Source organism: Halalkalibacterium ligniniphilum (genome assembly GCF_000334155.1).
GTDB lineage: Bacteria > Bacillota > Bacilli > Bacillales > Bacillaceae_D > Halalkalibacterium > Halalkalibacterium ligniniphilum.
Map to the genome: position 1 here is coordinate 1 of NZ_ANNK01000126.1, position 49,514 is coordinate 49,514.

Consider the following 49,514-nt stretch of genomic DNA (forward strand, 5'->3'; position numbering starts at 1 on the left):
AGGAGATGTCGAAGCGACCTAGATCCGCTGGCACATTACACTAGACAGCTTTGATGTTTTTTTGTTTCTTAAATCAAAATTCTTGCCAACAACGGGATAGAGAGGCTGGGACATAACGAACGTGTATGATTGAAAATGCGAACAATGCACAACCTTAGCGGCGGAAATAGACGTAGACTCCTTCGGGATCAAAGACAAGGGTGAGACCCCGCAGTGCAAAAAGCACGAGGAGGCTCACCAGCCGCCCGCGGAAAGCGAAAGGTATTTCCGAAGCGAATGCGAGGCAGCAACGACCATGACGTTCGGATTTCTCTTCAAAAAAACTCTTTTGTCCCAGCCCATTATCCGTTATCACTATTTTTCTTTGCATGATACCCTAGCACCTTATGTTTATGTCTCTGCTTAGTTAAAACCTAACCTAAAATTCACATCTGCAATATTAGACGGCTCCCCTTCTTGCCCAGTCAGCGGATCATGAGGAACGACTTGGTATTCCTTCAATGAAAAGACATTCACACTTGAAACAAGGTATTCTTCCTCTCCAGCAATGGTACCAACTTTTTTTCTCCTGTCGCCATTGATCTCATAAATGTCGTAATTAAGACGCTCATCCTCAGAGCCGCTCCATTCCAATTTAATGCTCATTAGTCGAGAGCCTCCCATCGTCAAGGTCGCTGTAAGATCATCAACGGTGACTAAACGAACAGGAGGAAGGAGTTCTTCAACTCCATTAGGCTTTTGGAAGGCTGAAGCCTGTAAAGACTGAGGTCCTTCATCAAGAATCGCTCGAAAAAGGGCAGCTGGATAAGAGCTTCCTCCACGTAAATAGCGGTCCTCTGACGTAACGTCATACCCCATCCAAAGTGCGCCGACAACTTCTGGTGTATAACCGACGAACCATGCGTCCATTGCGGCATCGTCAACGGTTGTGTAAGAAGTTGTTCCTGTTTTCCCAGCAAGTGCTCCCACTCCATTAGCTTGCTGACCCGTTCCCTCTTTTACAACAGACTCGAGCATCCGCGTCATCGACCAAGCCGTTTGTGGTGAGAAAATTTTCTCCTCTTCCACCGTGGGCTTCTCCAGCTTATTTCCGTTACGATCATAAATTTCCTCGATAAAGTATGGGTTGACTTCTTTCCCTCCATTGGCAAGCGATCCATATGCTTTTGCTAGCTCAAACGGTGTGACACCTGTTTCAAGACCACCAAGAGCTAGAGCAAGGCCTTTGTCTGGAAGGGTGAAGCCTTGCCGCTCCAAATAGGAAAGAGCTCTATCTACACCTAGCTCATTCAAAAGCCAAACGGCAGGAGCGTTCGCCGAATGGGTAATCGCGTCATACATCGTCATTTTCCCCATATACTGTTGATTGCTATTACGTGGGGTATAGCCGTCATAGCTTACTTGTTCATCTTTTAGAAGAGAATAAGGATGATAGTCTCCCTCTTCTAAAGCAGGAGCATAAACAGCGAGTGGCTTGAAAGTAGAGCCTGGCTGACGTTTGACATTCACTCGATTTAACCCTAAGCGAACATATTCACGACCGCCTTGAACAGCAAGGACACCGCCACTATTCGTATCCATTAACACATAGGCAGCCTCTGCGTCCTTATTGCCATTAGGATAATACTGATCATTTCGCATCAATTTAAAAGAGGCTTCCTGAACGTCACGGTCAATCGGCACAACGACCTTATAACCACCTGTTAAAAATTCTTCATTTGAAAGTCCAAAGCGTGCCTCTGCCTCATCGATGACCATATCAATGTACGTTAAGTACGCTTCGTTTTCCGTTACTTCATTCAGTTCAACTTGAACGGTTTTCCCTTGCAAGCGTACCGCTTCGTCCGCACGTAGGTAGCCTTGCCGCTCCATGACTGAAAGAACTAAATCACGTCGTTGCTTGCTCCGTTCAGGATTATTAATCGGTGAATAGGCATTTGGTCCTTTCGGCAAGCCCGCGAGCAAGGCTCCCTCTTCAACGGTTAAGTCATTCACTTCTTTATCAAAATAGAGCTTTGATGCCGCTTGAATTCCATGAGCACCATGTCCAAAGTAAATTCGGTTTAAGTACATTTCTAAAATTTCATTTTTACTGTATCGACGCTCTAAATTTATCGCGATTAATACTTCTTTTGTTTTTCGAAGCCAAGATTTATCGTGAGTGAGAAAAACATTCTTCGCTAGCTGTTGAGTAATTGTGCTCCCACCTTCAACTTTTGCACCTGCTAGAATATCACGGTACAACGCACGACCAATCGCACGAAAATCGATTCCTTGATGCTCATAAAATCGCGCGTCCTCTATCGCAATAAAAGCATCCTGTACATGCTGAGGAACATCCACTAACGATATTATTTCACGATTTTCAACATAAAGCTTCGTGACCAAATCTCCTTCCTCATCCACTAATGAGGTCGTTGCATCCATAACAAGCTTTTGATCATCAATGACATAATGACCAGCTAAAAGAATAAATAAATAACCTATGAGACCAAACAATATTGTTGAAAGTATGGTTACAAGCCCGATAAAGATTTTTTTCTTCAGCTTCATTCAACTCCTTTCCACCATTGTACCTAAAGTATGCCCGTCCGTTCGCGCTTCTATCGACAGTCTTCATTCAGAAGATGAAAATAGAATGCTGTGCATGGTTTACAATGATAGTAGACAGAAAGACAGTAAGCAAGAAAGTAGATAAAAGAAAGCACGGCTAAGATAACTATACGAACGACCCAATGACAGGTTTCAACAAATTATGCAAAGAAGGAATCCAAGGACCAATCAATTTTCCTTGTCTGTCCATTGTCTTAACACATCTCATGTCTAATAAACAAAACAAGCTCAGCAATCCTTAATATGAAAAGCGCAGGTGCCTTGTTTAGCCACTGGAATTAGACAGCATTAAAATGTTGTCCTATCTTATCTTTTAAAGAAATAACGCTAGACCGAGAGTATTACGGTCTAGCGTTATTTTACAAGCCCATGCCGATGAGCGTAGATGGCAATTTGTGTTCGATCTTCAAGCTGGAGCTTATGTAAGATGTTGCTCACATGGGTCTTGACCGTCTTAATGCCGATAAAAAGTGCTTCGGCAATTTCTTGATTGCTTTTCCCTTCTCCTACTAGATAAAAGACCTCAAGCTCTCGAGGTGTTAGCTCCAAATGAGGCGCTGTCTCTTTTGGTGCCCGCATTCGTTCCATCATTTTATTTGTGACTCGGGCTTCAACAACAGGTTCTCCCTTTGAGGCGGAACGAATCGCACGAGCGATGTCTGCTGCAGAAGATGTTTTTAACAAATAGCTAAATGCACCAGCTTCTATCACTGGATACACCTTCTCATCATCAATAAAACTCGTTAACACAATTACTTTGACTTCACTTGTTTCCTTCATGATTTGTGAAGTGGCCGCAATTCCATCCATTTTCTCCATCACAAGATCCATGAGAACGACATCAGGCTTTTTATCGAGAACAAGACGAACACCCTCCTTACCGTCACTCGCTTCTCCGATCACCTCAATATCAGGCTGGGTTCCTAAGTAAGCGGCGAGACCCATTCTTACCATTTCGTGGTCATCAATGAGAACGACACGAATCATCTAGCTTCCCCCTTCCACGCAACAGGTATTTTTGCTTCGAGCTGTGTCCCCTTTTCTGGGACAGAAACAATGTCAAGAACGCCTCCAACCTCATTCATTCGTTCACGCATCGTTTGAAGTCCATAAGACCCGTGTTTTTTTTCAGCCAAATCAAAACCAATACCGTTATCAATCAATTTCATCCGTACTTGATTTTCCGACTTTCTTAGCTGGATTTCTACATGGGAGGCTTTCGCATGACGCAGTATATTCGAAATCGCTTCTTGAACAATTCGAAATAAATGGTCTTCAATGCCTTTGGGCAAATGGTCAACAGCATCCATACGGCTTGTTACTTTTAAGCCATGCTTTTGCTCTAATTCCTTAAACAGGCTAATCATGCCTTCTTTTAGGCTTTTTCCTTCTAAATGAGCAGGTCGAAGGTGTAACAGAAGCGCCCTCATTTCCGCCTGTGCTGTATTGGCCATCTGTTCCACCATTGTGATTTGTTTTTTTGTCCCCTCACTTGCCCCATCAAAGCCCTGCTTGACGGCTGCCGTCATCATAGAAATGGCAAACAATTGTTGGCTGACCGCATCATGAAGGTCACGGGCGAGACGTTGCCGCTCTTCTGTTACAGCCGCTTTTTTTACCGTTTCTTGCATACGGACTCGTTCGGACGAAAGCCGCTGCAAGGATGCGACTTGCTCCTCCACTCTCTCCGCCATCCGATTTAGGCGCTCAGCCAATTCGCGAATTTCGTCCTCTCCATCAAGGTCAATGCGATGTGAAAAGGTTCCCCTCTCAAAAAGCATCACACTGTGCAGCAGCTGATCCAAACGCTTTTTTAAGGGCATGAATTGAATCACACCGGCAATCAGTCCAGTTGCAACAATGACAATAAGAATTAGGACAACTAATGGGAGACCCATCAGCTTTTGTTCAAGTAATACAGCCAAGCCACGAGGGTCATGATATGTCACAATGACGACAATAAAAAGACCTGTAAAAAAGCTGACAATCAGACTGTTGCGGACAAATTGCCACTGGAGCTGGGTAAGACGTCGCTTGTTCATACGGCTCTCACCTTCACTTCGCCAATCCCTGTCGAAATCACTAGCTTTAATCGCCTCGGTGATTGTTTATACTCCTTCGTCGCAATGCTTATCGTCTGATTGAAGCCACTTTGCTTGCGCTGAAACAGAGAGATCTCTCCTATCCATGTGGACGCTTGAATCGATACGGCTAGATCCTCAGGTACAAAAAGGTGAATATTTCCGATCACTTCCTGAATAATCACAACTGTTTCACCTTCTGGGATAATTGCCTTTGAGAAGTCCATTTTCACATCGCCAATTCCATTCCAAATTGTTGTATCTTGAAGTTCAAACTGGTCATGAACGTAATGGATTTCCCCAATTAAGCTACGACGCATCGAAGGTGAAACATAAATGGTTTCCTGTTTTTTTTCATCCTTTTTCGTTTCAGTTTCACTTCGATGGAATGAAAAGGTTTCATCTTGGGAAACAGGACGATCACCTTCTTCTTCTTGGTACCATTGCTCTTTATCCTGATCACGTTTGTTTGCTTTTTTTCTTTCTCTCCTTCGTGCTTTCTTCTTATCTTGTTTCTCTGTATCTTTTCCACCAAGGAGCTTTACACCATAGTAGACAATCGCTCCTGCAAACAAAAGGCCAAAGAGATTGACGTGAAACAGCCGGTCAAATAAGATTGCTGCACCCAAAATAAAAAAAACAATACTTAGCAACCGGTGCTGTCGCCGGTAAAAAAAGAGGCCGAGCAGTAGGAAGATGAGGGGAATCACCAAAAGATCAATTGAAAAGCGAAACGCTTCAAGTAGTATGGTTAATCCGATCATAACGATGATAATGCCTAATAGCGTTTGCTTACTCATTCTCATTGCCCCCTCCCACTTCTTTTTAATTAATGATTACATCACCTGATGTTGTTTTCACATCTACCGTATACAACCCCGCTCCTATTGTACCAGAAACCGATTGCGATTGTTGATTTGAGCCTTGAATCGAATGCTGAATGAGGATATCACCTGAAATCGTTTGCGTGGAAAGCGTAAAATTAGGCTCAGGATAGGTTAGACGAACATCTCCAGACACCGTTTCAAATCGTCCATCTCCATTCTCACCTTGATACGTAACAAGGATGTCTCCTGAGACGGACTTGCTCATTAGATTCCCTTGATAGGTTTTCACAACCACATCACCTGAAGTAGAATCCATCTTCCCATTCGTTGTTTGAACATCATTCAGAAAAAGATCACCTGATGTGCTCGAAAAATCAAGTTGTTCTGCAAAAAACCTTTCTCCCAGAACATCGCCTGAGACCGTTTTAATCGTTAATGTTTTTAGTCGGTCATTTCCGTTGATATAAATATCTCCTGATACTGACCTCAATTCAAGAGTTTCTTGATAAGATTCGGGTATTGAAACGACAACCTTTGGATCAGCTCGAAAAAAAAGAAACGAGAAAAAGCGGAAGGACGGTTCTCTTACTTCAAACTCCACACGATGACCCCGACTGTTTTTTACAAGCTCGTATTCTCCGTTCCTCGTATCCTCTAACTGAACTGTTAGCTCTTCTTCAGCTGTTGGAACTACTTCAAGATTAAGACTTGTGCTACGAATGAAGACATGCTCCTTACCATCGATGAGCTCCGCAGCATAACCTCCAGACGATTCTTTCCCCCAGCCACTGAAAATTACTGGAATATTTACAAGCACTAAGATGATACCAATTCCAATTAAAAGAATTCCAGCTACTTTTTTCATTTTTCCCCACCCCCATTTCTATGATAATGTAAGCTTGGCGTAACGCCAAGCTTACATTGGGTCATGAATGAACGCGTCTCCCCTAGCATTAAATATTTCCAAGGAATCAGCATGCTTTACAATTTATGATTGAGCAGACGCCACTTTCGCTTTTAGCGCCTCAAATTCATTTTCAACCTCTTGCTCAAACTCTCTTGAAAACCCTTGAGACGTTCTCCTATTTGTTTCATATAGCTCCGTATCCACAATCCTCTCCTCAACTCTTAAAAATTCTTCTTCTGCATTTTTGATGGAAAATGCCGCCGCTGTTCGATTCATCTGAGCGTTCGCTTTAGATGCTTGTGCCCGAAGAACCAATTCTCGTTTTTTATCCCGAAGCTTTTCATACTTCACTTCCATGTCTTCAAGCTGGAGCCGTAATTGATGAACATGAGCCTTGCTTTTTTCAAGTAAAGCTTGATAGCGGTTTACTTGTTCAGCCGCTGCTTTCTTTGAATAAAGCGCTCGTTTCGCTAAATCCTCTTCCCCAGCTTTTAAAGCTGCCTCCGCTTGCTTATCTCGACGCTCTTTCAATTCGATCGCTTCCTGGTAATCACGTTCTAATGAAAGATGAAGCTTTTTTTGCTTTTCAATCGCCGCTTCCGCACGCTTCATTTCTGCTTGCACATCACGCATATATTGATTGAGCATCATCACTGGCTCTTCAATTTTATCTAACCCTTCATGAATGGAAGCCATAACCACGTTTCGAATTCGTTTCATTACCATCTTGTCTTTCCTCCTAATTAATCGTATTTTTTCATCATTCGGGCGAATTCATCATCAATTGAATCAAAGGCTCGTGTCGTCGGTCTTTCATCCGCTTCAAAATCCAAATCCGCGTCGTCACTGTGACGTTTAAGCAGACGATAGCCCCCATAAATGAAAAGCGCAGCAATGGCTAAGCTAATCACACCACCAATTCCGCCAAATAGAACAATTCCACCTAATCCCATCAGTAAAATACTTGTAAACGTAAGCTCGTCTTTCTCTTGCCACTTCGCATAACCCCAATAAAGCAGCAACGCCCCAATTACCACACTTGCTAATCCTCCTAAGTGAATGCCAAGCATCCCAAAAAGCATGCTAGCACCAATCAATACGAGAAAAACACCACCAATCACCTTACCAGTTCGCTTCATTTACCATCCCTCCTTTTCTTTAACTACTTTTATTGTAGAGAAGGGGAAGCGTTTCGATAACGCACTAGAGCATGGTTTTATCTCAGCCCCAAGACGGAGTTCTTACTCAGACCTATGTCCTTTTTATGAACCTTTGTTATTTTCAAAGAGCCTTTGCGCATGATTCGCTATAATAGAATGAGACATGATAGAATATGAATGGTTTTAGCAGTCATACTTTGTTAAAGTAGAGATGCTTGGAGGTGCTAGATATGACAGAGGTTACAATCTGGCTTGCTTTTCTTGCCGGAATTGTTTCGTTTTTATCCCCTTGTATTTTCCCTTTAATGCCTGCATATTTGGCTCAATTAACCGGGTCAACGGTATCAGGGGATGCGATTGTTGCTGATCGGAGATTAATTCTTTCTCGCAGCAGCGGATTTATTCTTGGATTTACACTTATTTTCCTATTACTCGGTGCATCATCCACCTTTATTGGTCAGCTATTTTGGGGAAATCGTCTTTTATTAGAGCAAATTGGCGGGATCGTTATTACTGTATTCGGGTTACAAATGATGGGGATTATTTCTCTGCGGATGCTTTTAAGTGAAAAAAGAATTGCGACAAAGCCAAAAAAATCATCGAGCTTTGCTGGTTCAGTCATGCTCGGCTTTTTATTTGGAACAGGCTGGTCCCCATGCATCGGTCTCGTTCTTTCATCCATCTTAATTTTGGCAAGTCAAGCAAACACGATGTGGACAGGGATGTTCATGCTTCTCATTTACTCAATTGGTCTAGGCATTCCATTTATCCTTGTTGCTCTTCTATGGTCACGTTCTCTTCATAAGATGCGTCGGTTAAATAGATGGCTACCAAAGATTCAAAAAGCGAGCGGACTCATTATGGTCATCCTTGGAATTTTGCTATTCACAGGTCAGTTCCGTGTCATTTCTGCCTATTTTGCACGATTTGTCCCTTTTAATTTTTAATAAAACAAAAACCCCTTTCCTGTCTAATAAGAGGAATAAGGGGTTTTCTGCGCTAAGGGTTCCGAACAGGGTAAGAAAAACTGCCCTTTCGTTCTCGTCACTTTTATGAAAGGTAGCCACCTGATGCTCTTCTTAACATCCCTCGAGGAAGAACAACCGCTTATAACCCTCCGCATTACATTGGTAATGCTTTTTGCTCAAGAATACGCATTCGGTATCCATTTTTCGCGGTTTCTCCAAGTACGTCAAGAAAGTGATAGTTCACAGTCGCACCAACAATCGCCCCAAAGCCAGGAATTAATTGGAATAGCTTCGGCAAATCAATATGATCGCGATATTCAAGCTGGAATGATTTCCAATCTAGTTGTTTTAAATATTCCTTCCTCTCTGGGAATTGTTTCACGTAGTCCTCCCAGTTTTCAATCAACTCAAATACCTCTTTTTTCTTTTCCTCACTAGAAAAAGCGAGCTGAAAAAGATGAAGGACAAAAAGGCGCTCCCGGTAGTCTTTCACATCAAAACCGTACAGACTTGCAATATCGAAGAGCATTTTCATTTTAATTCCCAGCAAAAGGGGAAAATCAACGAGCCCTAGAAAGATACCACCAACACCTGTACCTGCCCCTTCAGCCGCTGCGGTTTTTTTATAACGTTCGATGGTCTGCTGAATGAATTCCTCCCGTTCTTGAAGGTTTCCCTCAAGGAGGGGCTGCTTTTTAGCCGTATATTCCGATCCTATTAATGTTGCATGGACCATATTTTTCACACTTGTTGTAACGACGGTATGAACTTTTTCAGGGACAAACTGATTGACTTTCGTCTGAATTTTTTTCGCATAACGTCCGGTCATTGACTGGCGTTTCATCATTTTTCGCTTCCATCTTGAAAGCTCGTCGACGACCTGTTCTTTATAAACAGACAAATCATCACCTCATTTAACCTTTCCTGCTACCATACCATGCAGTCTTTTCACGATTTATGACTGTTTCTTCTGACGAAAAACTAAGCGGGTACAATAGACATAGCTGAAAATCCCTCCTGCAATCATAGCAACGGCGCCAATAAGTAAAGTTGAAGCAAGAAAAAGCGTCAATCCATTTACCAAAGTCATGACAAGGAGCAAGCGGAGCACCAAGCTTGAAAAAGCAGCTTTTTTCTCCTGGTCAGAAACAGGATATAAGTCGATCCATATTTTTGTTTCATAATGATTTTGCAAGGTGGAGATCTGCAAACCAGCCATATAGAGAAACAATAAAAACACAAGAGGCTGCCAGCCATCTGGTAAAATCGCCATCATGATCACTGAAATAATAAGCAGACGGACATAAATTCCAAAATAATCATTTGCCCGTAAAAAGGTTCGTGCATAAAGGAACCCATACGTGCTTTTATCATTCCTTGATAAGAGAGGAAGCAGAAATGCAGCGTAGCTTCTTGGTTTTATTTGATTTTTTAATTGGGGTACATCGGTAAAAGTATTGGCAATTCGATAAAAAAACATCACCATTCTTTGCTCTAGCTTAATTAAATGCTCCCATTTTAGCGTACGGTTTTTTTCGATTCGTCGGAAATAGCCTACAAAGAGAAGAAGCGCAATCACAATAACTGCTAAAACATATAGCAGTCCTGCTTGGACAAATAAAAGATAGACAAACACTCCATTTACGACGATACGCAAACTAAGGTGCTGTCGTTTTTCCACATCCGTTTGTAATCGTTGTTCAGCCCAGCTCATCCAAAGATTGATCCCTTTCATGATTACAAGCGCGAACAGGACGCTCCAAAAATCACGACCTCCCTCTCCTAGATATTGAAAGTATAAGGGTGAAAGAACCAACAAAACGAGTGCAAGGATAAAGCTTTGCAAGATGTAGGAATAAATCCTTGAGTTAAAAAAATATCGGTCAAGCTTTCCTTCGTACGGGAGAAGAAAAACTGAATCAGCCTCCTTCACAAATGTACGAACCGGACTTCTCGAAAGCAGCCAAGTGAACACGACTGTAAATACCACAATTGCAGGAAAGGTTTCAGGTAGCCAATCCAGCAACAAACTATAATAATAGCTCCCTAAAATGATAAGCACATATACCGTAAATAAAAAGCCACTATTGCCAATTAATCGTAAGTAACGAATGGCTTCGTTCCAATATGCACTGACTCGTTCACGCCAAATTGTCCCTCCATTCATCATTCGTCATCGTCCTTTGTCATCTCGATGTAAATCTCATCAAGGGTTGCAGTTGGCATCTGAAGCTGAGCTCGCATCTCTTCCAGTGTTCCATTCAACACAACTTGTCCTTTATGTAAAATGATAAATCGATCACAGTATCGTTCTGCAGTTGCAAGAATATGGGTTGACATAAGCACCGCCGCCCCTCGGCTTTTCATTTCTGAAATTAAATTTAAAAAGGACTGAATGCCAAGTGGGTCCAAACCAACGATTGGTTCATCAACAATATAAACAGGAGGTTCTACAAGAAAGGCGCAAATGATCATCACCTTCTGCCTCATCCCTTTGGAAAAATGGCTTGGATACCAATTTTTCATCTTCTCCATTTTGAATTCCTTTAACAGTCGATGAGCTCGCTCTGTAAAATCCGTTTCATCGATGCCGTAAGAAAGAGCCGTTAATCTCATATGCTCCCAAAGCGTTAGCTCATCATATAAAATTGGCATTTCAGGGATGTACGTATATGCGCGTCGATAGGCATCCTTATTTTCCTGAATCGTTGTTCCCTCTACTTGAATCGTCCCCTTTTGCGGAGTCATTAACCCAAGAATATGCTTAATGGTCGTGCTCTTCCCTGCACCATTTAAGCCAATTAATCCAACAATTTCTTGTTCATAAATTGAAAAATTCACATCGTGAAGAACAGGTTTTCTTGGGTGGTACCCACCTGTCAGCCCTTCCACTTTAATCCGCTCTTCCATCCCATCTTCCTCCTTTTACCTTTCTATCGTATCAAACCTTTTCTTTCTTTGACCAGTTTTGCCTCTACAAAACCTTCATTTTTCTTTATACCTAATCATTTTCTCCAATTTTTCAGAGATGACTCCTCACAAGCTTTGACGAGAAATCAAAAAGCAGACTCGTCATGAGTCTGCTTTTTATCATACATCTTCTGGCATTGGTGTAGCTGTGGGTGGTGCGTAGCCTTCTGAGTATGTTTTATCAATGAGCTGACGGATATCCTGTGGTGACATTCCTTCATCATAAAGGTTCATCGATGCATGGGCAATTTCAAGACAGACTCCACACTTTGCTCCGTGATCATCCCACGTAATCTCCCCATCTTCAGTCTGAGCATGAACAAAGCAGTCGTAGCTACTTCGATGACCCACTGATTCTCCACAACCACAGTAACAAGGCATTGTTTCTAATAAATCCTGATAGTGTGGCACCCGTTCATAAATCGGGGTAATCGATTCATGGTAGTCATCTAAAAATGTAGGAAGCACTTCTGCTGAAGCGGTTGTTTCCTGGATATCACCCATCATCATTGAATGATGACCATCATGCTCCTCTTCCTCTGTTACTTGAGCATTTTGACAGCCTGAGATAGGAATCATGAATCCAAATAGTAAAACAAGTATGGCAAGCTTATTCATCGACGTTCACTCCTACTAATAGGCGTATTTTGAACGCTTTAATTATAGCATGCTCTCTGTTTACCATCCGTTTCAACTTTGTGACAGTCCATCCCATTATTTAGTTAACAAAGCGAGTCTGCTCTCCCCAAAATTCCTTACGAATTTGAACTTTTTGAATTTTTCCTGACGCCGTTTTCGGAAGGCCTGTTGTAAAGGTGACAGATTTAGGCGCCTTAAAATGGGCAAGCCTGCTCCGAGCAAATTCGATAACTTCTTCCTCTGTTAATTGGAACCCCTCGCGAACAACAACGACTGCATGTGGAACCTCTCCCCATTTTTCATGAGGAACAGCGACAACTGCCGCTTCCAAGATAGCAGGATGATGATACAGCACACCTTCTACCTCAATGGAAGAAATATTTTCTCCCCCACTGATAATAACATCCTTTTTACGATCGACAATCTCAATATAGCCGTTCTCCTCAACAATTGCCATATCACCTGTGTAAAGCCAGCCATTTCGAATCGTACTCGCTGTCGCTTCTGGATTTTTCCAATAACCCTCCATCATCCCGTTTGTTCGAGTAATAATTTCTCCAATTGTTTTTCCATCTGGGGGAACAGGCTTCCCTTGTTCATCCACAACTTTTACTTTTGAGCCGATCATTGAATATCCTGTTTTTGCTTTTAAAAGGTGCTGCTTGTCTTTTGGAAAATGTTTATGGTGAGAGCGAATCTGGGAGGTTGTAATCAGTGGAGATATTTCGGTCATACCATAGACATGGATGAATTCCCATCCTAAATCCTCCTCGACCCGAATAACAAAAGCAGGTGGTGGTGCAGAACCGGCAATCACAATCCGCATCCCCTTCTTAACAGGAAGCTCATTCATCTTCTGGTATTCAAGCAGCATATTCAAAACCGTAGGAGCCATATGGGCGATGGTAATATCATGCTTTTCAATTTTTTCAAAAATGCTCTTTGCGTCAACTTTTCGGAGCATAACTTGAGTTGCTCCATTCGCTGTATAGTAAAAAGGAGAGCCCCATCCATTCACATGAAACATTGGTAACACATGCAATAAAACATCTGAATCGCTGACACGCAGATGATGCTGTGTGGATAAAGCATGCAAATAATTGCTCCGATGAGTCAGCATGACTCCTTTTGGGTTTCCAGTCGTTCCACTCGTATAAAGAAGGCTCGCAATATCTGTCTCTTCTAACTGAACTCGTTCAAAATTTCTTGAAGGGAATTGACGAAGCCATTGATTGTAGCTTTTGTAATTCGGACCATCTTCCTTCGTACCATGAACAATAATTTCTCGTAAAGACGTCAACTGATCTAAAATGGGCTCCACAAGAGGGTAAAGCTCCTTATCAACAAACAAAACCTGACTCTCACTATGATTTAAAATAAAAAGGTAATCTTCAGGCTTTAAGCGTGTATTTAATGGAGTCATAACCGCTCCAACTTGAAAAGCACCATAAAACCCCTCAAGCATCTCTATCGTATTTGGTGCCAAATAAGCGACCTTATCCCCTTTCTGGATTTGAAGCGCTTTCAAACCATTAGAAAGTTGATTCACACGCTTTCCTAGCTCGGCATAAGTAAGGGAACGCTCGTCCTCAATAATCGCTAGCTTTTCTCCGTAAAGCTCGACAGCTCGATCCAAGAAATCAGTCAATATTAATGGTACATGCATGAAGGAACCCCCCCTTAAAATGATTGATTTATCACAATCTTTCAATAATAATTATAGCACAACCATTTTATCTGTGTTAGTCTCTTTTTCATTTGAATAAACTGTTATAAAACAACATTGGACGAGGTATGACAACTTGCAACAAAGACGAGCACTCTGTATTCTAAAAGAAATTGGTTGAGAGGATGAGGCATAATGTCGTTTGATCCAGATTGTATTTTTTGTAAAATAGTAGAAGGTGCAATTCCATCAGCAAAAGTTTATGAAGATGAACAAGTGATGGCTTTTCTTGATATCAGTCAAGTAACGAAAGGTCACACGCTACTTATTCCGAAAGTCCATGAAGAGAACATTTTTGAGCTTTCCACAGATACGGCAAAACATTTATTCTCGGTAGTTCCAAAGATTGCTAACGCCTTAAAAACAGAATTTTCGCCGCTTGGATTAAATGTTGTGAACAACAACGGCGAGGCCGCTGGACAAACCGTATTTCATTATCACCTTCACCTGATTCCTCGTTATGGACAGGGAGATGGCTTTGGCGCTGTCTGGAAAGACCATAGCAATCAGTATAGCGGAGAAGATTTACAAGATTTGTCTAAAAAAATCATGACTCATCTCTAAGACGTGTCCTGTTTTTGTATTTTAAATGGTTATTTTTAACGGGTACTTTTGTTTTTGTTTCAAACTTTCTGAAAGGTGAAAATAACAATTTCTTAGAAGGTCGTTTCATGGTACGATAAGACTATTATTTAAACACATTAATGTGTTAAAGAGATAAAGGAGTGGAGAGTATGGAGCGAGCATATAATTTCAATGCTGGTCCTTCAGCGTTACCAATTGAAGTTCTTCAAAAAGCCGAGTCTGAACTGGTTAATTTCCGAAATACTGGCATGTCAGTCATGGAACTAAGTCACCGTAGTAAGGAATATGAGGAAGTCCATAACGAAGCTGGCCGGCTTCTCAGAGAGCTATTGCATATTCCAGATAACTATGAGGTGCTCTTTTTACAAGGCGGAGCTAGCTTGCAATTTGCGATGATCCCAATGAATTTTTTAGATAAGGGGAAAATCGGTAATTATGTCCTGACTGGATCTTGGTCAGAAAAAGCGAAGAAAGAAGCAAGCTTTTTTGGTGAAACGGCTGTCGCTGCATCCACCAAGGAAGATAAGTACACGTCCATACCAAATCCAAAATCTTTAACGTATAACGACAATGATGCGTATGTTCATATCACCTCGAACAATACCATTTATGGCACACAGTGGCAGTCTTTCCCTTCCGTTCGACATGCACCACTGATTGCCGATATGTCCAGTGATATTTTGTCGCGCCCAATCCCGATCGAAAACTTTGATCTTATTTACGCTGGTGCGCAAAAGAATTTAGGTCCTTCTGGGGTAACAGTTGTTATTATACGAAAAGAGCTCCTTGAGAGAAACGTTGATCATGTACCGACAATGCTTCGTTATACAACACATGCAGATTCAAATTCTTTATACAACACACCACCGACGTTCGCCATTTATATGCTGACACAAACCTTGCGTTGGGTAAAAGACGTTGGAGGAACAGAAGCGATCGCTGACCGTAACCGAAACAAAGCTGAACTGCTTTATACGGTGATTGATGAAAGCAATGGCTTCTACAAGGGTCATGCTGAGAAAGAAAGCCGTTCGTACATGAATGTAACATTCAACCTACCGAGTGAAGAGCTAAATCAGCAATTTCTTGCAGAAGCAAAAGAAGCTGGCTTTGTCGGTTTAGGAGGTCATCGTTCCATCGGTGGCTGTCGCGCCTCAATCTATAATGGTGTAACGACAGAAGCTTGCGAAGCACTTGCTTCGTTCATGCGCAAATTTCAGCAAGACGCGAAATAATCATTTAGCGTCTAACCCATTAACATAAAAGCCATTAAAGCTGTTCCAAGTGAAAGGATACCCATTGCAAAGCTGTATCTAATCCACTGTCTCTTATTACCGTTTTTATTAAAGATAAGAGAAATTGTATGAATCACACCATACAAACATAGCATTGAAACAGAAACAAAAAAGAATACAACCCCGTGCATGACATCCCCTCCTTCCTTTAACTATATGCAAAAATAGGAAAAAAAGAAGGTCGGGATGAATGTACAATGATTGAAAGGTGGTCAACATGCGAGGAAAATCTCTTTTAACGGGAATTGTAACAGGCGCTGTTGTCGCTGGTATTTCCACATTGCTTGCAACTCCATCATCAGGGCAAGACTTCCAGCGTACGTGTAAAAAGAAATACGCGAGCTTTCGAGAAAGCTTGCAGCGCGCGAAAGAACAAAGCCTACTTCTAAAAGAGCAAGTTCAGCATACGACAAAGGTAGGATCTGAAGCCTTTAAAGAAGTAAGCGGAGATGTCAAAACTTCGATTGTAAGCTGGAAAAAAGATATCGATCCTACAATTCAGCAGTTAAAGTTTGACATTGACAACCTTCAAAAAAGTATTGAAGACCTGAAGCAGCTAAAAAAATAGCTGCTTCCTTTCAATCAGCGACATCACTATATAATTTAATTTCAAAAATTTTAAAAAATCCACATATTTCTCTTTATTTTCAAGAGAAATCTTGTCATAATAGTAACAACAAAAAGTATTGGGGAATAGTTTTACTTAAACATTTGTGCATTAGAGAAAGATTTAACGTAAGGATAGGAGGAGAACAAATTGGAGGAACACATCCCTTGCTCCTTAAAGCAATCTGTCATTTTTAGTCATAAGGTGGCTCAACTAAGCAAAGCATTGTGGAAGTCAGTAGAAAAAGACTGGCAAGCATGGATTAAACCGTTCGATTTGAACATTAATGAACATCATATATTATGGATTGCCTATCATTTAGATGGTGCCTCAATTTCAGATATTGCTAAATATGGTGTGATGCATGTATCGACCGCATTTAATTTCTCAAAAAAATTAGAAGATCGTGGTTACTTAACGTTCTCAAAAAGGGAGAATGATAAGCGGAATACGTACATTGACCTAACCGACTCTGGAAAAGCTTTACTAGTTAAAACACTTGAAGCGTATCAACCATCGACCTACAGTGTTTACGAAGGAGCGTTACCGATCAGAGGTCTGTACGGAAAATTCCCAGAATTTTCAGAACTCATGAGCATTGTCCGCCACATATACGGCCCTGACTTTGTTGAAATGTTTGAAACGACACTTGAAAAAATTGAAAATGATTTCTCTGAAGAAAACGGAAAACTAATGCTGGTAGAAAAAATCAAAAAGCCTTCCGTTTTATAGGAAACTTAACCAAGCGAGCCTACAGATAGGGTTCGCTTGGTTTGTTATATGGCGTCTAAATGAGCTTATTCACTATTCTACCTCTTTTGAAAGGGGCAGACCTAGCTAAGTCTAGCCCCTATTTCTTCACTTAGGATAAACGATCATTTCCAAATCAACCTGATCTTGTTCTAAGTCAAACGTGATAAAGCGAAATGATACCCGTTCTTCTAGCTCAACATTAGAAATCATGACCATTACATACTCTTCTGAAGGATAAACCTCAATCCATTCTGGCAAATCAGCAAGTTCTTTCATAAACTGAAGGGCTTGCGAAATTGGCAGTTCCAATAAACCAAGAGAGAATGAATCTACCTCTAGGCGCAAATCGCCATTTTGTGTAACGGTAGGAAGAAAATTTATGCCTATTGGCACATCACGGGAAAACACTTGAAAGCTTGAGCGCAATTGCACCACTTCATCAGTCAATTCAATTGAATATTGAAAATCATCCGAACTGAGCTCTTGCGAGAGTAACCAATTTAACCGTTGCTTATCTGTAGAAATGAGAAAGGTCGCCTCTTCAACTTCATGGGATAACGGTTGAAATTCTGTATCGTCAACAGCTGGAAAATAACGCTGTACAATGATAAAAATCAAAAAAAACATCGTAATATTTAACGCCACCAAGACAAAAAAAGCACCCTTCCAAGGAAATGATTTTTCTCTCATCCTTCCCCTCGCTTTCGACATTCTCCTGAAGTCATTTTCTTAAACTCAAGATGGAACTCTTTTATTGCTAACGAACCTCTAATCTGTTTATCGCTTTGGCGCTTATCTCCTTTACTATACCCATTTTTTATTTCCGGTTTCAATTAAAAACCCTTTTACGAAAGAGGTTTTATTTGTGGAGAAGGCGTTGCTCTTGTTGCTAAAGTAAATTGAACCTTCCTCACGCCATTTTTTATAAAGAATGAACATACGAAATGGTTTCTATTCCATGTAATAGATAAGTTAATCATTTTGATGATTTTCTTGTAAACAAAAAGAAATCAATCAATCTCCTATCTTTTTATCCTATCTTTTGTTAAAGTTTATATATGAAATTGCTGTATTGGAGGCAGATGAATGATCGTCTTCTTTGTTTTATTTGCACTTTTTATCCTTTATGTCATAAATTCAATGACAGACGCTCTATGTTCTCAGAAAGAAATCCCGGAGGAAAAACAGCCGAAAGTATTTCGAACCATTAACATATTAATCACCATTTTACTTACTTCAACCTATGTAAAAGTACTTTTTACATAAAGAAGCATTCGTGTTATCGGCGCTTACCTTTTAAAAGTCGAATAGAGTTCATACTCTTTTTTCCTCGTTTCTTTTTGTACATATGAACAGATAAAAAGGTGAAGGATATCCTTCACCTTTTTATCTGTTTAATACACCCAAGCCGCTCCAATGATGACTAATAAAATGAACAATACGACAATAAGCGCAAATCCGCCATGGTGTCCCATGTTGATATAGCCTCCTTTATCTATGTTGCGATGTTAACAAATGCAGGAAAGAGGTTGTTGCCTTCTTACAACCAAGCAGCACCTACAATAACTAATAAAATAAACAGAACAACAATTAACGCAAATCCGCCATGGTAAGGTTGCGACACACTGACACCCCCTCTTTGCTTTGTTACGATATCTTATGCGGTAGAGATAAAGGTGTACTAGGCATCTTACCTAATTTCAAGCTCATGACTGCTCGAACAGCTGGAAAACCTTTTTCATTTATTGGGATTTATGCTATAGTATAGTCTGTACGACTTAGCTTAAAGCAGACTGTGCTTTAGGATTTTTGTTAGGGAGTGGACATTTGATGAAAAAACACACATTGTTAGCAGCAGGTATTGCTTGTATGGCATTACTCGCCGCCTGTAACAACGACCAAGCTACAAACAATGACGAAGCCGTTGTAGAGGTTGATGGTTACGCGATTACAGAAGCCGAATTTGTCGATACGTTAAAAGAACGCAACGGTGCTGCAGTACTACAAGAGCTCGTTCAGCTTCACCTGCTACAAGAAGCGGCTAACGAACTTGACATTACGCAAGAAGAAATTGATGAAGAGTTAAACAGGTATAAAACACAATTTGGAGTGGAGGAAGACGAAGAGCTTCTAGAATTTCTAGACACGCAATTTGGTATTACGGTTGAAAATCTTGACGAATTTATCGACCAATACGTTATCCCTCCTCTTGCCTTAGACAAACTATCTACTCAAGGTGTAGAAGTTACCGAGGAACAAAAGCAACAGTACTTTGAAGAAAACAAAGAATCTCTAGTAGAGCTTGAGACAAGCCATATTCTTGTTGAAGATGAGGAAACCGCCCAAGAAGTTTTAGAAAAGCTTGAAGCTGGCGAAGACTTTGCTGGCCTAGCAGAGGAGTATTCAACAGACCCTGGCTCTGCAGCCAATGGTGGCAGCCTTGGTTTTAATGCTAGAGGTGTAATGGTTGAGGAATTTGACGAGGCCGCATTTAACTTGGAAATCGGTGAAATTAGTGAACCTGTTCAGTCTCAATTTGGTTATCATATTATTAAAGTAACGGATAAAAAAGACACTTATGAAGAGCTAGAATCTAAAATCCAAGAAGTACTTGAAGAACAGCAAGCTCGCACTCCAGAACAAGTAATGCAAGATTTACTTAATGAAGCAAATATTGACGTGAAGGATGAGCGTTTCAGTGATGTATTCGAACAGCCTGAGCCTCCTGTAGATCCTGCTCCAGAAGAACCTGCTGCTGATGAGACAGAAGAGCCTGCTGACGATGATGCGGAACAAGCAGAAGATGCTGAAGAAGCCACAGAAGGTCAATAAGAATGAAAGAAATGGGATTACACCTTTCCCCTGTGTAACAAAAAAACCAAAGATCGTTACGATCTTTGGTTTTTTATTTGCTCATGCTTGCGTTCCCGTGCCTCTTCAATTCGAGTCATATATACTTCGCCTTCTTTTTCAATCCATTTCTTTTCAATTTGCTGATCTTCTATGGTGTATTTTAAAGACAAATAGCCGCTTAATACAATCCCTGCTAATACAAAGTATACCCACCATGGACTTGCTAGTAGCGCCGTACCTATGCCTGTTTGTGTTAGAAGAAATGCAACAAGAACCAAGCCTAAGGTAATCCAAACAATACGTCCATCTTGATTTTTTTCTTTTTCATTCATCTTGTATCCCCTCCCCGTAACCTTTTATCGTTACTAAAAAATATGCTAGAGAGGGACAAGTTATGCCTATGAAAAATCTAAAGGACGTTCATGGAAGCTCGGTTTATAAAAAGAACGATTTTCCATTGCCATGACTCGTTCTGAAAACTCGCCGGGCTGTACACGTTCTAGGGAACGGTCCATCATGTTCATTTTTGCATCAATGTTATCAATCATATGAAGAACTTCAGCCTCGCGAATTAAAGGAGCTTTTGGACTCCCCCACTCTCCTTTACCATGGTGAGAAAGAACAAGATGCTGTAAGACCATTACTTCTTCTCCTTCAATACCTAGTTCTTTACTCGCTTCACCAATTTCATTAACCATGATCGAAATATGTCCTAGTAGTTTTCCTTCTACTGTATATGCCGTATCAAGAGGTCCTGATAATTCTCTCACCTTCCCCAAATCATGGAGAATGACACCAGCATAGAGGAGATCTGTATCTAACGTAGGATAAAGTGCAGCAAGAGCTTTTGCTACATTTAACATACAAACGACATGATAAGCCAATCCAGAAACAAATTCATGGTGATTTTTTGTTGCAGCTGGTGACTCTAAAAATGCGGTCTGATGCTTTTTCAGTAAATGTCTTGTTATTCGTTGAATGTTTGCATTTTTCATTTCAAAGATATACTGTGTAATTTGATCAAGCATATCATCTTGTGAAAGTGGAGCAGCACGTACAAAATCTGCTGTTTTCACATTATCTAATGCTGTTGTCGGTCGAATGCTAGCAATCTTTAATTGATTGCGTCCACGATATTCCGTTACACTTCCAGAAATATGTACAATCGCTGTACTGATAAACGTTGCCTCATCCTCTGGAGAACACCCCCATAACTTCGCTTCAATTTCACCTGTATGGTCACATAAAATAAGCGTTAAAAATGGTTTTCCATTACTAGCGATTGCTTTCGTCGCTGACTTTATCATAAAGTAGCTTTCTAAATTTTCCCCGACATTATAATAAATGATTCCTTTGCTCAACCGATTCACCCCATTAAACAAAACTTGGCTTTTCGCCAAGTCCTTCATAGCGAAAGCCATCGTTGCAGTTTTACTTGAGCCTTCAAACTTTTAACTATGTCGATAAACTTTTAGATTAAGAAATTGATCCTTTCTTAACGTGCAAAAAAAACTACAGTGTCTAGCCCTATTATATCACACCATTCCTATCAATGAATGCACCGTTCACATCCCTTTTACTATTTACAAAGATAAGACAGCGAGCATTTTCGCTTTTAAACGACAAGAAAAGCTTCTCATTCTCAACATGATCGTATTGAGAATGAGAAGCTTATAAGAGTGAGGTTACTCAATGAAGGAAGGTTCTTGTTCGCCTTCTCCGGGTGTTTGTTGCCGCTTTGACAGCCAGTGAATGGTTGCATACATTCCAACAAACATAACTGCTGCACCCATTGCGTACGGTAAAAAGATATTCACCTCAAACATAAGACCAGCTAATAAAGAACCTGCAACGTTTCCCAAGCTTAAAAAAGAGTTATTGAGACCCATCACCATTCCTTGTCTATCACCAGCTAGCTTGGAAATAAGTGTATTGACAGACGGACGTAAAATTGAATTTCCTAAAAAGAAAATACAGGTGGTTAGGATTACGGTAAAAAGATCAAAGGCAAGCATCATGATGATAAATCCCACACCACTTAAGCATAAGGAACCTAGCACAATTCGCTCATCCCCATACTTCTCAGACAAGCGACCCACAAGCCCCCCTTGAGCTATTGCACCAATGACGCCTGTTAAAACCATAATAAAACCAACTTGACTTGGCGTATAATCGAATCTATGGAAAGCAAATAACCCAAATATCGTTTGGAAGTTTGCTAGCCCAAAGCTTAATCCAAACACAAGTAACAACAGGAAGCCAATTGGACTACGTATGGCTTGCCACATTTGTACAAACTGGTTGGTTGAATCTTCAGTAAGTGCGAGCTCTTGTCTTTTTTCGATTGGAAGAGATTCAGGCAATAAAAATAGGGAAAAGACACCTGCAATGAGGGCAGCAAACCCGGCAAACAAGAAAGGTGTCGCCAAGCTAATTTCTGCAAGCCATCCACCGATTCCCGGACCGACAACGATACCAAGTGCCATCGCTGCACCTAACATTCCCATTCCCTGTCCCCGCTTTTCTAGAGCTGTGCGATCGGAGACATAGGCCATCGCTGCTGGCATGATCGCAGAACCAAAGGTACCTGCCAGAATTCTTGATAAAAACAGCATCCACATTTCTGTCGCAAAGGCAAAAATAAACTCTGCTCCTGCAAAACCAAACATACCGATTGCAATTAAAGGCTTACGTCCTATTTTATCAGACAGTCGTCCCCATACCGGTGCAAACAGAAACTGCATAAATGAAAAGATCGCAATTAACATCCCTAGTTCTATGCTAGACGCACCAAATGCCTCAATGTAGTATGGCAAAATGGGAATAACTAAGCCGATGCCCATCATGATCACAAACATATTGATCATTAACATGAGTAGCGGTTTTTTTTTGGCACGAATCATAAAGCAACCCTTCTTTTTCTAATTGTTCGAGATACGAAATAATTATATGCTCTTTTCCTCGTGCCGTCAATTTTGACTTTTTTTGTCTTTCCGTTGTTTCTTTTTCTGTCCTTGCTCTTTCGGAAATGTCACTGTAAATTTCACGCCAACATCCGTATTCTCAACCTTAGGAAACCCTTGGTGAAGCTCTGCAATTTGCTTTACAATCGCTAGCCCTAAACCAAACTTTCCTTTGTTCCCTTTATAAAATGGGTTAAAAATTTGTGGCAGATCTTGATCAGGAATGATCTCTCCATTATTTTCAACACTGATTTCAAAACGGTCGTTATACTCCTCTGCACGCATCCAAATTTTGTTTTTGGCATAGCGTAATGCGTTTTCAACTAAATTTTCGATCATCACTTCGATCTGTTCTTGATCACCAAAAAATTTTTTTTCCGCACCTTCGATGATAAATTGCACCTCTTCACGTTGAACACGGAAACGTTCTTCAATTCGAAAAGCAATTGAACCGAAGATGATCTCTGTGTGCTCGAACTTTTCTTCTTTTAAGGAATCAAGCTTCGTAAAGTAAAGCATATCAATGACTCGCCGTTCCATGCGGTTCGCCTCTTCGACAATGACATCCATTGTATTCTCTAAATTTTGTTTAGGCAAAATTCCATCTTTTACGGATTGTGCGTAGCTTTTAATCACCATAATTGGCGTTTTTAGCTCATGTGACGCATGCTGAATAAATGTTTTCTGGGCATTGTCATAGCGAACAAGATTTTGGCGCATTCGCTCAAATTGATTTGAAAGCTTTTGGAAGTCCTCGTCACCTTCCCATTTAAACGATTCTTTCCAATTCCGATCAGCGATTTGTTCAAGCCGATTTCCGAGTACAATAAGAGGCTGGCGCAAATAATGTTTTAGCCACATTGCTGGCAGTAAACTAAGGGTACTTGTTAACAATAAGATGTATAAAAGCCTTTCCCAAAGACGGTTAACCATCTGATCACGATAGGTATCCCACATATACGAAATCGTATAGCCTTCGTCCCCGTATTTGTTAAATTTTGACACAACATAAAACAATGTTGCCCCACTATAATTTAACTCATAACGAGCACGATCACTCGTTTGAGAAAAAGCATTTTGTGCCATTTCCTGCAAAACTTCAACAGGAGGGACATTCCCCTCAGGTGATTCAACCAATGAATTAAAAATACGGAAATGACCCACAGAGCGTTCCGCTTCACGCTGTTCAATAAAATCAAGCTCGTCTTGAGGCGGATTAAAAAATTCAATTAACGGATAGATATAACGTGTTTGCTCTTGTTCGATAATTCGATAGGTTTCCTCTGTTAGCGTCCCTTTTATCGATATGGGATAAATGATAATAATCGAGAGAGCAACTAAAACAATGAGAGTAATGAACGCAAGCCATATTCGTTGCGTTAAATTAATTTTGATCATGAAGAAAGAACCCTGTACCCATAACCGTATAAAGTTTCAAGATGAACGCGAGGCATTTTCTTACGCACACGCCGTACAACATCGTCCACTGCCCGCTCTGAACCGAAATAATTTTCGCCCCACACATGCTCAATGATTCGTTCCCGCGAGAAAGCTTTTCCTACTTCTCCTGTTAACAGTAAGATTAAATCCATTTCTTTTGTTGTCAAATCTACAGGTTCCTGATTAGGACCTTCTGTGTCGATAACTGTTCGTCCAATTGGGTCAATTAAATATTTGTTCAATTCAATTTTCTTCTGTTCTTGTGTGGATGTACCGTATACTCGATTTAATAGCTTCTTGGCTCGGATCACTAGCTCTTGAGGTAAGAAGGGCTTTGCAAGATAATCATCGCTTCCCATCTCTAACCCTAATACACGGTCTAAGTCTTGGTCTCGTGCTGAGATAAAGATAACAGGTGTATCAGCATTTTCTTTTATTCCTTTTAACAGTTGATAGCCATCTGTTCCTGGCAGCATAATATCTAAAACCCAAAGATGAGGCGTTTCCAATTCAATCGCTTTTTGCGCTTCATCCCCATCATGAAATACCTTGACTGTCCAGCCTTCCTTTTCAAGATAAGCTTTTAATACCTCAGATAAATTTGTTTCATCTTCTACTAAATAAACGAGATAATCACTCATGTCTCGCTTCCTCCTATTCAGCATCGTTTACACGATATTTCCATTATATTCTACCATGGTGTTCCACCAATTGACTTTATTCAAACTGTTCGTCATGAAAATGATACAAATGTAATCAAATAAGTAAAAAACGACTTGTCCTGTTTAAGTCTTCTCTTGTTAAGAAACGTTATATCCTTAATCAACATTATTTCCAGGGAAACAATTTGCCTTCTGTTGATTTTTTCTTTACGTTTCCTTCCTATTATAACAAATTCATTTACGAGACTCTAATTAGAACAAAATAATGGTACAGCATTTATTAAAATTTTATAAGCGGTTGTCCGTTTCATTTAAATGGCACAAATTCTGCCACCTTATTCAAAAGCCATCTGGGTAAGCACTCTTTTTCACTTCTACCTCCCTTCGCCTTCTTTCCTTTAAAAAACAAAAAGGAGATTTGAACAAATACGTCCATTCTCCTTTCGAAAAGTACTTAATATAAGGCAGCTATAGCTGTTAGAGCAGCTAGTGGTAAGATTAAACGCCCCCATCCCCAACCGTATCCATAAGGGTAATAGGAATAAGGAGGGTAGTATGGGAAGAATCGCTCATCCTGCGAGCGCTGCACCATGCTCTGTAATGGTGCCCCAACGTGGCCAGGTTGACTGTCATGCATACCTTGCATTTCCCCTAGATGGTGGTAGGCTCCGTAGGTTGGTACGATTAAATGAATGCTTTCCTCATCAACATGTTCCAAGTATCCTTGGTAATGTCCATGATCATTCATTTGTACCTGAACCATTTTGTGTTTAAACTGTTCACAATATGCTTTTAAGTGGTGATGATGACTCATATGAAACACCCTCTTCCGCTTTTCTAGTCATCATCCTATTCATAAAAAAGCGGATGGGTGAATGTTGAAGTTTAATAATTAGTGATAATGATTTGAACAGACTCAGCCAGTGATACAAAGGAAAAATCGTATTTCCTTACATTACATCTTAACATTCGTGTAATCATTTTAATTTAATTGATACCACCCCATTCACAAAACATTCAGTTCTTAACAATTTATAAAAAACTACCATGAGTGATTTGTTCTCGTTCTTCCGACTGGGATGAACAACGAGTTCTTAGGTTCACTCTACACAACGTAAAAGTGGGCGTGCTTTATTGCTTCATCTTCTATGACGTAAGCTCCGTCCCCTGTCAAAAAAGAAAAAGCTTAAAGGAGAACCTTTAAGCTTTTTCTGGTTTTTTTGTTGTCTTCTCTTTGTTCATTTCAAGCGGTGGTGCCTTCACAACAATGAAGTACGTTTGAATGATCATGTAAATGTTCCCGATTACCCAATAAAGGGAGAGAGCAGATGGGAGCGTAATACCTGCTATGATGATCATCACTGGCATCATATACATCATGAGCTTCATTTGTGTTGCCATCACTTCAGCCATCTTTCCATCACCTAAGGATGGGGTTTGAGACATGGACATCTTTACTTGGAAATAGGTTGTCAGCCCCGCAATAAATGGCAAAATGTAGTCAGGCTGTCCTAAATCAAACCATAAGAACGTATGCTGTGCAATCTCTTCTGTTCGCATAATCGCAAAATAAAAAGCCATAAGGATTGGGATTTGAACAAAAATAGGTAGACAACCAGCTAGTGGGTTCACCCCATGCTTTTGATAAAGAGCCATCAGCTCTTTTTGCATTTCTTGCTGCGCTTTTATATCTTTTTCCTTTGACGTTGCTTTGAATTTCTTTTGCAGCTCTTCCATCTCAGGACGCAATGCCTGCATGGCCCGAGTACTTTTTTGCTGCTTTAACGTTAAGGGAAGCAAAGCGGTTCGAATAAGAATTGTCACAAGAATAATCGATAGTCCATAGCTACCATTAAAAAGATTTGCAACAAATATAATTAACCATGACATTGGGTAAACAAAAAAGTGATTCCAAAATCCTTCCGTTTCCGCTGTAATTGGTTGATTCGTGCCACATCCAGTAAGCACAATAATGAGTACTACAATCATTAATAACATCCAACGTTTTTTCAACTTATTTTCCTCCTTGATGCTCGAATCATGATTTGGAACAAACAAAGAGGGGCGGTGCATCATCATGTGATCTTTTATCCTTAACCGAGTGAACCTTCGGGTGGTACGACACTGATAAAGGACGAATGAGCGGTGCTGTCAATCGTTCTTGTCTCATCGTTTCTAGTGTATATTGCCTCCATGTAGAACGCAAAGAACGACCCATTCTAGAAACATTCGCATGTGCAAAGGCTGTAACAAGTAACAATGTCAGCACAACCGTTAACCATAGCATCGCCATATCCAAAATGACTTCGATCACGCCCATCCGCCTCCTTTCTTTTTCCAAAGTAGCTTCATCATATCACACTCGTCCACCTGAACAAAAGGGATTCTTACTTTTCTTCTAACGTTCTTTTTTTGACAAGGCAAACGCTTGCTTTATATCTTTTAAGGACGAACCCTTTCCATACATCAGGACTCCACCTTTATACACTCGCGCAGCTAAGAGGGCAAAAGCAAAAATCGTACCGACTAAGAGACCGATTGAGAGAAGCACCTCCCATATCGGTACACTTGTCATTCCAACTCGTAAAAACATGATCATTGGAGCGAAAAACGGAATAAATGATGTCACCGTGACAATTGTTGATTCTGGTGCGTTTAAACCAAACATCGCAACGAAAAAAGCTGCAATAATTAAAAAGTTTAGCGGTCCGACAGTTTGGTTGACATCCTCAATGCGACTTACTAAGGAACCGAGCATGGCAGATAAGGTCGCATACAAAAGATAACCAAGAATCAAGAATAAAATCGAATAGAGAATTAAGTCGATTGGCATGTCTGATAGCTGAAACGCCTCCTCCATTCCCATTCCATTCGCACTTTCTCCATTAAACCGATTAAGAATATTGGTCCCACCAACCAATAAAATGAGTAAAAATTGGGTTAGCGCCAAAAAGGCAATGCCTAAGATCTTACCAAACATCTGTGTCACTGGTGAAACACTTGAAATTAAAATTTCCATGACACGGGAAGACTTTTCTGTGGCTACCTCTGTAGCAATCATGTTTCCATACATAATGACGGAGAAATAAATAACAAATAACAAAATGTAGACAAGAAAACGTGCTTGGTTTAATTCCTCCTCTGAACGGACACCATTTCCGGTTCCCTCTGAAGCCGCCTCTAGTTCAAAAGAAATGGGTGTGTAAATCGCTTGAAGCTCGGCTTCACTTAATCCAAGCTCATTTGTTGCTCTCGCTTGCTTAAGTTGCTGCAGCTCTTGTTGAATTTGATTTGCTGCAAACGTCTGTGTGAAGGATTCTGTATAATACACCGCATAAAGCTGTCCATCCTCATCCTCAGAAAGGACCAACAGCCCTTGTAGTCCATTTTCTAACAGCGATTGACGCCCTTGCTCCACTGTACCCTCAAAAGACTGAACAATAATTTGCTCAGATAAAGGCTCAAGCCTATTTTCTAAAGGCTCATACCATTCACCAGTCTCATCAATGACTGCCACATTATGTTTTTCTATTCCATCTCCTTCAAAAGCCATCATGATGCGGTCAACGTTCACAAATAAAAGTACAAATAACAACGTAATAATGGTGGAGATAATAAATGCTTTTGATTTAACTCGATTTATGTACGTATGATGAACAACGGTCCAAAAATTACTCATAACGAGTTCCTACCTTTTCTACAAAAATATCGTGTAAGCTCGGCTCTTCAACCTCAAACTTTTGCACATATCCAGCGGCTGCGACCTGCTTAAATAACGCTTTGGCAACCCCTTCATTTTCAACTTGAATGCGCGCCCCAGCATTTGTTGGCTGATACGAAACGACGCCAGCAATTTCTCGCAAAAACTGAAGATCATATTCTGCATGGATGACGACATTTTTTTTGCCAAAGCTCTTCTTAATTTCTTTTAAATTGCCATGAACAACAGGCTTTCCTTTATGGAGAATGCACAAATGCTGACATAGCTCCTCTACATGCTCCATCCGATGACTAGAAAAAACAATCGTTGTCCCTTCCTTTTTCAAATCAAGTACCGCTTCTTTTAGTAACTCCACATTCACAGGGTCAAGCCCGCTAAATGGCTCATCTAATATAAGAAGCTCAGGCTTATGAATTACCGAAGCAATGAATTGGATTTTTTGTTGGTTTCCTTTTGACAGCTCCTCCACTCGCTTCGTTTCATATTGTGGTACTTGAAAGCGCTCAAGCCACTTTTTCATTTCCACAAGAATTTCTGATTTTTTCATCCCTTTTAGCTTTCCAAGATAGACGAGTTGATCTCTTACCTTCAGCTTTGGATAAAGCCCTCGCTCCTCTGGCAGATAGCCAATTAAATGAGTACGACCATAGTCGATTTTATTCCCACTCCATGTCATTTCTCCCTCCGTTGGCTCAAGCAGACCAAGCATCATCCGAAAGGTCGTCGTTTTACCGGCGCCATTGGCCCCAAGCATGCCAAACATTTCCCCTTTCGGAATCTCTAATGTTAAATTGTCAATGGCCGTAAATCGACCAAATGTTTTCGTTACCCCTTTGATGTGTAATGACATCTTTAGGCCTCCTCGTTCTTTCGCTATGTTATTTTACGTACGATTGGCAAGATCAGTTTCATTGGTTACTAGATTTCGAATGATTTCCACTAACTTTTGTTGAAAAGAAATTGTCAATCCTTTTATATTTAATGCTGTCTCCGTTTTAAGCCAGTTTTCAGATAGAAGGCAAGACTGAGAAACGCTTTTTTCTGCATCCCAATTGAAAAGGATTCAATGTTCTTAATTTAAAGGAAGGTGAAACTTTTCAGTATACGAGAAAAATTGCGACGCATTCCATGACGGATAAAGAATGTTTTGTAAAGTATTTAACTATGATAAGGTAAACGCCTCCATCCCCATTATCGATTGAGGAATGGAGGCAACGTGCTCCTTCCAGCTTCCATTTATCCCTTCCATTCGATTGATATCTCCTTGGTCAGGATTGATAAGATCCATATTTAGCGAAACGATGCAGTTTTGCCTGAGCCATTACTGCCAACAATAGCTGTTATCGTCCCTGCTTCGCTCTCAAATGACATTGACCCAAATGTAAAATTGTCATCAATTTGTTTACGAACCTCGTCAAACTGTAAACACTTCATTGGATTTTCTCCTCTCGCTTTTTTTCTTCGATAATCTTATGGATCATGTTCAATAACTCATTATAGGAATAATCATGTCTTCGCCCTGTTTCAATTGCTCGTCCCAATGTTTGCTGAACCGTCGCCAGCTTTGCTTCCTCCTTTTTAGCATCGCCCACCTCAGCAACAAATGTCCCTTTTCCTTGCGTTGTTTTAATATAGCCTTGCTGTTCTAAATTTTGATATGCCCGTCTTGTCGTGATAACGCTGCAGGATGCGTCCTTTGCTAGTGAGCGAATGGAAGGGAGAAGGGAACCTGCCTGCAAATGCCCTGAGACAATTAGTGCTTTGATCTGCTCTTCAATTTGATGATAAATTGGGCTACGGCTTTCTTCCAGCAGTCGGATCGGTAGCTTCACATGTCCTCCTCCTTCTAGTGAACAAAACAAAGAACTCTGCCATTCTTATGTAATATTTCATTTGCCAAATCGAGAATAGGATGGAGATTAACGCTAATACGATGCAAACAGATAACGACTTTGAAGAAGAATCCGTGACAAAACCGGTGCTTGTGTTAAATAATTAGAAAAAGTTACAGCATAGGCATTCCCCTTTAGTTTCTGAAATGAAAAAGGTTTAAAACGGTGCCCCACAGAAGGTAAAATGAATAGCATAACAACCCCGATATCAATCACCCTCCCTTGTGGAAAACCATTTGAAACATATAAATCAATGAATAACATTCCCCCCACAGCATACAAGAGACAAGTTCCGATTGCCATTACATATTGAATAGCGGGTGTGCATTTTAGCTCAAAGGCGACAAGCTTTCGAATTTGCTCTTTCTCTGTCTCTATCATCTCATTTTTCCTACCTTTCATTTATTCATGCCCGCATGTGTTTATAACTATATACACAGCATAACATTTTATGAACAGTTACAAGAATTTTTTGAAAAAATACAATACTTCCTTCTTGCTAATAGAAACGCTCCCAATTACACTATTGTTACAATGAGATAAAGGAGGGGTAACCATGCTCGAGTATGTGATTACCGTCTTTGAACCATCAGGGGAAAAGGTATTTGAGGAACGCTTTGAAGCGTCAAATGATACAGAAGCAAAAACGTTGGGGCAACAAAAGCTAGCAGCCAACAACTACGAGGAGCACACGCATCGCATGACCCGCTCCGGCAAGCTCCTCCTCTTCCACCGCTAACGCGGGGTCGGAGCAAAAGTGCTCCGGGCATTTGGGGTCAGAGCAAAAAGGGTCAGACCCCAAACAATTCGGTTAGTTTTTTAATTTTTTCTTGGGTGTAGTGTTCAAATCGTTCGTTGTAGCTGTGTGGATCCTTAGGGTTTGCAAATCGAGTGATTTTCCCAGTACCTGGTTCAACAAATTTACTTGCTGCCCCACAGCCGAGCCCAATAATCGTTTGGCACTCTTCCATAATCATAATATTGTAGATGCTCTCCTTTTCCGGAAAAGCATAGCCCACATTTTCAAGATTGCCGAGAATGTTCTTCTGACGGTATAAATAGTATGGCTCATAGCCTTGCTTGTCCGTCCAGTGACTCGTCATCTCCATCATTCTGGCAATTTCCTCTCGACTGGCTACTTTATACTTTTCTTTGTTCTTCGTCATCGTTGAGGCACGCTTGAACGAAAGAGTGTGAACCGTCAATGATTCAGGCATCAGCTTTTCTGTTGCCTTTAACGTATGCTCCATCTCTTTTGTCCCTTCACCTGGTAAACCAATAATCAAATCCATGTTAATATTGTTCAATCCAAGTGAACGAGCGAGGTGATACTTTTCAACCGTTTCTTCCACAGAATGATGTCGCCCAATCGCTTTAAGCGTGTCATTTTCAAACGATTGTGGATTAATGCTGATTCTGTCTACGTTCCATTTTTTCAGTACAGCAATCTTTTCAGGTGTAATCGTATCAGGACGCCCCGCCTCTACCGTTAATTCGCGAACCATACTCATATTTGGAAACGATTCATACATTTTTTCATACAGCGCATCCATTTCCTCCGCTGTAATGCTCGTTGGGGTTCCTCCACCAAAATAAACCGTCGTTACGGGGATTTCCTGTTCACGCAACCATTTCCCCGTCTCTTCGATTTCATAATGCAGCCCTGCTAAAAAAGACTCTACAGATCCATTTTTACCGTTAATCGCATATGCAGGAAACGTACAATAGGCACATTTCGTCGGACAAAATGGAATGCCGATATAGATGCTAACTGCCCGATCAAGCTCGTACAAATCAGGAACGACCGCTAACTGACGAGTGACAATTCGCTCAAGTAACGCAATCTTTTCTTCCGAGACGAGGTAAATCTCCTTCAGCTCTTGATGGATTTCGTCTCTTGCCATACCTGCCCGAAGCATTTGGTGCATCAGCTTTGTTGGGCGAATCCCTGTCAAGATGCCCCATGACTGCTCCATCCCTGTATATTGCTTTAATACAGAAAGATACACGTGGTTAATAACACGTTTTTCCAGCTTCATTCCTAGCTCGCGGTCATGCTTTCCAAACTCAGGATAGGAGAACAGAACCTCTTTTTTCACTCCAGTGCTACGCTCTTCTAATGTGGCAGTAGCTACAACACTTGGCATCGTTTCAAGCTGAAATTGAACAATCAGGTCTCCCTTTTTTTGCTCTTCCCAATTAACTGTCACGTCTTCAAAAAACAGTTGGGAGAGATGGCTTATATTTTGTTTATGGGGTTCTTGCTCAATCCCTTTAATCGTAATTTCCATAGCAGGCTCCTCGTCATGTCTTCAATAAAAACCACATTTAGTTTAACCAACGCATCCAACAAGATCAACCTTCGAGCAATGCAAACAGCGACGAGCTCCATGAAATCAGTGTAAGGCGCCCGCCTAGCAGCAACAAGCGCTAGAAAAGCTGACTCAATAACGTTTTTGTTTTCGGAGGAGCAGCAGCGACCTTGAGCCGCTGGTGCATGAAGCTAGACCGTTTTGAAATCTTATCCCTTCTTATCACTCAAAAAAGCAGCCCCTTAAGAGACTGCTTAAAGCTTCACACGTAGCTGTTTTCGAAAAACTTCACGAACCATATAGGAGACGCCATCTTGATCATTTGACCTCGTCACCCAGTCTGCCGCTCTTTTGATTTCACTGTTACTGTTCCCCATTGCAACACCAAGGCCGACTTGCTTCACCATTTCTAAGTCCGTTTCATGCGCACCAATGGCCACCATTTCTTTCAAAGCAACCCCTAGCTGCATACCAAGTATTTGTATGGCTCTCGCTTTTGAAACCCCTTCGTTCACAATGTGTAATCGCCCATTCACCCCACTGTACAGCCGAATATTTGGTATCGCTTGTTTAAGCTCTTTGATTGCTTTTTGTTTTTCTCGATCATCTATAAATTCTGCTTGGATTTTTAGTGGTGCAATCGGGTCATTAAGCAATTTGTCGCAAATAGAGTCCACAAACTGCACGGGATAAATCTGTGAGTCTCCGATACCAACGGTCATTTTTGCAATCAATTGATTTTTTTGTTCCATTCGGCTACCGATTGAAAAAGATTCATGATGAACATAAACTTGGCAATGATGTTGTTCCAATATCTCAGAGATATGGAAAGCTTTATCCTCTTGAATTCGGTTAACAAAGATAGGTTCTGCACTTGATTGAGCGATATATGCCCCGTTATGTGTAAGCAGCACACCATTTACCTTTAAAGCCTTAGCAATCTTCTTTGCAGCTGAAAACGGACGCTCCGTTGCAAGTGTGACATAAACCCCTTTGTTTTTTACATAATCAATCGCCTCTTTCGTTTGTCGACTTATCCGCAAGTTGGACCGGATTAACGCTCCATCAATGGTTAGGGCTAACAATCGGTATCTCATGCTGATCCCCCTTCTCCTTGTGGGCACCCCACTTCCTGTTCTATACTAACCTATGAAACAGTGGTCCCAATTAGAACGAATGCTTCCGTATCCCACTTGCCAAAACCACTGCAGTCCACGATAATAATGTCATTACAAATGATAGTAAGGAGGTTTCTGATCTATTGAAAACGCTTTTTAATTTCTATCTCTTGCCCCCGCTCCTTTTTATACTTCTTGCTGTCCCTCAGCTTGAAAACCCAACCGTACGAGAGTTCTTTCTTGGTGTCCTAGGCTCGATCTCAGTAGGCTTACTCGCTGGGTTCACACTCCATATGGCAACTGTAATTGGTAAAAAGCTTCGCAATAGATGACTAAAAAAACAGCCCAAAAAATGAGCTGTTCTTTCCGATTATTGCTGTTCGTTTGGACTTCCGTATATGGCTTCAAGAGGTTCAGTAATAATGCGATTTAAATCACCAATAATCACACTTAAACGTTGCTCCGCTTCCATTAGCTTTGAAATAAGCTCATGCTGCTGGACAAGCTCAAATTGTTGTTGTGCTTTTTGAGCTTCTTCCTCTGTAATTTGAATCCCCTGCATTTGCTTTTGCTGAAGGTCTAATTGCAATTGACGGAAGTTGTCTAATAATCTTTTTGCAATATCGTCTGCTTCAATTTGTTCATGTAATGCCTTTAATGCAATAAACTCTTCACTCTCAGAAATGGCTTGCTTCAATTCATGGGCTTTGTCATACACAGTTGACATAAAATAAAGGCCTCCTCAAGAAATAGTCTTCCCGACTATAACATGAATGGTAGGAGAAATCACCCGTAAACCTTTCATTTAAGCCATATTTCCTTATTTATCCCATAATGATGACTACAAAGCCTTGTATCAGACCAACTGCTCCCCCAAGAATCGCACCTAAATAGGTAATCATTTTTAACTCTTTCTTGGCAATTGATAGAACAAGCTCCTCCAACCGTTCAAGTGAAAAGGCCTCAACTTGCTCACGAACGATATCATCTAAGTGAATTCTCACTAAAAGATGATCAAGCTGTTGAATGAAAAGCTCAGTGGTGAGACGAATCAACTTAGGAATCCACGAATTTATGACAACATCTTCATAAGGGCCTGTCCAGGAAACAAGAGGGCTCTTCGTCCACCGAAAAAACGGAACATGCTTTTGTAGCGCATCAGAAGAAATTTGAACAAACGACTTCTTTTGAATCAAGCCTTGAAAATCAGCAACTTGCTTTTCTTTGAGCTTCTCCCACTCTTGCTCAAGAACTTTTTGCAAGAAGTCTCTCGTTTCCTGATCTCTTACAAACTTCAGTAGCTCTGGTTGCACTTTATCCACTAATCGTTCATTGCCAAGAAACATGGAAATCATATTCCCAAGGGTTCCCCTTGTCATAAAAAAGCGGTCAACCATTTGACTTAGCTGTTCTTTCCCTTCTGAGCTACTAAAAAAAGAATCGGCTCTCTCAAGAATCACGTCCGTAACAACAGGAATGCCACCTTGAATTTTATCCTGGATAGGTAACGGGAGTACCTCTACTACACGAAGATCGCCTTTTTCTTGAAAAAATCTATCGTAGCTTGTGGATAACCAATCGTTTGTTTTTTCTACCACCTGCTTATCAAAGCCCTCCACAGCGAGCGAGTCCTTTAACCATTCGGTTACACTTTTCTCTGAGCGTAATAACTGTCTTGCTTCATCTTGAGCCCACGTTGTCAGACCTTGTTCAAATTCAGAATTCTTCAGCTTTTTTTCAATTCCTTCAGCGGTAATCAAATAATTGACCACTGTTTTTCCTAATTGCTCAGAAAGCTCTTTATGCCGCTTCGGAATTAAACCAGGTGTAAATGGAAGCTTCCAACGACCAATTCGGATTTCATGATAAGGTCGAAATAGCATTTTTATTGCTAGGTAATTGGTTGCTCCCCCGATAATCGCGCCAATTACCACCATAAAGAGAATCATTTCAATAACATTCAAACCAACTGTCACCCCTTCAGGATTTCACCAATTAGGCGTCTATCACATAGTATAACGGTATGAACACACAAACTGCGAGCTTCACTGCTCCTCCCATCTATTTTTGACCAGATGATCGAATTTTGCAACAACATGATAATTGAGGGATAACCATGATCTTAAATTACCCGTTAATTCTAACAAAAACAACAAAGCTTACCTATGATGGACCAACGCTTTTTATTCCCCGTAAATTGTTTAGGCATTGGCAGCTGCAAACAGGGATTGTCTACCCGATAAAACTTGGACCTCATACCGTTGCAACGTTCATTCAACCCCATGATGAAAAATCAACGTTCGGGTTTGGAAATGCATCACTCTATCATATGTTTTCTTTACCAGATACACCAACTTCCTTACGTCTTTTTAATGACGGCAACAACTTCTTCCAATTAGGTCCTGTAATGGCTGTTCTAACCCATGACCCAAAAGCAACGCAAGGAGGGCTTGCCTTATTTTTTCAAGAACTTTGTCAATTTGCGCAAAAGAATGGTTGTCTATGCTATATCATTCACACGGATGATTGGAAGGATCATGCATTAATTGGAAAAATCAAAACAGAAACAGATTGGGTATCAACCATCGTTCCGCTCCCTGATGTTGTCTATAATCGAATCGGAACAAGACCAAAAGAAAAAGAGGAGCAAGCTTTATCCATTTACAAGACATGTAAAAAGCTACGCATCCCCTATTTTAATGATCACTTTTTTGATAAAGCGACCTGCTATAACGTGCTGAAAGAAAAAGCCGATGTATTTCCCCACCTTCCTGAAACAACGACCGATTTGTCAGAGGAGGCCTTTGCTTCATTGCTACGTTCGTACCAAACCGTCTATCTGAAACCAATAGACGGGACAGAGGGAAAGGGGATTTTTTGTTTCACAGAAGAGGAAAATCGTATCACCATTAAACGCACTGACGGGTCCCTTTCTCGAAATCATACATTACAAAGCCTACTACGAACCCTTGAGCCCCTCTTCAAAAAAAGACCTTATCTGCTGCAACAAGGAATTTCCTTACGTACACTTGATCAATGTACCGTTGATTTTCGATTTGTCACAATGAAAAAGATAAAGCAGAACGATTGGAGTGTCGCTTCGTCGATTGCCCGGCTATCTGCTCCTGAAAGACTTGTCACCAATCTAGCCCAAGGGGGTACCTCCCTTAAGGTAGAAAAGGTCCTTGCTCATTGGTATACCGAAAAAGAAATCGCAACGCTCATAAAACAAATGACAATCCTTTGCACAAAAATATCAAGGTATTTAGAACATAAGCTTTATGGATGGTTTGTAGAATTTGGGATCGATTTAGGAGTGGATCAAAATGGGCATCTTTGGTTGATTGAAGTAAACGCCAAACCCTCAAAGAATCAAGATTTTATTCCACCCCCTGGAACATTTCGACCGACCGTACGAAAGCTGGTTCAGCTTTTTTATGAAATTTGCACACTTTCTCACAGGAGTTGATGAAGAATGAATGACCACATTCTGTCCTTATTAAAAGATCCAAAATCAAAAGGAGTCCTTTATGTCGCCCCTTCTCTTTTTAAAAAATGGATCGATTCAAAACGGTTTCCAAACAAGATCGGTTTCGGAGCAAAGCAGGCTTCCTGTCAGCTCGCTCCTCATCCAGACAATAAAGAAGAGTTATTGCTTTCAGAAGATGTTTGGACAAAGCTTGGCATCCCTTTTTCCCAACCTGTTCACACTCTCCATTGGAATGATACATTCACTCTCTCACCACTTATTGGTGTTTTCACGGCAGGATTCCAATCTTCATTGACAAAACCTCTTGGCTTCCGGACAACTTACTTTGCCGAGCTTCTTTCCAAAGCGCCGTCTATCGGTGTCTATGCCTTTGTTTTCGGTGCACACCATATCCGTTGGGAAACAAAGACAATTGAAGGACTATTTTACCAAAATGGACAGTGGACTCAATGCTCTGTTCCATTTCCAAGTGCTATCTATGACCGAATCCCATCTCGCAAAATTGCCTCGCTCCCAAAACAACAAGAGGCAAAAAATTACCTGAGTCATTCTTACATGATTCCGTGGTATAACGAAAGCTTTTTTGATAAAGGGAGTCTCTATCAACATTTAATGAACATTTCCTCCACACGAGCTTTTTTACCTGAAAGCATTCAAAATCCAACTAAACAGGAAATCGAGCGAATGCTGGAGCAATATACACACGTTTATTGTAAACCTGCAAATGGAAGTCTTGGCAGTGGAATTCAGCAGATCATCAAATCAGTGGAGGATGCTTACTATTACTGTCGCTTTTATGAAAATGGTCAAAATCGATTGCGTCGCTACACCAACCTCCGTCGACTTTTAACAAATCAATTTCCTAACAAATTCGAGCACTTCATTGTTCAGCAAGGAATCCATCTGTTTCAATTTGAAGGTAAGCCTGTAGATTTTCGGGTCCATACAAATAAAAACGAAAAAGGTCGCTGGCTCGTGACCGCTTTAGCGGCAAAAGTCGCTGGTAACGGGAGTGTAACGACCCATGTAAAAGCAGGAGGAGAGGTCAAATCAATTGCTGAGGTTTTCCCGCTCCTTCCTGGTGGGATGTTAACGATTGACATGTTAAAGTCCACGGCACTTCATCTTAGTGAAGTCATTGAATCTCTTTTTAACGGATTCATTGGAGAAATCGGCTTTGATTTTGGTATTGATAAACAAGGTGAAATTTGGTTACTTGAAGCCAATTCAAGGCCAGGTCGTACGATTTTTCATCATCCTGAACTTTCTCTTGAAAATACTGAAACGCTTCGTTTACCACTATTATATGGAGCTTATTTAACAAGCAAACAAGGCTCCGCTTTTAGACAGCCGCTACCTAAGAGATTTTAGCAACTGAGAAAGGGGTAGAAGATTCCGTGCTTTCTCAAGATCGACCGAAGCGTTACGGGGCACATTCATTGTCCAAGGTTCACCTCGTCACAGAGCACGCGAACGAAGCAAAATTGCTCGTTGGTGTCTTAACAACACGTCATCGTCATAAACGCTTTTCTGGTAATCACCAGTTTTATGAAGGTTTATGCAAAAAGGTGAGAAAGCGAGGCGGCCTTTTATACGTATTTACACCGGAAGGCCTTCAAGAGCATTCCATTGAAGGCTATACTTTTTTAGAAACCAATAACAAATGGGTAAAACAACTTTTTCCTTACCCTAACATCGTCTATAACCGCGTGCCCACTCGAAAAGAAGAACAGATGAAAAAAACACAGCAGATCTTGCAGCATTTTCAACAAGCCCACATCCCCTATTTCAATCCTCATTTTTTTAATAAGTGGGACATGTATCAAGCTCTTGTTCAAAACAGCAAACTTGCAAAACATTTGCCGAAAACAAAGCGATTTACTTCACCTTCTGACCTAAGGAGCATGCTTGAAGTAGTTAACAGTCTTTATGTGAAGCCTATAAATGGATGTCAAGGGAAAGGGATTCTTCGTTTAAAGCAACTAAAAACCGAAACATTCCTTTTTGAAGACCATCACCAAAAACAACTCCTTTCTCTGTTAAACATCATTGATTATTTTTTCCCTTCTTTACACCAAGTTATTTTACAAGAAGCGATCCCCCTAATGACCTTGAAAAATCGCCCTTATGATTTTCGTGTTCACATGCATAAAACAAAGGGAAGATGGCAGCAAACAGGAATCGGGGTTCGATGCGGGAAAATTGATGGGATTACGACTCATGTCCATCAAGGTGGAAGCATTCTTCCCATTGAAGAGATCGAACCCAAACCTGATTTCGAACAAATAAAGGTATTGGCTGAAACGATATGTGAGCAGTTAGATCCGACTTTCGGTCCACTTGCTGAATGCTCTCTAGATATTGGTCGAGATATCGACTCACATTATTGGATTTTTGAGGTGAATGCAAAGCCAATGACCTTTGATGAGCCAGACATTCAAGAGAACATTCTTACTTCACTCACAAACATCTTTTTTGAGTGGTGCGGCATCGAGGATGCTAACTCGTCTTGAACGTGCTACTTCAGTCCCTTTCCTGTTGATCTTCATGGTATAGTTATGGAAACAACATGTTGTCAAACAGAGTAAATGGGCTGAACAGGAGGGCATATCATGATTTCTCACTTCCAATGGAAAGAACGACGAAATAATCTTGTGCGCCGTGAATGGACGTTTTCCTTTTTTCATGCTGGAACATATTACACAGGAATTTATTTTAAGGATGGCAGCATCACATGGAATCAGCCAGATCCAGCTACTGAACAGCAACCCCTTTTTGAATCACAAATTCATGACCTTATGCTTTATCATGTCTATGAAGGCCCTTTCTAAAAGCGGACAGTCTTTGAATAAAGCTTTTCATTCTGATTCATCCTATGAGTAAGGAGGGATTAGACATTGGACAAGGAAAGAAAGGATTTAACGAATGAAGGGCGAGACAAATACTTTCTCGACGTGGACCGAATGATTAACGAAGGGCTCGGCGGTGGAACAGTCAATGAACACCGTGCAGGAAAAATAGAACAAGCTCGTGACTTTGAAAAAGAAGAGCCTCCTCGCAAATACGAAATGTAACGATCAATCGAAATAAGGAAACGACAAAACGCTTGGATTCGTATTTCCAGGCGTTTTTACATTGGATCGATTTCTTATAGCTTTTGCTATAATGAAAGATGACAGACATGCCCCATACAGTGGCTTCATTTAATTTACTAGTTGGTGGACAAATGTCAGGGAATATTTGTATACGTATCATCATAGGGAAAAACCTTTGTCAAAATTTACGTTATGAGAGGGGAGCGTTACATGGCAGAAATCCAATTAAAGCACGTGTACAAAATATATAACGATGATGTAACAGCAGTTAAGAATTTTACTCTTGATATTCATGATAAAGAATTTATCGTTTTTGTTGGACCTTCTGGTTGTGGAAAGTCAACGACACTTCGGATGATTGCAGGACTTGAGGAGATTTCCAAAGGAGATCTTTTTATCGGCAATCAACGGATGAATAATGTGGCGCCAAAAGACCGTGAAATTGCAATGGTTTTTCAAAATTACGCTCTCTATCCTCATATGAATGTGTATGAAAATATGGCTTTTAGTTTAAAGCTACGGAAATTTAAAAAAACAGAAATTGAGCAACGGGTAAAAGAAGCGGCAAGAATTTTAGGACTTGAAGAGATGCTTGACCGAAAGCCAAAAGCACTGTCTGGTGGTCAACGCCAGCGTGTTGCCCTTGGCCGTGCCATCGTTGGTGACCCGCAAGTATTTTTAATGGATGAGCCTTTATCGAACCTTGATGCAAAGCTTCGTGTCCAAATGAGAGCGGAAATTACGAAGCTTCATCAACGTCTTCAAACGACAACCATTTATGTTACACATGACCAGACAGAAGCGATGACAATGGCCTCGCGTATCGTTGTCATGAAAGATGGAGTGATTCAGCAAGTCGGAACCCCTAAGGAAGTTTATCATTTCCCTGAAAACGTTTTTGTTGGTGGCTTTATTGGATCACCGTCGATGAATTTTTTGAGTGGTCGTCTCGAAAAAGATTTTTTTAGAATTGGTAAGCTATCATTGAAAATTCCAAAAGCGAAATTAGCGATTTTACGAGCACAAGGGTATGAAGGGATAGAGCTAATCCTTGGTGTTCGACCAGAAGATATTTATTACGAGCCACCTTTCATTGACTCCACTCCAGACACAAAGCTGACAGCTAAAATAGAAGTTGTTGAATTAACCGGTCCTGAAACCGTTCTTTACACGAACGTTTTTGGTCAGGAATTGGTCTCCCGTGTCGATGCCCGAACCGATCTGACAACCGGTCAAAGCATTGCGCTTGCGATCGACATGAACAAAGTCCATTTTTTTGATGCAAAAACCAAGCAGCGCATACGCTAAGGCTTACGTTTAATCGGATCGCGTTTCTTGAACGAAAAACACCGTAGAACGTTGACAAATGTGACAAGTGACGAAATGTGGACATTGGTGCTCGGCATAGGAAACAGGAAAGCCATCTTCCAGCTTCATTAAATCTATTTCTTCATAGGGACTATAATCATCAAAGTAATCGGTATAACGGCCAATATCATCAAACGGTTGCTTACACGTATCACACGAAATGTTAATATTTTCAAACCCGTTGCATACAGGACATGTGCTCATAACGATGCTCCTTTATTTAAATCTGAAGATTGGAAATCTCCTTTTCAATACCAATAAAGATTCAGCTTGTTCAAATTTATGCAAAAAAAAAGAGTTTGTCACTATTTCATTAACCATGCATTTTACATCATGTATTCTATTTTCCTTCTCTTTTTCTTTGATATGTATGGTGATGTGCTTTTCTTATTGGTATTTTCTAACACGTTTTAGAGCTATAAAAAATGAAGGCTTTCGCTAAGTGAAGCAAAAGCCTTTTATGCATGAGGATGTATAAGGTTTATCAGCCGCTACTAATTTTCAAGTTACGATTAATTGATATTTTCTTTTGTAGAAATCCACTAACTGCATGATTTACGAAGGGCTTGGATTTCCTCAACCGCTTCTGGGTTTTCAAGTGAGGACAAGTCACCTGCAGATTGATGTAAATAAGCAGCTTTTATCGCTCGACGCATCACCTTTGCATTTCGTGTTTTCGGTAAATCCTGTACAAAAAATATGTCCTTTGGCTTAAGTGCTTTTCCTAATTTTTCAGCAACAAGGTTTAAAAGCCTTTCTTTTAATGCAGCACTTTCTGAAATGTCTGGTGCAAGGACGACAAAACAAATGGCCACCTCTCCTTTTATCGGATCAGGAACACCAATTGTCCCTGCTTCCACAACGCTATGATCGCTAACAAGAACCGACTCCACTTCCGCAGGACCTACACGCTTGCCTGCAATATTTAACGTGTCATCTGAGCGCCCAGTAATTGTCCAGAAGCCTTCTTCATCCTTTATGACCCAGTCTCCATGGACCCAAGTATTTGGCCATCTAGACCAGTAGGTTTCATGAAATCGTTCATGCTCCTTCCAAAAGCCATTTGTCATTCCTACCCAAGGCTTGGTTAAAACGAGTTCCCCAACTTCATTAGAAATAGACTTTCCATCTTGACTATAGACATCTGCTGCCATCCCAGGGAGAGGTGAGTTAAAGGTGATCGGTCCAATCGGCCGAATTAAAACATTTCCGAGAATGCCCCCCGAAATTTCCGTTCCACCAGAATAATTGAAGATTGGAATCTTTCCATGTCCAATTTTTTCAAAGAGCCAACGCCACGGTTCAGGATTCCAAGGCTCTCCAGTGGAACCGATGACTCGAAGCGTCGACAGATCATAAGGCTTAGCCCATTTTTCTCCGTGCTTCATCATACCTCGGATCAAGGTTGGAGATACGCCTAAATGTGTCACACCGTGGTCGCTTACAATTTTCCAAAGTCGATCAGGGTGTGGGTAATCTGGTGTCCCTTCATATAAGAGGATTGTTGCTCCATTAATGAGACCACCATATACAAGAAAAGGACCCATCATCCAACCCATATCTGTATACCAAAACATCACATCTTCTTTTTTCACATCCATTCCAATACCCGCATCAAATGCGGCTTTTATCGGAAATCCACTATGTGTGTGAACCGCTCCTTTTGGTCGTCCTGTCGTCCCAGAGGTATAGATGAGCATAAGGGTTTCATCACTTTCCATTTCTTCTGTTTTTATCATTGGCTCTGCTTGAATAAGCTCATTCCAATTTATAGCATGATGATTAAGCGCTAATTGTTGTTCCAGACGTCCCACAACAATGACTTGTTCAACTGTAGGAGAAAGGGCAACTGCTTTCTCCGCTTCTCGTCTCAGATCAATTGGCTTTCCACGCCGATAAAAGCCGTCAGCAGTTAGGAGCATTTTTGCTTCACTTGCCTGAAGACGAGTGGCTACAGCTTCGGCACCATAGCCTGAGAACACAGGACTATAAATTGCCCCTAATTTAGAAATGGCCATCATTGCAATCACTGTTTCCGGAAGCATCGGCATATAAATGGCAACAATCTCACCTTTTTTTAGTCCAAGCTTTTTCAACCCACCTGCAGCCCTTTCAACTTCTGCCTGCATTTCTGCAAAAGAATATTGACGGATTTGACCATCTTCTCCTTCCCAAAGCAGGGCTTGCTTTTCTCTCATGGTTGGATCGTTCGCCCAGCGGGAAACAGCAGCATCCATTGCATTCAATGCTCCATTTTGAAACCAAACAGGCCATTGAATACCTTTTTCAAGAGAAAGAGCTTTTTCATATTGCTTAAACCAAGGAATGCCAAGCTCTTTTTCAGCTTCCTCCCAAAACCAAGCAATATCGTCAATCGACGCTTGGTAAAAAGCTTCATAGCTAGTAAAACCAAGCTTTTTCATCCATTGATACAGACGAGTGGCTTCCATTTGTTCTTGTGTTGGGCTCCAGACAGCCTTCGTGTCGCTCACATTCACTTCCTCCTTTCTGTCTCTCTCATCTTATGATCGGCTATACAGGATAAACAGGATGCTTGCGCTCGGTAAACGTTACATTCTTTGTTTCATACGCAGCAAACCTTACGATTAATTCCTTTCTAAGCTCATTTCCTTGAACAATCCCATCAACAACCATTTCAGATGCAAGTCGATAAATATCAATATTCTCCTTGTATTCCTCACGTTTTTGCTCTACAAAAGTTGCGCGATCCTCTTCAGGAAGCTCTGCAATTTTGTTGGCGTAAACTGCATTCACAGCAGCTTCTGGTCCCATTACTGCAATTTGTGCGTTTGGCAGTGCGAGACAGCAATCTGGCTCGAAGGCTGGACCTGCCATCGCATACAAACCAGCACCATAGGCTTTGCGAACAATAACTGAAATTTTCGGTACTGTCGCTTCAGACATAGCTGCAATCATTTTCGCTCCGTGGCGAATAATTCCGGCACGCTCTACCTTTGTTCCGATCATAAAACCAGGAATATCTGCTAAGAACAAGAGAGGAATATGGTAGGCATCACATAAGGTAATAAATTTTGCTGCTTTATCTGCTGAATCGTGGAATAGAACGCCCCCCTTCATTTTCGGCTGATTGGCAATCACACCTACAGGCTTTCCATCCATTCGTCCAAGTCCTGTGATCAGCTCAGGAGCAAATAGCTTTTTGATTTCAAAAAACGAGTCCTCATCAATTACTCGATAAATCAAATCGTACATATTAAAAGGAGTGTTTTGATTTTTCGGAATAATCTCATCGATCGTTTTTTCAAAGGATTTTGGCGGCTTTGTTTCACTAATCGGTGGCAGGTCACCATAATGGGATGGGAAATAACTGAGGTACGATCTTGCCATTGAAATCGCTTCTTCTTCTGATGATGCTAGGACATCACCACAGCCTGAGACAGAGCAATGCATTCTTGCTCCCCCCATCTCTTCGAGGCTCACTTTCTCGCCAATGACCATTTCTGCCATTCTTGGCGAGCCGAGGTACATGGAGGCATTGCCGTCGACCATGATGACGATGTCACAAAATGCAGGGATATATGCCCCTCCTGCAGCAGATGGGCCAAACAAAAGACAGATTTGCGGCACTCTTCCTGAGAGCTTTACTTGATTGTAGAAAATGCGTCCAGCCCCTCTACGCCCTGGAAACATTTCGATTTGATCGGTGATCCTTGCTCCCGCTGAGTCCACAAGATAAAGCATTGGAACATTCAATTTTTCCGCAGTTTCCTGAATCCGAATCATTTTTTCAACCGTTTTCGCTCCCCATGACCCTGCTTTAACTGTCGAATCATTTGCCATGACACAGACCGTTTGGCCGTGGATTTTCCCTAGCCCTGTCACAACGCCATCAGCAGGTAACCCATCTGCATTGCCATTGGCAAACATGGCATCTTCGATTGAAAGTCCTTGATCAAAAAGCAGCTCAAGTCGCTCCCGAACAAACAGCTTTCCTTTTGCTCGGTTGCTTTCATGATATTTCGCTGAGCCGCCTTGTTTGATTTTTTCAACTCGTTCCTGAAGCTGTTTCTCAAACGACATCGAATCTCCTCCTTACTTTCCTATGTAATGTGGCTTTCGTTTCTCTTTAAAGGCTTTTAGTCCTTCTAACCGGTCCGCCGTCGAGATCGTCTGTTCATAGGCTAGCTTTTCAATTTTAAGGCCTGTGAGAAGGTCCACTTCTAAACCGGTATCAATGGCTCGCTTTGCCTGGCGAATGGCAATCGGTCCGTTTTTGCTTATTGCCTCCGCCAGATTATAGGCTTTTGCCATCACCTCTTTTGGAGAGCATGCCCATTCGGCTAAACCCATTTCAGCTGCTTCCGTCCCAGTCAGCCGTTTTCCTGTAAAAATGAGTTCTTTAGCTTTGCCAACTCCAATTAATCTAGGCAGCCGCTGCGTCCCACCAGCACCAGGAATGATCGCTAACGTTGTCTCCGTTAAGCCATATAAACCGTGCGTTGACACTATTCGTAAATCACACGCTAAGGCAAGCTCAAGTCCACCGCCAAGGGCACTGCCGTTCATCGCCGCAATCACAGGTTGAGGCAAATGTGCCACAGCTTGAATCGTCTCACTGATCAAGGAAACCGTCTTTTTCACCGTCTCGTCATCCATCGTCGCTCGTTCCTTTAAATCGGCGCCTGCACAAAACGTCTTATTACCGGAACCGCTAATGATCACGACACGAACACTTGGAGTAAATTTCAGTTCATCCACCACAGATTTTAAGTGCTGTAATAAAGCAATCGACAAAGCATTTGCTGCCTCGGGGCGATGAAGTGTAAGTGTGACGATTCCTGAGTCTTCACGTTGAATGTGCAAAAGCTCATTCATAGGCGTTCTCCTCCTGCTCCCATCTTGGCTTGAAGATTATGACTCGGTAATGTTTTATGAAGCTTTCCTTGGACAAACATAGCGCAATCGAGTAAAGCGTCCATGTCAACACCTGTATGAAGACCGAGGCCTTGAAATAAGTAGAGAAGATCCTCTGTCGCCACATTTCCTGCGGCCCCTGGTGCATATGGACAGCCTCCTAATCCACCGACAGAGCCGTCAAAAGCGATAACCCCTTTTTCAAGACCTGCTACAACATTTGCCACAGCCATTCCTTTTGTATCATGGAAATGAAGTGCAATCTGATCAATTGGAACAAAGTCTAAAAGACTTAGCACATCTTTCACTCGATTAGGGGTAGCAACACCAATTGTATCGCCTAAGGATAGCTCATCTACCCCCATCTCCATTAGCTGTTCCACTGTTCTAACAAGGAGGCTTTGATTGATTTCTCCTTCATAAGGACAACCAAACACAGTCGATACATAGCCACGTACCGTTTTCCCCTCTTTTTTAGCCACATCGATCACGTTTTTTAAAACAGGAAAAGTCTCGTCAATTGTTTTGTTAATGTTTTTCTGATTGTGAGTTTCACTTGCAGAAATAAACACGGACACCTCATCAATCCCTGCCTCTAGCGCACGCTCCAACCCTTTTTCATTCGGGACAAGGGCACCGTATGTTACACCGGGCCTCCGTTTAATTCCTTTGACGACTTCACTGGCATCAGCTAAGGCGGGAATCCACTTCGGGTGAACAAATGAGGTCATTTCAATATAAGGGAGACCTGTTTCCCCCAACGCATTAATCAAGTTAATTTTATCCTCTGTATTAATCCACGCCTGCTCATTTTGAAGCCCATCACGGGGGCCAACTTCTCGTAGACGAACCTCCTTTTCCACCAGATCACCTCCCTTTACTCAAGTTCAAGGAGAACATCCCCTTCATCCACAAAATCCCCCTCTTGCTTCACGACCTTTTTGACCGTACCGCCCACTTCTGCTTCAATCGGTATTTCCATTTTCATCGATTCTAAAATGACAACCTCTTGACCAGCCTCGACTGTATCCCCTTCTCCTACAAGCATCCTCCAAATGTTCCCTGCCATATTTGTTTGGATTTGTTTCATGCTTGCTTTCCTCCTTTTAGCGGTTGTACATACTCTTGAACAAAGGCTGTTGTCGCTTCCCCTTTTTGAAAAACAGGATGAGCAACAACGGTTTTTAGTAGCTCAATATTCGTCTTAATTCCTTCGACAATATAATCATCAAGTGCTTGAATTAGGCGTGCTATTGCCTCTTCTCGGGTTTCTCCTCTGACAATCATTTTGGCAATCATGGGGTCATAAAAAGGAGTTACCTTCACTCCTTCCTCAATCGCATACTCATGACGGATATAGGAGGCCTCAGGCATAGAAAGCCTTTTGATCGTTCCAGGGGATGGCAGAAAGGTCGTTGGATCTTCGGCGTAAATACGCACCTCCATGGCGTGACCAACTCGGCGTATGTCATCCTGAGTAAATGGAAGGGCTTCTCCAGCCGCAATCTTTAATTGAAGCTCAACAAGGTCAAGCCCTGTAATTTCCTCTGTCACTGGGTGCTCAACTTGAAGGCGAGTGTTCATTTCTAAAAAGTAAATATTTTTTTGTCCATCCACCAAAAATTCAACCGTACCTGCATTTGTATAGCCAATTGCTTGGGTTGCTCGCACCCCAAGCTCCCCCATCTTCCTTCTTGTCACATCATCCAAAAACGGAGAAGGGGCTTCCTCTACCACCTTCTGATGACGACGCTGCACCGAGCAATCTCGCTCCCATAGATGAACGGTTGTCCCTTGTGAATCAGCTAACACCTGAACCTCAATATGCCGTGGGTTGACAATGCTTTTCTCCAAAAACATTGCCCCATCTCCAAAAAATGATTCAGCTCTTGCCTGATTTCCTGCAAATGCTTTTTCCAGCTCTCCAGCATGATGAACGAGCTGCATCCCAATACCGCCACCACCAGCCGAAGCCTTCAGCATGACAGGGTAGCCAATACGCTTGGCTACCTCTATGGCTTCGTCTACACTTTTTAACGGTTCATTCACTCCTGGAATCACAGGAATCCCCGCCTTCTCCATCGTTTTACGCGCTTCAATCTTGCTCCCCATTTTTTGAATAACATCTGGATGTGGACCGATAAATGTAAACCCTTCCTCTATACAGCGACGTGCAAAGTCCGCATTTTCAGAAAGAAGCCCATAGCCTGGATGAATCGCCTCAACCTCGGCTTGTTTAGCGACTTCAATGATTTTTTCAACATTTAAATAGCTTTCAAGCACTCGATTCTTTCCAACCACATATGCCTCATCTGCTAGGGTAACGTGCAACGAATCAAGGTCAGCCTCAGAATAAACGGCAACAGTCGCGATCTTTAAACGCTTGCATGTTCGGATAATACGAGCAGCAATTTCGCCACGATTTGCAATCAATATTTTTGCAAACATTGCTCTCCCCCCTTGGATCGATATCTCTACACATGTTTAATTTGTTTTTAATTCGAATACTTCCTTTGCCTGCTCTCGCAGCTTGAACTTTTGGATTTTCCCTGAGGCTGTCATTGGATACTCAT

Annotated in this window: 56 protein-coding genes; 15 read left to right on the forward strand and 41 right to left on the reverse strand. The window is 41.3% G+C overall.

All coding sequences use genetic code 11. The features are described from left to right. Positions 1 to 154 precede the first annotated feature (154 nt). The 8 genes from BLT_RS24115 to BLT_RS0115390 all read right to left on the reverse strand — a co-directional run bounded on the left by BLT_RS24115 (position 155) and on the right by BLT_RS0115390 (position 7,567). On the reverse strand, positions 155 to 370 hold the full coding sequence (locus BLT_RS24115) for a hypothetical protein (RefSeq protein WP_161603254.1): 216 nt from the start codon (positions 368 to 370) through the stop codon (positions 155 to 157). 32 nt (positions 371 to 402) lie between these two features. Next, positions 403 to 2,553 (reverse strand): transglycosylase domain-containing protein, encoded by a 2,151-nt coding sequence (locus BLT_RS0115360; RefSeq protein WP_017728660.1) that lies wholly within the window; start codon positions 2,551 to 2,553, stop codon positions 403 to 405. 414 nt (positions 2,554 to 2,967) lie between these two features. Next, entirely contained in the window at positions 2,968 to 3,600 is a 633-nt protein-coding gene (locus BLT_RS0115365; protein ID WP_017728661.1) for a response regulator transcription factor, read from the reverse strand. Further along, positions 3,597 to 4,655, reverse strand: coding sequence for a sensor histidine kinase (locus BLT_RS0115370; protein ID WP_017728662.1), 1,059 nt, complete (start codon positions 4,653 to 4,655; stop codon positions 3,597 to 3,599). Before BLT_RS0115370 ends, BLT_RS0115365 begins: the two co-directional genes overlap by 4 nt. Then, complete coding sequence (gene liaF / locus BLT_RS0115375; protein WP_017728663.1) at positions 4,652 to 5,494, reverse strand: cell wall-active antibiotics response protein LiaF; 843 nt, start codon at positions 5,492 to 5,494, stop codon at positions 4,652 to 4,654. The genes BLT_RS0115370 and liaF overlap by 4 nt, the downstream gene beginning before the upstream one ends. Positions 5,495 to 5,519: 25 nt before the next feature. Further along, complete coding sequence (locus tag BLT_RS0115380; RefSeq protein WP_017728664.1) at positions 5,520 to 6,386, reverse strand: DUF4097 family beta strand repeat-containing protein; 867 nt, start codon at positions 6,384 to 6,386, stop codon at positions 5,520 to 5,522. A gap of 123 nt (positions 6,387 to 6,509) precedes the next feature. Beyond that, positions 6,510 to 7,154: a PspA/IM30 family protein gene (locus BLT_RS0115385; RefSeq protein ID WP_017728665.1), complete on the reverse strand. Its 645-nt coding sequence runs from the start codon at positions 7,152 to 7,154 to the stop codon at positions 6,510 to 6,512. Between the two features lie 17 nt (positions 7,155 to 7,171). Next, the gene (locus BLT_RS0115390; RefSeq protein WP_017728666.1) at positions 7,172 to 7,567 is read right to left on the reverse strand and encodes a LiaF transmembrane domain-containing protein; all 396 of its coding nucleotides are present in this window, start codon (positions 7,565 to 7,567) and stop codon (positions 7,172 to 7,174) included. Positions 7,568 to 7,818: 251 nt separating this feature from the next. Between BLT_RS0115390 and BLT_RS0115395 the strand changes: the two genes are divergently transcribed. Further along, entirely contained in the window at positions 7,819 to 8,535 is a 717-nt protein-coding gene (locus BLT_RS0115395) for a cytochrome c biogenesis CcdA family protein (protein ID WP_017728667.1), read from the forward strand. Between the two features lie 175 nt (positions 8,536 to 8,710). Here BLT_RS0115395 and BLT_RS0115400 read toward each other — a convergent pair whose 3' ends face one another. The 5 genes from BLT_RS0115400 to BLT_RS0115420 form a co-directional block, all read right to left on the reverse strand. Further along, on the reverse strand, positions 8,711 to 9,457 hold the full coding sequence (locus BLT_RS0115400) for an EcsC family protein (protein WP_017728668.1): 747 nt from the start codon (positions 9,455 to 9,457) through the stop codon (positions 8,711 to 8,713). A gap of 54 nt (positions 9,458 to 9,511) precedes the next feature. Next, the gene (locus tag BLT_RS0115405) at positions 9,512 to 10,726 is read right to left on the reverse strand and encodes an ABC transporter permease (RefSeq protein WP_017728669.1); all 1,215 of its coding nucleotides are present in this window, start codon (positions 10,724 to 10,726) and stop codon (positions 9,512 to 9,514) included. Continuing rightward, positions 10,723 to 11,466, reverse strand: coding sequence for an ABC transporter ATP-binding protein (locus BLT_RS0115410; protein WP_017728670.1), 744 nt, complete (start codon positions 11,464 to 11,466; stop codon positions 10,723 to 10,725). Before BLT_RS0115410 ends, BLT_RS0115405 begins: the two co-directional genes overlap by 4 nt. Before the next feature lie 180 nt (positions 11,467 to 11,646). Further along, complete coding sequence (locus tag BLT_RS0115415; protein ID WP_017728671.1) at positions 11,647 to 12,144, reverse strand: PCYCGC motif-containing (lipo)protein; 498 nt, start codon at positions 12,142 to 12,144, stop codon at positions 11,647 to 11,649. Between the two features lie 100 nt (positions 12,145 to 12,244). Further along, positions 12,245 to 13,831, reverse strand: coding sequence for a long-chain-fatty-acid--CoA ligase (locus BLT_RS0115420; protein WP_017728672.1), 1,587 nt, complete (start codon positions 13,829 to 13,831; stop codon positions 12,245 to 12,247). Positions 13,832 to 14,026: 195 nt separating this feature from the next. Between BLT_RS0115420 and BLT_RS0115425 the strand changes: the two genes are divergently transcribed. Together BLT_RS0115425 and serC are read left to right on the forward strand one after the other, a co-directional pair. Continuing rightward, positions 14,027 to 14,455, forward strand: a complete 429-nt coding sequence (locus BLT_RS0115425) for an HIT family protein (RefSeq protein WP_017728673.1) — start codon at positions 14,027 to 14,029, stop codon at positions 14,453 to 14,455. Positions 14,456 to 14,625: 170 nt separating this feature from the next. Further along, complete coding sequence (gene serC, locus BLT_RS0115430) at positions 14,626 to 15,711, forward strand: 3-phosphoserine/phosphohydroxythreonine transaminase (protein WP_017728674.1); 1,086 nt, start codon at positions 14,626 to 14,628, stop codon at positions 15,709 to 15,711. 11 nt (positions 15,712 to 15,722) lie between these two features. On the opposite strand, the gene BLT_RS0115435 is transcribed toward serC, so the two are convergent. Beyond that, positions 15,723 to 15,902, reverse strand: a complete 180-nt coding sequence (locus BLT_RS0115435; RefSeq protein WP_017728675.1) for a hypothetical protein — start codon at positions 15,900 to 15,902, stop codon at positions 15,723 to 15,725. Between the two features lie 86 nt (positions 15,903 to 15,988). On the opposite strand from BLT_RS0115435, the gene BLT_RS0115440 reads away from it, so the two are divergent. After that, positions 15,989 to 16,339: a YtxH domain-containing protein gene (locus tag BLT_RS0115440; protein WP_017728676.1), complete on the forward strand. Its 351-nt coding sequence runs from the start codon at positions 15,989 to 15,991 to the stop codon at positions 16,337 to 16,339. 189 nt (positions 16,340 to 16,528) lie between these two features. Then, positions 16,529 to 17,110: an HTH-type transcriptional regulator Hpr gene (locus BLT_RS0115445; RefSeq protein ID WP_017728677.1), complete on the forward strand. Its 582-nt coding sequence runs from the start codon at positions 16,529 to 16,531 to the stop codon at positions 17,108 to 17,110. Positions 17,111 to 17,236: 126 nt separating this feature from the next. On the opposite strand, the gene BLT_RS0115450 is transcribed toward BLT_RS0115445, so the two are convergent. Next, positions 17,237 to 17,842, reverse strand: coding sequence for a YpmS family protein (locus BLT_RS0115450; protein WP_081599679.1), 606 nt, complete (start codon positions 17,840 to 17,842; stop codon positions 17,237 to 17,239). Positions 17,843 to 18,217: 375 nt separating this feature from the next. On the opposite strand from BLT_RS0115450, the gene BLT_RS0115460 reads away from it, so the two are divergent. Further along, positions 18,218 to 18,397, forward strand: coding sequence for a hypothetical protein (locus BLT_RS0115460; RefSeq protein WP_017728680.1), 180 nt, complete (start codon positions 18,218 to 18,220; stop codon positions 18,395 to 18,397). A gap of 128 nt (positions 18,398 to 18,525) precedes the next feature. On the opposite strand, the gene BLT_RS23300 is transcribed toward BLT_RS0115460, so the two are convergent. Together BLT_RS23300 and BLT_RS23305 are read right to left on the reverse strand one after the other, a co-directional pair. After that, positions 18,526 to 18,606, reverse strand: coding sequence for a YjcZ family sporulation protein (locus BLT_RS23300; protein ID WP_017728681.1), 81 nt, complete (start codon positions 18,604 to 18,606; stop codon positions 18,526 to 18,528). A 65-nt stretch (positions 18,607 to 18,671) separates the two neighbouring features. Next, a complete protein-coding gene (locus BLT_RS23305; protein WP_017728682.1) occupies positions 18,672 to 18,755 on the reverse strand; it encodes a YjcZ family sporulation protein in 84 nt (27 codons plus the stop codon). A 206-nt stretch (positions 18,756 to 18,961) separates the two neighbouring features. On the opposite strand from BLT_RS23305, the gene BLT_RS0115475 reads away from it, so the two are divergent. Beyond that, positions 18,962 to 19,963, forward strand: coding sequence for a peptidylprolyl isomerase (locus tag BLT_RS0115475; protein ID WP_017728683.1), 1,002 nt, complete (start codon positions 18,962 to 18,964; stop codon positions 19,961 to 19,963). A gap of 56 nt (positions 19,964 to 20,019) precedes the next feature. Here the strand turns inward: BLT_RS0115475 and BLT_RS0115480 are convergent, their stop codons facing one another. The 13 genes from BLT_RS0115480 to BLT_RS0115550 all read right to left on the reverse strand — a co-directional run bounded on the left by BLT_RS0115480 (position 20,020) and on the right by BLT_RS0115550 (position 31,043). Further along, on the reverse strand, positions 20,020 to 20,316 hold the full coding sequence (locus BLT_RS0115480; RefSeq protein WP_017728684.1) for a sporulation YhaL family protein: 297 nt from the start codon (positions 20,314 to 20,316) through the stop codon (positions 20,020 to 20,022). Between the two features lie 66 nt (positions 20,317 to 20,382). Beyond that, positions 20,383 to 21,345 (reverse strand): 3'-5' exoribonuclease YhaM, encoded by a 963-nt coding sequence (gene yhaM / locus BLT_RS0115485; RefSeq protein ID WP_017728685.1) that lies wholly within the window; start codon positions 21,343 to 21,345, stop codon positions 20,383 to 20,385. 324 nt (positions 21,346 to 21,669) lie between these two features. After that, positions 21,670 to 22,887, reverse strand: a complete 1,218-nt coding sequence (locus tag BLT_RS0115490) for an MFS transporter (protein WP_017728686.1) — start codon at positions 22,885 to 22,887, stop codon at positions 21,670 to 21,672. A gap of 66 nt (positions 22,888 to 22,953) precedes the next feature. Then, entirely contained in the window at positions 22,954 to 24,345 is a 1,392-nt protein-coding gene (locus BLT_RS0115495; RefSeq protein WP_017728687.1) for a sensor histidine kinase, read from the reverse strand. Continuing rightward, a complete protein-coding gene (locus tag BLT_RS0115500) occupies positions 24,342 to 25,028 on the reverse strand; it encodes a response regulator transcription factor (RefSeq protein WP_017728688.1) in 687 nt (228 codons plus the stop codon). The genes BLT_RS0115495 and BLT_RS0115500 overlap by 4 nt, the downstream gene beginning before the upstream one ends. 475 nt (positions 25,029 to 25,503) lie before the next feature. After that, positions 25,504 to 25,863: a hypothetical protein gene (locus BLT_RS0115510; RefSeq protein WP_017728690.1), complete on the reverse strand. Its 360-nt coding sequence runs from the start codon at positions 25,861 to 25,863 to the stop codon at positions 25,504 to 25,506. Positions 25,864 to 26,249: 386 nt separating this feature from the next. Further along, the gene (gene yidC / locus BLT_RS0115515; protein WP_017728691.1) at positions 26,250 to 27,062 is read right to left on the reverse strand and encodes a membrane protein insertase YidC; all 813 of its coding nucleotides are present in this window, start codon (positions 27,060 to 27,062) and stop codon (positions 26,250 to 26,252) included. A gap of 25 nt (positions 27,063 to 27,087) precedes the next feature. Further along, entirely contained in the window at positions 27,088 to 27,363 is a 276-nt protein-coding gene (locus BLT_RS0115520) for a hypothetical protein (protein WP_152414377.1), read from the reverse strand. A gap of 84 nt (positions 27,364 to 27,447) precedes the next feature. After that, positions 27,448 to 28,728: an ABC transporter permease gene (locus tag BLT_RS0115525; RefSeq protein WP_017728693.1), complete on the reverse strand. Its 1,281-nt coding sequence runs from the start codon at positions 28,726 to 28,728 to the stop codon at positions 27,448 to 27,450. Then, positions 28,721 to 29,620, reverse strand: a complete 900-nt coding sequence (locus BLT_RS0115530) for an ABC transporter ATP-binding protein (protein ID WP_017728694.1) — start codon at positions 29,618 to 29,620, stop codon at positions 28,721 to 28,723. Before BLT_RS0115530 ends, BLT_RS0115525 begins: the two co-directional genes overlap by 8 nt. A 440-nt stretch (positions 29,621 to 30,060) precedes the next feature. Then, complete coding sequence (locus tag BLT_RS24120; protein WP_017728695.1) at positions 30,061 to 30,204, reverse strand: hypothetical protein; 144 nt, start codon at positions 30,202 to 30,204, stop codon at positions 30,061 to 30,063. Then, positions 30,201 to 30,602, reverse strand: coding sequence for a GntR family transcriptional regulator (locus tag BLT_RS0115545; RefSeq protein ID WP_017728696.1), 402 nt, complete (start codon positions 30,600 to 30,602; stop codon positions 30,201 to 30,203). The genes BLT_RS24120 and BLT_RS0115545 overlap by 4 nt, the downstream gene beginning before the upstream one ends. A 93-nt stretch (positions 30,603 to 30,695) precedes the next feature. After that, positions 30,696 to 31,043 carry a hypothetical protein gene (locus BLT_RS0115550; protein WP_017728697.1) on the reverse strand — a complete coding sequence of 116 codons (348 nt, stop codon included), beginning with the start codon at positions 31,041 to 31,043 and terminating at the stop codon, positions 30,696 to 30,698. Between the two features lie 175 nt (positions 31,044 to 31,218). Between BLT_RS0115550 and BLT_RS0115555 the strand changes: the two genes are divergently transcribed. Then, positions 31,219 to 31,401: a YhzD family protein gene (locus BLT_RS0115555; RefSeq protein ID WP_017728698.1), complete on the forward strand. Its 183-nt coding sequence runs from the start codon at positions 31,219 to 31,221 to the stop codon at positions 31,399 to 31,401. 52 nt (positions 31,402 to 31,453) lie between these two features. Here the strand turns inward: BLT_RS0115555 and BLT_RS0115560 are convergent, their stop codons facing one another. Further along, positions 31,454 to 32,953 carry a coproporphyrinogen III oxidase gene (locus tag BLT_RS0115560; RefSeq protein ID WP_017728699.1) on the reverse strand — a complete coding sequence of 500 codons (1,500 nt, stop codon included), beginning with the start codon at positions 32,951 to 32,953 and terminating at the stop codon, positions 31,454 to 31,456. A gap of 275 nt (positions 32,954 to 33,228) precedes the next feature. Next, positions 33,229 to 34,071, reverse strand: coding sequence for a Cof-type HAD-IIB family hydrolase (locus BLT_RS0115565; RefSeq protein WP_017728700.1), 843 nt, complete (start codon positions 34,069 to 34,071; stop codon positions 33,229 to 33,231). Between the two features lie 164 nt (positions 34,072 to 34,235). Between BLT_RS0115565 and BLT_RS0115570 the strand changes: the two genes are divergently transcribed. Next, positions 34,236 to 34,424, forward strand: coding sequence for a hypothetical protein (locus BLT_RS0115570; protein WP_017728701.1), 189 nt, complete (start codon positions 34,236 to 34,238; stop codon positions 34,422 to 34,424). Between the two features lie 38 nt (positions 34,425 to 34,462). Here BLT_RS0115570 and BLT_RS0115575 read toward each other — a convergent pair whose 3' ends face one another. Together BLT_RS0115575 and BLT_RS0115580 are read right to left on the reverse strand one after the other, a co-directional pair. Beyond that, positions 34,463 to 34,819, reverse strand: a complete 357-nt coding sequence (locus BLT_RS0115575) for a YlbF family regulator (protein WP_017728702.1) — start codon at positions 34,817 to 34,819, stop codon at positions 34,463 to 34,465. 97 nt (positions 34,820 to 34,916) lie between these two features. After that, complete coding sequence (locus tag BLT_RS0115580; protein WP_017728703.1) at positions 34,917 to 36,056, reverse strand: DUF445 domain-containing protein; 1,140 nt, start codon at positions 36,054 to 36,056, stop codon at positions 34,917 to 34,919. 152 nt (positions 36,057 to 36,208) lie between these two features. On the opposite strand from BLT_RS0115580, the gene BLT_RS0115585 reads away from it, so the two are divergent. From BLT_RS0115585 to BLT_RS0115610, 6 genes are all read left to right on the forward strand, one after another. Then, positions 36,209 to 37,561: a YheC/YheD family endospore coat-associated protein gene (locus BLT_RS0115585; RefSeq protein ID WP_017728704.1), complete on the forward strand. Its 1,353-nt coding sequence runs from the start codon at positions 36,209 to 36,211 to the stop codon at positions 37,559 to 37,561. A 6-nt stretch (positions 37,562 to 37,567) separates the two neighbouring features. Then, positions 37,568 to 38,953 (forward strand): YheC/YheD family endospore coat-associated protein, encoded by a 1,386-nt coding sequence (locus BLT_RS0115590; protein ID WP_017728705.1) that lies wholly within the window; start codon positions 37,568 to 37,570, stop codon positions 38,951 to 38,953. A 26-nt stretch (positions 38,954 to 38,979) separates the two neighbouring features. Continuing rightward, positions 38,980 to 40,095: a YheC/YheD family endospore coat-associated protein gene (locus BLT_RS0115595; protein WP_017728706.1), complete on the forward strand. Its 1,116-nt coding sequence runs from the start codon at positions 38,980 to 38,982 to the stop codon at positions 40,093 to 40,095. Positions 40,096 to 40,194: 99 nt separating this feature from the next. Beyond that, positions 40,195 to 40,413 carry a YheE family protein gene (locus BLT_RS0115600; protein ID WP_017728707.1) on the forward strand — a complete coding sequence of 73 codons (219 nt, stop codon included), beginning with the start codon at positions 40,195 to 40,197 and terminating at the stop codon, positions 40,411 to 40,413. A 66-nt stretch (positions 40,414 to 40,479) separates the two neighbouring features. Then, positions 40,480 to 40,656, forward strand: coding sequence for a hypothetical protein (locus BLT_RS24275; protein ID WP_017728708.1), 177 nt, complete (start codon positions 40,480 to 40,482; stop codon positions 40,654 to 40,656). A 231-nt stretch (positions 40,657 to 40,887) separates the two neighbouring features. Next, positions 40,888 to 41,985 carry an ABC transporter ATP-binding protein gene (locus BLT_RS0115610; protein ID WP_017728709.1) on the forward strand — a complete coding sequence of 366 codons (1,098 nt, stop codon included), beginning with the start codon at positions 40,888 to 40,890 and terminating at the stop codon, positions 41,983 to 41,985. 9 nt (positions 41,986 to 41,994) lie between these two features. Here BLT_RS0115610 and BLT_RS0115615 read toward each other — a convergent pair whose 3' ends face one another. The 7 genes from BLT_RS0115615 to BLT_RS0115645 form a co-directional block, all read right to left on the reverse strand. Further along, the gene (locus tag BLT_RS0115615; RefSeq protein ID WP_017728710.1) at positions 41,995 to 42,249 is read right to left on the reverse strand and encodes a hypothetical protein; all 255 of its coding nucleotides are present in this window, start codon (positions 42,247 to 42,249) and stop codon (positions 41,995 to 41,997) included. A 338-nt stretch (positions 42,250 to 42,587) separates the two neighbouring features. Next, positions 42,588 to 44,495 (reverse strand): AMP-binding protein, encoded by a 1,908-nt coding sequence (locus BLT_RS0115620; protein WP_051045258.1) that lies wholly within the window; start codon positions 44,493 to 44,495, stop codon positions 42,588 to 42,590. Positions 44,496 to 44,577: 82 nt separating this feature from the next. After that, positions 44,578 to 46,107: an acyl-CoA carboxylase subunit beta gene (locus BLT_RS0115625; protein ID WP_017728712.1), complete on the reverse strand. Its 1,530-nt coding sequence runs from the start codon at positions 46,105 to 46,107 to the stop codon at positions 44,578 to 44,580. 12 nt (positions 46,108 to 46,119) lie between these two features. After that, positions 46,120 to 46,902 carry an enoyl-CoA hydratase gene (locus BLT_RS0115630; RefSeq protein WP_017728713.1) on the reverse strand — a complete coding sequence of 261 codons (783 nt, stop codon included), beginning with the start codon at positions 46,900 to 46,902 and terminating at the stop codon, positions 46,120 to 46,122. Then, positions 46,899 to 47,804: a hydroxymethylglutaryl-CoA lyase gene (locus BLT_RS0115635; RefSeq protein ID WP_017728714.1), complete on the reverse strand. Its 906-nt coding sequence runs from the start codon at positions 47,802 to 47,804 to the stop codon at positions 46,899 to 46,901. Before BLT_RS0115635 ends, BLT_RS0115630 begins: the two co-directional genes overlap by 4 nt. A 14-nt stretch (positions 47,805 to 47,818) precedes the next feature. Beyond that, positions 47,819 to 48,031, reverse strand: coding sequence for an acetyl-CoA carboxylase biotin carboxyl carrier protein subunit (locus tag BLT_RS0115640; RefSeq protein WP_017728715.1), 213 nt, complete (start codon positions 48,029 to 48,031; stop codon positions 47,819 to 47,821). Then, the gene (locus BLT_RS0115645) at positions 48,028 to 49,389 is read right to left on the reverse strand and encodes an acetyl-CoA carboxylase biotin carboxylase subunit (protein WP_017728716.1); all 1,362 of its coding nucleotides are present in this window, start codon (positions 49,387 to 49,389) and stop codon (positions 48,028 to 48,030) included. Before BLT_RS0115645 ends, BLT_RS0115640 begins: the two co-directional genes overlap by 4 nt. Between the last annotated feature and the right edge of the window lie 125 nt (positions 49,390 to 49,514).

Excerpts from the sequence above, each read along its gene's own strand:
- BLT_RS0115365 (WP_017728661.1), bottom strand. The coding sequence starts at position 3,600 with ATGATTCGTGTCGTTCTCATTGATGACCACGAAATGGTAAGAATGGGT.
- BLT_RS0115620 (WP_051045258.1), bottom strand. The coding sequence starts at position 44,495 with ATGGAAGCCACTCGTCTGTATCAATGGATGAAAAAGCTTGGTTTTACT.
- BLT_RS0115480 (WP_017728684.1), bottom strand. The coding sequence starts at position 20,316 with ATGAATGAAAAAGAAAAAAATCAAGATGGACGTATTGTTTGGATTACC.
- liaF (WP_017728663.1), bottom strand. The coding sequence starts at position 5,494 with ATGAGTAAGCAAACGCTATTAGGCATTATCATCGTTATGATCGGATTA.
- BLT_RS0115575 (WP_017728702.1), bottom strand. The coding sequence starts at position 34,819 with ATGTCAACTGTGTATGACAAAGCCCATGAATTGAAGCAAGCCATTTCT.
- BLT_RS0115460 (WP_017728680.1), top strand. The coding sequence starts at position 18,218 with ATGATCGTCTTCTTTGTTTTATTTGCACTTTTTATCCTTTATGTCATA.
- BLT_RS0115490 (WP_017728686.1), bottom strand. The coding sequence starts at position 22,887 with ATGATTCGTGCCAAAAAAAAACCGCTACTCATGTTAATGATCAATATG.
- BLT_RS0115385 (WP_017728665.1), bottom strand. The coding sequence starts at position 7,154 with ATGGTAATGAAACGAATTCGAAACGTGGTTATGGCTTCCATTCATGAA.
- BLT_RS0115525 (WP_017728693.1), bottom strand. The coding sequence starts at position 28,728 with ATGAGTAATTTTTGGACCGTTGTTCATCATACGTACATAAATCGAGTT.
- BLT_RS0115500 (WP_017728688.1), bottom strand. The coding sequence starts at position 25,028 with ATGAGTGATTATCTCGTTTATTTAGTAGAAGATGAAACAAATTTATCT.
- BLT_RS0115645 (WP_017728716.1), bottom strand. The coding sequence starts at position 49,389 with ATGTTTGCAAAAATATTGATTGCAAATCGTGGCGAAATTGCTGCTCGT.
- BLT_RS0115555 (WP_017728698.1), top strand. The coding sequence starts at position 31,219 with ATGCTCGAGTATGTGATTACCGTCTTTGAACCATCAGGGGAAAAGGTA.
- BLT_RS0115380 (WP_017728664.1), bottom strand. The coding sequence starts at position 6,386 with ATGAAAAAAGTAGCTGGAATTCTTTTAATTGGAATTGGTATCATCTTA.
- BLT_RS0115600 (WP_017728707.1), top strand. The coding sequence starts at position 40,195 with ATGATTTCTCACTTCCAATGGAAAGAACGACGAAATAATCTTGTGCGC.
- BLT_RS0115630 (WP_017728713.1), bottom strand. The coding sequence starts at position 46,902 with ATGAATGAGCTTTTGCACATTCAACGTGAAGACTCAGGAATCGTCACA.
- BLT_RS0115360 (WP_017728660.1), bottom strand. The coding sequence starts at position 2,553 with ATGAAGCTGAAGAAAAAAATCTTTATCGGGCTTGTAACCATACTTTCA.
- BLT_RS0115640 (WP_017728715.1), bottom strand. The coding sequence starts at position 48,031 with ATGAAACAAATCCAAACAAATATGGCAGGGAACATTTGGAGGATGCTT.
- BLT_RS0115615 (WP_017728710.1), bottom strand. The coding sequence starts at position 42,249 with ATGAGCACATGTCCTGTATGCAACGGGTTTGAAAATATTAACATTTCG.
- BLT_RS0115415 (WP_017728671.1), bottom strand. The coding sequence starts at position 12,144 with ATGAATAAGCTTGCCATACTTGTTTTACTATTTGGATTCATGATTCCT.
- BLT_RS0115510 (WP_017728690.1), bottom strand. The coding sequence starts at position 25,863 with ATGAGTCATCATCACCACTTAAAAGCATATTGTGAACAGTTTAAACAC.
- BLT_RS24115 (WP_161603254.1), bottom strand. The coding sequence starts at position 370 with ATGCAAAGAAAAATAGTGATAACGGATAATGGGCTGGGACAAAAGAGT.
- BLT_RS0115560 (WP_017728699.1), bottom strand. The coding sequence starts at position 32,953 with ATGGAAATTACGATTAAAGGGATTGAGCAAGAACCCCATAAACAAAAT.
- BLT_RS0115550 (WP_017728697.1), bottom strand. The coding sequence starts at position 31,043 with ATGATAGAGACAGAGAAAGAGCAAATTCGAAAGCTTGTCGCCTTTGAG.
- BLT_RS0115585 (WP_017728704.1), top strand. The coding sequence starts at position 36,209 with ATGATCTTAAATTACCCGTTAATTCTAACAAAAACAACAAAGCTTACC.
- BLT_RS0115395 (WP_017728667.1), top strand. The coding sequence starts at position 7,819 with ATGACAGAGGTTACAATCTGGCTTGCTTTTCTTGCCGGAATTGTTTCG.
- BLT_RS0115625 (WP_017728712.1), bottom strand. The coding sequence starts at position 46,107 with ATGTCGTTTGAGAAACAGCTTCAGGAACGAGTTGAAAAAATCAAACAA.
- BLT_RS0115565 (WP_017728700.1), bottom strand. The coding sequence starts at position 34,071 with ATGAGATACCGATTGTTAGCCCTAACCATTGATGGAGCGTTAATCCGG.
- BLT_RS23300 (WP_017728681.1), bottom strand. The coding sequence starts at position 18,606 with ATGGGACACCATGGCGGATTTGCGCTTATTGTCGTATTGTTCATTTTA.
- BLT_RS0115425 (WP_017728673.1), top strand. The coding sequence starts at position 14,027 with ATGTCGTTTGATCCAGATTGTATTTTTTGTAAAATAGTAGAAGGTGCA.
- BLT_RS0115590 (WP_017728705.1), top strand. The coding sequence starts at position 37,568 with ATGAATGACCACATTCTGTCCTTATTAAAAGATCCAAAATCAAAAGGA.
- BLT_RS24120 (WP_017728695.1), bottom strand. The coding sequence starts at position 30,204 with ATGAAGTGTTTACAGTTTGACGAGGTTCGTAAACAAATTGATGACAAT.
- BLT_RS0115420 (WP_017728672.1), bottom strand. The coding sequence starts at position 13,831 with ATGCATGTACCATTAATATTGACTGATTTCTTGGATCGAGCTGTCGAG.
- serC (WP_017728674.1), top strand. The coding sequence starts at position 14,626 with ATGGAGCGAGCATATAATTTCAATGCTGGTCCTTCAGCGTTACCAATT.
- BLT_RS0115370 (WP_017728662.1), bottom strand. The coding sequence starts at position 4,655 with ATGAACAAGCGACGTCTTACCCAGCTCCAGTGGCAATTTGTCCGCAAC.
- BLT_RS0115405 (WP_017728669.1), bottom strand. The coding sequence starts at position 10,726 with ATGATGAATGGAGGGACAATTTGGCGTGAACGAGTCAGTGCATATTGG.
- BLT_RS0115610 (WP_017728709.1), top strand. The coding sequence starts at position 40,888 with ATGGCAGAAATCCAATTAAAGCACGTGTACAAAATATATAACGATGAT.
- BLT_RS0115440 (WP_017728676.1), top strand. The coding sequence starts at position 15,989 with ATGCGAGGAAAATCTCTTTTAACGGGAATTGTAACAGGCGCTGTTGTC.
- BLT_RS0115475 (WP_017728683.1), top strand. The coding sequence starts at position 18,962 with ATGAAAAAACACACATTGTTAGCAGCAGGTATTGCTTGTATGGCATTA.
- BLT_RS0115530 (WP_017728694.1), bottom strand. The coding sequence starts at position 29,620 with ATGTCATTACACATCAAAGGGGTAACGAAAACATTTGGTCGATTTACG.
- BLT_RS0115390 (WP_017728666.1), bottom strand. The coding sequence starts at position 7,567 with ATGAAGCGAACTGGTAAGGTGATTGGTGGTGTTTTTCTCGTATTGATT.
- BLT_RS0115450 (WP_081599679.1), bottom strand. The coding sequence starts at position 17,842 with ATGTCGAAAGCGAGGGGAAGGATGAGAGAAAAATCATTTCCTTGGAAG.
- BLT_RS0115410 (WP_017728670.1), bottom strand. The coding sequence starts at position 11,466 with ATGGAAGAGCGGATTAAAGTGGAAGGGCTGACAGGTGGGTACCACCCA.
- BLT_RS0115495 (WP_017728687.1), bottom strand. The coding sequence starts at position 24,345 with ATGATCAAAATTAATTTAACGCAACGAATATGGCTTGCGTTCATTACT.
- BLT_RS0115435 (WP_017728675.1), bottom strand. The coding sequence starts at position 15,902 with ATGCACGGGGTTGTATTCTTTTTTGTTTCTGTTTCAATGCTATGTTTG.